Origin of the sequence: Corynebacterium kozikiae (genome assembly GCF_024580965.1) — a bacterium.
GTDB classification, from domain to species: domain Bacteria; phylum Actinomycetota; class Actinomycetes; order Mycobacteriales; family Mycobacteriaceae; genus Corynebacterium; species Corynebacterium kozikiae.
In genome coordinates this window covers 1-57,671 of sequence record NZ_JANIKJ010000010.1, presented here as the reverse complement: position 1 = coordinate 57,671, position 57,671 = coordinate 1, and the positions used below count along the sequence as shown (strand labels likewise).

51 protein-coding genes, 1 tRNA gene, 2 pseudogenes and 1 riboswitch are annotated in these 57,671 nt (G+C 59.6%); of the genes and pseudogenes, 15 read left to right on the top strand and 39 right to left on the bottom strand.

Annotated features, from left to right (window positions below; genetic code table 11):
* Positions 1-68: 68 nt before the first annotated feature.
* The 5 genes and pseudogenes from NQ018_RS07535 to gatC all read right to left on the bottom strand — a co-directional run bounded on the left by NQ018_RS07535 (position 69) and on the right by gatC (position 4,379).
* Complete coding sequence (locus NQ018_RS07535) at positions 69-503, bottom strand: hypothetical protein (RefSeq protein ID WP_257060097.1); 435 nt, start codon at positions 501-503, stop codon at positions 69-71.
* Positions 504-539: 36 nt separating this feature from the next.
* Positions 540-716 (bottom strand): annotated as a pseudogene (locus NQ018_RS11625) (restriction endonuclease); the annotation flags it as partial.
* Between the two features lie 850 nt (positions 717-1,566).
* Positions 1,567-1,752, bottom strand: a pseudogene (locus NQ018_RS07530) (IS3-like element ISCod1 family transposase); the annotation flags it as partial.
* A gap of 517 nt (positions 1,753-2,269) precedes the next feature.
* Positions 2,270-2,454: riboswitch (cobalamin riboswitch) on the bottom strand.
* A gap of 143 nt (positions 2,455-2,597) precedes the next feature.
* Positions 2,598-4,082, bottom strand: coding sequence for an Asp-tRNA(Asn)/Glu-tRNA(Gln) amidotransferase subunit GatA (gene gatA / locus NQ018_RS07525; RefSeq protein WP_257060095.1), 1,485 nt, complete (start codon positions 4,080-4,082; stop codon positions 2,598-2,600).
* A gap of 3 nt (positions 4,083-4,085) precedes the next feature.
* On the bottom strand, positions 4,086-4,379 hold the full coding sequence (gene gatC, locus NQ018_RS07520; protein ID WP_257037583.1) for an Asp-tRNA(Asn)/Glu-tRNA(Gln) amidotransferase subunit GatC: 294 nt from the start codon (positions 4,377-4,379) through the stop codon (positions 4,086-4,088).
* Between the two features lie 417 nt (positions 4,380-4,796).
* Between gatC and NQ018_RS07515 the strand changes: the two genes are divergently transcribed.
* The gene (locus NQ018_RS07515; protein WP_257037584.1) at positions 4,797-5,459 is read left to right on the top strand and encodes an ACT domain-containing protein; all 663 of its coding nucleotides are present in this window, start codon (positions 4,797-4,799) and stop codon (positions 5,457-5,459) included.
* A gap of 94 nt (positions 5,460-5,553) precedes the next feature.
* Here NQ018_RS07515 and ligA read toward each other — a convergent pair whose 3' ends face one another.
* The gene (ligA, locus tag NQ018_RS07510; protein ID WP_373566919.1) at positions 5,554-7,572 is read right to left on the bottom strand and encodes an NAD-dependent DNA ligase LigA; all 2,019 of its coding nucleotides are present in this window, start codon (positions 7,570-7,572) and stop codon (positions 5,554-5,556) included.
* A gap of 175 nt (positions 7,573-7,747) precedes the next feature.
* On the opposite strand from ligA, the gene NQ018_RS07505 reads away from it, so the two are divergent.
* On the top strand, positions 7,748-8,452 hold the full coding sequence (locus NQ018_RS07505; protein WP_257060092.1) for a 3'-5' exonuclease: 705 nt from the start codon (positions 7,748-7,750) through the stop codon (positions 8,450-8,452).
* A 3-nt stretch (positions 8,453-8,455) separates the two neighbouring features.
* Here the strand turns inward: NQ018_RS07505 and NQ018_RS07500 are convergent, their stop codons facing one another.
* Complete coding sequence (locus NQ018_RS07500; RefSeq protein WP_257060091.1) at positions 8,456-9,484, bottom strand: uroporphyrinogen decarboxylase/cobalamine-independent methonine synthase family protein; 1,029 nt, start codon at positions 9,482-9,484, stop codon at positions 8,456-8,458.
* 83 nt (positions 9,485-9,567) lie between these two features.
* Between NQ018_RS07500 and NQ018_RS07495 the strand changes: the two genes are divergently transcribed.
* The 3 genes from NQ018_RS07495 to NQ018_RS07485 are packed head-to-tail and all read left to right on the top strand — an operon-like array spanning position 9,568 to position 11,595.
* Positions 9,568-10,245: an ArsR/SmtB family transcription factor gene (locus NQ018_RS07495; RefSeq protein ID WP_257060090.1), complete on the top strand. Its 678-nt coding sequence runs from the start codon at positions 9,568-9,570 to the stop codon at positions 10,243-10,245.
* Positions 10,242-11,282, top strand: a complete 1,041-nt coding sequence (locus tag NQ018_RS07490) for a serine hydrolase domain-containing protein (RefSeq protein ID WP_257060088.1) — start codon at positions 10,242-10,244, stop codon at positions 11,280-11,282. Before NQ018_RS07495 ends, NQ018_RS07490 begins: the two co-directional genes overlap by 4 nt.
* A 16-nt stretch (positions 11,283-11,298) precedes the next feature.
* Complete coding sequence (locus NQ018_RS07485; protein WP_257060086.1) at positions 11,299-11,595, top strand: hypothetical protein; 297 nt, start codon at positions 11,299-11,301, stop codon at positions 11,593-11,595.
* A 23-nt stretch (positions 11,596-11,618) separates the two neighbouring features.
* On the opposite strand, the gene mnmA is transcribed toward NQ018_RS07485, so the two are convergent.
* Positions 11,619-12,722, bottom strand: a complete 1,104-nt coding sequence (mnmA, locus tag NQ018_RS07480) for a tRNA 2-thiouridine(34) synthase MnmA (protein ID WP_257060084.1) — start codon at positions 12,720-12,722, stop codon at positions 11,619-11,621.
* Between the two features lie 100 nt (positions 12,723-12,822).
* On the opposite strand from mnmA, the gene NQ018_RS07475 reads away from it, so the two are divergent.
* Entirely contained in the window at positions 12,823-13,749 is a 927-nt protein-coding gene (locus NQ018_RS07475; protein WP_257060083.1) for a spermidine synthase, read from the top strand.
* Between the two features lie 21 nt (positions 13,750-13,770).
* Here NQ018_RS07475 and NQ018_RS07470 read toward each other — a convergent pair whose 3' ends face one another.
* From NQ018_RS07470 to NQ018_RS07445, 6 genes are all read right to left on the bottom strand, one after another.
* Positions 13,771-14,925, bottom strand: a complete 1,155-nt coding sequence (locus tag NQ018_RS07470; RefSeq protein WP_257060081.1) for a cysteine desulfurase family protein — start codon at positions 14,923-14,925, stop codon at positions 13,771-13,773.
* 118 nt (positions 14,926-15,043) lie between these two features.
* Positions 15,044-15,997: an electron transfer flavoprotein subunit alpha/FixB family protein gene (locus NQ018_RS07465; protein ID WP_257060080.1), complete on the bottom strand. Its 954-nt coding sequence runs from the start codon at positions 15,995-15,997 to the stop codon at positions 15,044-15,046.
* Positions 15,998-16,044: 47 nt separating this feature from the next.
* Entirely contained in the window at positions 16,045-16,839 is a 795-nt protein-coding gene (locus NQ018_RS07460; RefSeq protein ID WP_257060079.1) for an electron transfer flavoprotein subunit beta/FixA family protein, read from the bottom strand.
* Between the two features lie 160 nt (positions 16,840-16,999).
* Positions 17,000-18,154, bottom strand: coding sequence for a THUMP-like domain-containing protein (locus NQ018_RS07455; RefSeq protein WP_257060078.1), 1,155 nt, complete (start codon positions 18,152-18,154; stop codon positions 17,000-17,002).
* A 22-nt stretch (positions 18,155-18,176) separates the two neighbouring features.
* Positions 18,177-18,986 (bottom strand): NUDIX hydrolase, encoded by an 810-nt coding sequence (locus tag NQ018_RS07450; RefSeq protein WP_257037597.1) that lies wholly within the window; start codon positions 18,984-18,986, stop codon positions 18,177-18,179.
* A gap of 135 nt (positions 18,987-19,121) precedes the next feature.
* Positions 19,122-20,030 carry an ABC transporter ATP-binding protein gene (locus tag NQ018_RS07445; protein WP_373566916.1) on the bottom strand — a complete coding sequence of 303 codons (909 nt, stop codon included), beginning with the start codon at positions 20,028-20,030 and terminating at the stop codon, positions 19,122-19,124.
* A 297-nt stretch (positions 20,031-20,327) separates the two neighbouring features.
* Between NQ018_RS07445 and NQ018_RS07440 the strand changes: the two genes are divergently transcribed.
* Positions 20,328-22,346 carry an alpha-1,4-glucan--maltose-1-phosphate maltosyltransferase gene (locus NQ018_RS07440; protein WP_257060077.1) on the top strand — a complete coding sequence of 673 codons (2,019 nt, stop codon included), beginning with the start codon at positions 20,328-20,330 and terminating at the stop codon, positions 22,344-22,346.
* 77 nt (positions 22,347-22,423) lie between these two features.
* Positions 22,424-24,616 (top strand): 1,4-alpha-glucan branching protein GlgB, encoded by a 2,193-nt coding sequence (gene glgB / locus NQ018_RS07435; protein WP_257060075.1) that lies wholly within the window; start codon positions 22,424-22,426, stop codon positions 24,614-24,616.
* Between the two features lie 146 nt (positions 24,617-24,762).
* Here glgB and NQ018_RS07430 read toward each other — a convergent pair whose 3' ends face one another.
* Both NQ018_RS07430 and NQ018_RS07425 read right to left on the bottom strand, forming a co-directional pair.
* Positions 24,763-25,725, bottom strand: coding sequence for a tetratricopeptide repeat protein (locus NQ018_RS07430; RefSeq protein ID WP_257060073.1), 963 nt, complete (start codon positions 25,723-25,725; stop codon positions 24,763-24,765).
* Positions 25,722-26,033, bottom strand: a complete 312-nt coding sequence (locus tag NQ018_RS07425; protein ID WP_257037602.1) for a thiamine-binding protein — start codon at positions 26,031-26,033, stop codon at positions 25,722-25,724. Before NQ018_RS07425 ends, NQ018_RS07430 begins: the two co-directional genes overlap by 4 nt.
* Before the next feature lie 174 nt (positions 26,034-26,207).
* On the opposite strand from NQ018_RS07425, the gene mce reads away from it, so the two are divergent.
* Complete coding sequence (gene mce, locus NQ018_RS07420) at positions 26,208-26,663, top strand: methylmalonyl-CoA epimerase (RefSeq protein ID WP_257037603.1); 456 nt, start codon at positions 26,208-26,210, stop codon at positions 26,661-26,663.
* A 47-nt stretch (positions 26,664-26,710) separates the two neighbouring features.
* Here mce and NQ018_RS07415 read toward each other — a convergent pair whose 3' ends face one another.
* The 17 genes from NQ018_RS07415 to rho form a co-directional block, all read right to left on the bottom strand.
* Entirely contained in the window at positions 26,711-26,995 is a 285-nt protein-coding gene (locus tag NQ018_RS07415; protein ID WP_257037604.1) for an Rv1322 family protein, read from the bottom strand.
* 19 nt (positions 26,996-27,014) lie between these two features.
* A complete protein-coding gene (nucS, locus tag NQ018_RS07410; protein WP_257037605.1) occupies positions 27,015-27,686 on the bottom strand; it encodes an endonuclease NucS in 672 nt (223 codons plus the stop codon).
* Between the two features lie 75 nt (positions 27,687-27,761).
* Positions 27,762-28,214 carry a DUF2550 domain-containing protein gene (locus NQ018_RS07405; protein WP_257060071.1) on the bottom strand — a complete coding sequence of 151 codons (453 nt, stop codon included), beginning with the start codon at positions 28,212-28,214 and terminating at the stop codon, positions 27,762-27,764.
* Between the two features lie 231 nt (positions 28,215-28,445).
* Complete coding sequence (locus NQ018_RS07400; protein WP_257060068.1) at positions 28,446-28,820, bottom strand: F0F1 ATP synthase subunit epsilon; 375 nt, start codon at positions 28,818-28,820, stop codon at positions 28,446-28,448.
* Between the two features lie 13 nt (positions 28,821-28,833).
* The gene (gene atpD, locus NQ018_RS07395; RefSeq protein ID WP_257037608.1) at positions 28,834-30,282 is read right to left on the bottom strand and encodes a F0F1 ATP synthase subunit beta; all 1,449 of its coding nucleotides are present in this window, start codon (positions 30,280-30,282) and stop codon (positions 28,834-28,836) included.
* Positions 30,283-30,285: 3 nt separating this feature from the next.
* The gene (locus tag NQ018_RS07390; protein ID WP_257060066.1) at positions 30,286-31,263 is read right to left on the bottom strand and encodes a F0F1 ATP synthase subunit gamma; all 978 of its coding nucleotides are present in this window, start codon (positions 31,261-31,263) and stop codon (positions 30,286-30,288) included.
* 66 nt (positions 31,264-31,329) lie between these two features.
* Positions 31,330-32,958 (bottom strand): F0F1 ATP synthase subunit alpha, encoded by a 1,629-nt coding sequence (atpA, locus tag NQ018_RS07385; protein ID WP_257060064.1) that lies wholly within the window; start codon positions 32,956-32,958, stop codon positions 31,330-31,332.
* A 57-nt stretch (positions 32,959-33,015) separates the two neighbouring features.
* Positions 33,016-33,837 (bottom strand): F0F1 ATP synthase subunit delta, encoded by an 822-nt coding sequence (locus NQ018_RS07380; RefSeq protein ID WP_257052214.1) that lies wholly within the window; start codon positions 33,835-33,837, stop codon positions 33,016-33,018.
* Positions 33,838-33,842: 5 nt separating this feature from the next.
* A complete protein-coding gene (locus NQ018_RS07375) occupies positions 33,843-34,415 on the bottom strand; it encodes a F0F1 ATP synthase subunit B (RefSeq protein ID WP_257037612.1) in 573 nt (190 codons plus the stop codon).
* A 33-nt stretch (positions 34,416-34,448) separates the two neighbouring features.
* Positions 34,449-34,688 (bottom strand): ATP synthase F0 subunit C, encoded by a 240-nt coding sequence (locus NQ018_RS07370; protein ID WP_257037613.1) that lies wholly within the window; start codon positions 34,686-34,688, stop codon positions 34,449-34,451.
* Positions 34,689-34,806: 118 nt separating this feature from the next.
* Complete coding sequence (gene atpB, locus NQ018_RS07365; protein ID WP_257037614.1) at positions 34,807-35,592, bottom strand: F0F1 ATP synthase subunit A; 786 nt, start codon at positions 35,590-35,592, stop codon at positions 34,807-34,809.
* 527 nt (positions 35,593-36,119) lie between these two features.
* Positions 36,120-36,548: a Cg1360 family ATP-synthase-associated protein gene (locus NQ018_RS07360; RefSeq protein ID WP_257060119.1), complete on the bottom strand. Its 429-nt coding sequence runs from the start codon at positions 36,546-36,548 to the stop codon at positions 36,120-36,122.
* A 113-nt stretch (positions 36,549-36,661) separates the two neighbouring features.
* Entirely contained in the window at positions 36,662-37,807 is a 1,146-nt protein-coding gene (locus NQ018_RS07355) for an MraY family glycosyltransferase (protein ID WP_257060062.1), read from the bottom strand.
* Positions 37,808-38,458: an L-threonylcarbamoyladenylate synthase gene (locus NQ018_RS07350; RefSeq protein ID WP_257037616.1), complete on the bottom strand. Its 651-nt coding sequence runs from the start codon at positions 38,456-38,458 to the stop codon at positions 37,808-37,810.
* Complete coding sequence (gene prmC, locus NQ018_RS07345) at positions 38,455-39,333, bottom strand: peptide chain release factor N(5)-glutamine methyltransferase (RefSeq protein ID WP_257060060.1); 879 nt, start codon at positions 39,331-39,333, stop codon at positions 38,455-38,457. Before prmC ends, NQ018_RS07350 begins: the two co-directional genes overlap by 4 nt.
* Positions 39,334-39,348: 15 nt before the next feature.
* A complete protein-coding gene (gene prfA, locus NQ018_RS07340; protein ID WP_257037618.1) occupies positions 39,349-40,428 on the bottom strand; it encodes a peptide chain release factor 1 in 1,080 nt (359 codons plus the stop codon).
* Positions 40,428-42,380, bottom strand: a complete 1,953-nt coding sequence (gene rho / locus NQ018_RS07335) for a transcription termination factor Rho (protein WP_257060059.1) — start codon at positions 42,378-42,380, stop codon at positions 40,428-40,430. Before rho ends, prfA begins: the two co-directional genes overlap by 1 nt.
* A 733-nt stretch (positions 42,381-43,113) precedes the next feature.
* On the opposite strand from rho, the gene NQ018_RS07330 reads away from it, so the two are divergent.
* On the top strand, positions 43,114-44,901 hold the full coding sequence (locus NQ018_RS07330) for a long-chain fatty-acid--CoA ligase (protein ID WP_257060058.1): 1,788 nt from the start codon (positions 43,114-43,116) through the stop codon (positions 44,899-44,901).
* A gap of 78 nt (positions 44,902-44,979) precedes the next feature.
* On the opposite strand, the gene thrB is transcribed toward NQ018_RS07330, so the two are convergent.
* The 5 genes from thrB to NQ018_RS07305 form a co-directional block, all read right to left on the bottom strand.
* Positions 44,980-45,906, bottom strand: a complete 927-nt coding sequence (gene thrB / locus NQ018_RS07325) for a homoserine kinase (protein WP_257060057.1) — start codon at positions 45,904-45,906, stop codon at positions 44,980-44,982.
* A gap of 4 nt (positions 45,907-45,910) precedes the next feature.
* Positions 45,911-47,257: a homoserine dehydrogenase gene (locus tag NQ018_RS07320; RefSeq protein WP_257060055.1), complete on the bottom strand. Its 1,347-nt coding sequence runs from the start codon at positions 47,255-47,257 to the stop codon at positions 45,911-45,913.
* A gap of 235 nt (positions 47,258-47,492) precedes the next feature.
* Complete coding sequence (gene lysA / locus NQ018_RS07315; protein WP_257060054.1) at positions 47,493-48,824, bottom strand: diaminopimelate decarboxylase; 1,332 nt, start codon at positions 48,822-48,824, stop codon at positions 47,493-47,495.
* A 118-nt stretch (positions 48,825-48,942) separates the two neighbouring features.
* Positions 48,943-50,613: an arginine--tRNA ligase gene (gene argS / locus NQ018_RS07310; RefSeq protein WP_257060053.1), complete on the bottom strand. Its 1,671-nt coding sequence runs from the start codon at positions 50,611-50,613 to the stop codon at positions 48,943-48,945.
* Positions 50,614-50,771: 158 nt separating this feature from the next.
* A complete protein-coding gene (locus NQ018_RS07305) occupies positions 50,772-52,424 on the bottom strand; it encodes an L-lactate permease (protein ID WP_257037625.1) in 1,653 nt (550 codons plus the stop codon).
* Positions 52,425-53,384: 960 nt separating this feature from the next.
* On the opposite strand from NQ018_RS07305, the gene NQ018_RS07300 reads away from it, so the two are divergent.
* From NQ018_RS07300 to NQ018_RS07280, 5 genes are all read left to right on the top strand, one after another.
* Positions 53,385-54,170 (top strand): (Fe-S)-binding protein, encoded by a 786-nt coding sequence (locus NQ018_RS07300; RefSeq protein WP_257052202.1) that lies wholly within the window; start codon positions 53,385-53,387, stop codon positions 54,168-54,170.
* On the top strand, positions 54,167-55,693 hold the full coding sequence (locus NQ018_RS07295; protein ID WP_257052201.1) for a LutB/LldF family L-lactate oxidation iron-sulfur protein: 1,527 nt from the start codon (positions 54,167-54,169) through the stop codon (positions 55,691-55,693). The genes NQ018_RS07300 and NQ018_RS07295 overlap by 4 nt, the downstream gene beginning before the upstream one ends.
* A 14-nt stretch (positions 55,694-55,707) precedes the next feature.
* Positions 55,708-56,334 (top strand): LutC/YkgG family protein, encoded by a 627-nt coding sequence (locus NQ018_RS07290; protein WP_257060052.1) that lies wholly within the window; start codon positions 55,708-55,710, stop codon positions 56,332-56,334.
* A gap of 82 nt (positions 56,335-56,416) precedes the next feature.
* Positions 56,417-56,489: transfer RNA gene (locus NQ018_RS07285), tRNA-Arg, on the top strand.
* A 235-nt stretch (positions 56,490-56,724) separates the two neighbouring features.
* Positions 56,725-57,429, top strand: a complete 705-nt coding sequence (locus NQ018_RS07280; RefSeq protein ID WP_257060051.1) for a hypothetical protein — start codon at positions 56,725-56,727, stop codon at positions 57,427-57,429.
* 109 nt (positions 57,430-57,538) lie between these two features.
* On the opposite strand, the gene NQ018_RS07275 is transcribed toward NQ018_RS07280, so the two are convergent.
* The coding region (locus NQ018_RS07275) for an IS3 family transposase (protein ID WP_373566918.1) at positions 57,539-57,671 on the bottom strand (133 nt) is incomplete at its 5' end.

The window sequence follows — 57,671 nt, the reverse complement described above, 5'->3', positions numbered from 1 at the left end:
AATCACGCTACAGCAAACCCGCTACTCACAAAGACCAAAATAGTTTCCATCGAATGGAGCACGAGTGCTTACCGGCGTTCCCTATGCATCTTTTTGTCAAATTCGGCCAGAGCCTCTGTTGCATCTAGGGTTTGAGTAGAACTAGGCCACTGCACAACAATCTCTTCGGCATGCCCAACTAGGGGTGAAAATGCCTGGCCATCCTCTACCTTAAGCCCGATACCCACACGCTCTGAATAGATACCATCCTCAATTGGCCCTGCTGACCATTGAGCTCCACTCGAGGCAATACACCAGGATCCGATGGCAACAAGAACTGCGACAACCCTGTCTTCGTAGCTGCGCTCGCTCTCCAGAATCTCCTCAACCAATTGGCGCGGAAACGGCCGATCCCCATCCAAAACAACCGAGGGATCATCAAAACTCGCAAGCACAGCCGAGACCGCTTCATCCTGAAACTTCGACAGCCTCCGGGCAAGGAACTGTTCGTACTGCTCAAGCATAAGGTCACCTTACCGAGGAGTTGTCATCGGCATCAACTAATAAATCCACCAGTAACCATTGAGCCCAAGTTCTGGATGCCAATGACACGACTTACTCCGCGCCCAGTCAATCAGGATAATGCTCTTAAACACCTCGGCCTCGGTTTTTGCCTCATCTGTAAACCGCGAGGTCAAAATGAATACTCCCCGATCCGCACCGCACGCAGAGAGCGATCCGAAGAACTGTTAAATGGCGGGGCGGCGCACCGGATTACCGGCAAATGCCAAGGAACAAAACCCGGGGCGCTTCACCCTTCGAATAAAGTGCAGTTGCAAAGTTGGGCGGAGAGCAGCGAAGACTATGTTTCTCATTCCCTGATGGCCGCTGCGTGTGGGCGTTGTTAGGCCGTCTCCAATGCCCGGTTGACGATCACCGCGACCGGGTTCGGTTGCCCGTAGGGAAACAGGCTCCTTAACTCTCCAGTTTGAAAACGAGAGGCTGCCGACTAAAAGAAATTTTCTATATGCGAAAAGCTATCTGCATCAATCGCAAATGTGTCAAGCTGATTTAACGTCTACTTGAAGTGAACTTCTGTTCGAGAAAGGTCGCCATCAAAAATAGGGCCAGAACTATGACTAAAAATATTGAGCCGATTTCTTGATTTCCGAACAATGCAAAGTAGTTAGCTGCTCCGGCTGTGGAGACGCAAACTACAAGCAACAAAGATGAAGCAACCTTCAATTTCCTGTTGCGGAAAACTACAATTAGAGCTTCCACAGATCTAACTGCGAGAAACAACGACACTATCGAAATAGCGAACGCAGCAGATGTCCAATCATCAGGATCCTGAAGAAAGAAAGCTATCGCTATTGATAGTCCTATAACTACTAGAAAGACCAAGCGGATCCTCGAGTACGACTTCTTCTTTTTTCGTTTTCTGAAGCGATCGACTTTCTGGGAATCCTTCCATCTGAGACATCGCACTTTTAATTTGAATAGTAAGGCAGTCATGTCAGGTACCGCACCCCAATAACTGGGAATCGTAGCCTTACTGAAGAAACTTTCCGAAAGTTATTTACTGCTGCCTCGCTCTGAATGCACCAGCAAACCCTTTCCTCGCGATTGTTGTGTGATGGCATCACGCAAAGACTGCGACATAAACGCTGTATTCGGTGAGGTAGACACGCTATACGACACGATCACCCGATCGTATAGGTCCATGATCGGCGACAGATGGTCCTTGATACCGGCAACCCGAAATTCTGATACCTACGGTTGAGGACAAAAGGGCCGTAGACGAACTTTGCTGGCTCTATGAGAAGCCGGACCGGATTGAACTGTGGGAAGTTACTTAAACAACCTCACCACTAGTGAAGGTGATGTTGTTTACGCCGTCGGGGCGGACAGTAACGTAGTCGAGCAGCGTCCTCCGGGCGTCAGATTTGTTGCTAACCTCGGGTTGTTCAGTGCGGCAAAAGTGGAATGCGGTTCTGGCTGCACGATGATCTCAATTCGCCCAATAGGCGGATCTGCCGAGGTGCCTCAGAACGAAAAATCCCGCCCGCGGCGAGACAACACGATGGTACGTACTGCCTCACCGCTGGCGGGGAGTGAACTGCGCATCGCTTTTGGTGCCTGACATTCACCGCAGCAAAAGGCGTTCTTGCACCGAGCGCACACCATAACGGTGTGTGACCTTCACTGATGCAGGAACGTTGCCTTCAGCCTGCCCGTGGTTGGTGAGGCCGCGGTCCGTATCAGGCAGCCGCGTGTACGCGGACGGCTGCGCGATGGTCACTTTCTGGCAGGTCTTCGGACTTGTGGATCACCCCTCACCATCCGCCTTCCCAGGTGCCCTTGGGCGCCCAGTGACGTTGTGGACGGCTAGTCCCCACTTACCGCTGCGCGTCAGCCCCGGATTTGCACCGGGTTCCCTCAAGGAGTGGCAACATCGAAGACATAAGCTCCGAGCATTCAGCACCTTGGCGAATCGCGCCAGAAAGCTGTTCGTAGTGCGCTAGTGATTGTAGCGCGAAACGCACAATCCCGCTGCCACCTATACAGGCAAGTGCAGCGGGATCTTAGGATCTCAAGAGCAAAGCGTTGCTGGCAGCTTACTTCTGCCCAGCTTCGAAGGCTGCGCCTACCTTGTAGAGGCGGTCATCCTTGAACGCTGGTGCCATGATCTGCAAGCCGGTTGGCAGGTTGGTGTCACTTGCCAAACCGGAAGGCAGGGACATGCCGCAGAGGCCGGCGAGGTTGAGTGGCAGGGTGCAGAGGTCGAAGTTGTACATCGCCATTGGATCTTCAAGCTTTTCCCCAAGCTTGAAGGCGGTGGTTGGGGTGGTTGGGGAAATCAGCACGTCTGCCTGGGCGTATGCCTGGGCGAAGTCTTGGGCAATGAGGCTGCGCACTCGCTGTGCTTGGCGGTAATAGGCGTCGTAGTAGCCCACGGACAGCGCGTAGGTGCCCAGGATGATGCGGCGTTTTACCTCTGGGCCGAAGCCCGCTGCTCGGGTGAGTGCCATCACTTCGTCGGCGGAGCGGGTGCCGTCATCGCCCACGCGCAGGCCGTAGCGCATGCCATCAAAGCGGGCGAGGTTGGAGGAAACCTCACAAGGCAGGATCAGGTAGTAGGCGGCGAGCGCGTCATCGAAGTGCGGGCAGTCCACCTCCACGATCTCTGCACCCTGGTCCACGAGCTGGTCCACGGCCTTACGGAACTGCTCAATTACACCCGGCTGGTAGCCTTCGCGGTTGAACTGCTTCACCACGCCAACCTTCATGCCTTTGAGGTCACCCCGTGCACCTTCGCGTGCTGCTTCCACAACGGGCGCTACTGGGCGATTGACGCTGGTGGCGTCGTACTTATCGTGGCCCGCGATGACCTCATGCAACAATGCCGTATCCAGGACCGTGCGTGCAGTAGGGCCGCCCTGGTCCAGGGAGGATGCGCATGCCACCAGGCCGTATCGAGACACGGTGCCGTAGGTGGGCTTCACGCCAACGGTGTTGGTCAGTGCCGCCGGCTGGCGGATGGAGCCGCCGGTGTCCGTACCAATTGCCAATGGGGCCTCGCCTGATGCCAATGCTGCGGAGGATCCGCCACCGGAGCCGCCCGGCGTGCGTTCCACGTCCCAAGGGTTCTTGGTGGGGCCGTACGCGGAATTTTCCGTGGAGGAACCCATGGCGAACTCGTCCATGTTGGTCTTACCCAAAATCGGAATCCCGGCCTCGCGGATTTTGCGGGTCACGGTGGCGTCGTAAGGCGCAACGTACCCCTCGAGGATCTTGGATGCGCAGGTGGTTGGTGCGTCCGTGGTCACAAACACATCCTTGAGTGCCAGTGGAACACCTGCCAGCGGTGAGGCCGGGGCCTCCCCTGCATCCAGGGAGCGGTCTACGGCGTCGGCAGCCGCGAGAGCCTCTTCGGCGCCCACGTGCAGGAATGCGTGCAGCTCCCCGTCTACCTCAGCGATACGGTCCAGGTGTGCCTGGGTGACTTCGCGAGAGGATACTTCGCGGGAGTGAATCTTCTCGGCGAGCTCGGCAGCACTCAGGGAGGTGAGGCCAGTTTCAGGAACAATGTAGTTGGTCATGGTTTACTCCCCCAGGATCTGCGGAACGACGAAACGCTGTTCTTCCACTGCCGGTGCCTGATCCAGCGCCTGTTCAGGGGTAAGAATTTGCTCTACAACATCTTCACGCATGGTGGTGGTGATGTCATGCGGGTGGCACATGGGTTCCACGCCTTCCGCGGCCACCTGCTGCACCTTGCTCACTGCACCCACAATCGCTTCGATTTGGGTGGCAAATTGGTCCAGCTCCTCATCACTGAGGGCCAACCGTGACAATGTAGCCAAGTGGGCGACTTCATCGCGTGAAATCTCAGGCACTTCGCGCATCCTTACTCTCGTAGGTCTTCTTGTTTCCGCCTGCCTGGGCAACACGCGGGCAACGGGCCCCGCAGGCAGCACTGAGTACACAATACTACCGCACGGATTCTCAGCTTTCCGACGCCCCCAAGGTCCCCTTCTCCCCCACCCCGGCACGGGACCCACCGTGGGTTCGGATATTGGGGGTTCCCCGCTTCGCAAAATTTGCACGTAGTATTAGGAGCGATTGCGCTTGTGTCACCTACATACAAGTGCTGTGTTGATTCTGCTCTTTAGCTCTGCGTGTGCTGTGCATGCGCAACCAACCCTAGGCCGCACGCAGCTTTCCGATGCAGTGGGCAAGGCATCCGCCACCACCACAGGCAACGGTGCCCTCGCTTGGAGTTTCAGCAGGTTGCGCCCCTAGAAAGGCTTGTTATGTCCTATTTGATCCGTGTGCTCATGCCAGACCGGCCGGGTAGCCTTGGTCGGATTGCCAATGCAATTGGTGAGGCCGGCGCGAACATCCATTCCGTGGATGTGGTGCAGGTGTTTCCGAATGGCACCGTGATGGATGACATGGTGGTTTCCCTGCCTCCAGACGTGATGGCAGATGCGATTATCACCGCCGCACAGGCTTTGGATGGTGTGGAGGTGGATTCTATTCGCCCATTTTCCGGCACCGTTGATCGGCGTGGCCAGATCCAATTGTTGGCAACGGTTGCCGGCGCCTCCACCCATTCTGAGGCACTTGTAGATTTGGTGAATCGCATGCCCCAGGCGCTCACCTCCAACTGGGCAGTTTTGCTTGATGTGCGCGATGGGGTCAGCCGCGTGACCGCTTCTCCTGCCGCGCCGGAGGAAGATGGTTCCACCCCGACCCACATTGAAGTCACTACGGCGCGCACCCTCAACCCTGAGCGTGAGCAGTGGATTCCGGAGTCCTGGTCTTTGTTGGACTCTTCCCTCGCGGCAGCCCCACTTGGTGACACCGGCCTAGTACTGGTGATAGGCCGTGTTGGTGGCCCAGATTTCCTGGCATCAGAGGTCCAGCACATTGGGAATCTGGCAGTGATCCTGGGAAGGCTGTTGCGCCACTAGAGCACCCTGCCACCACTGCAACCCCTGCCATAGAGCCCCTGCTGCGCTTCTGCGGCAGGGGCTTTGTGCTGCGTTGGGAAAGCACCCCCTCCGGCTACAGGGCGTCGGGACCCGCTTCCAGCAGAGTGACGAATTCCTGTTCGTTCAAGATCCTTAAGCCGAGTTCGCGGGCCTTGGTTTCTTTGGATCCAGCGTTTTCACCCACCACCACGAAATCGGTTTTCTTGGACACGGAACCTGCAGCTTTACCGCCGCGGCTCAAAATCGCCTCCTTTGCGCTGTCCCTACTGAATCCCTCAAGGCTGCCAGTGACCACCACGGTAAGTCCTGCGAGTACTTGTTCGGGAAGATCGGACGCATCCTCTTGCATGGTCACCCCAGATTGCGCCCAACTCTCCACAATGTTTTGGTGCCAGTCCACGGTGAACCAATCTTTGAGGCTCTGCGCGATCACCATGCCAACGCCATCGGTCTTGGCGATTTCTTCTACCTCGGCCTCCATAAGGGCGGGGATGGAGCGGTACCTGGTAGCAAGGCTTCGCGCTGCGGTTGGGCCCACGTGACGGATGGAAAGGCCCACGAGGACTCGCCATAGGTCGGCTCGTTTCGCCTGTTCCAAGTTGGCCAGGAGCTTCTTTCCGGTGGCGTTGAGTGTGCCAGCTTTGGTGGTGTAGACACTGGTCTTGAGCAAGTCTTCTTCAGTGAGGTCAAAGAGCGTGGACTCGTCTTTGAGCACACCGGAGGTGATGAGGTCCTCCGCGGCGCGCTCGCCAAGGGCCTCGATGTCAAAGGAACCTCGTCCGGCCAAATATGTGAGCCTTGCGCTGAGCTGCGCAGGGCAAGATTGGGAGTTCGGGCAGCGCCAGTCTGCATCATCTTCTTTTTGCGGCGCCAAAGTGGTGCCACACGATGGACACTGCGCTGGGAAGACAAACTCCCGTTCCTCCCCGGTACGCAGGTCCACCACCGGCCCCAAGACTTCTGGGATTACTTCTCCAGCCTTGCGCAGCACCACGGTGTCACCAATCAGCACGCCCTTGCGCTTGACTTCCGTTTGGTTATGCAGCGTTGCCATAGACACAGTGGAGCCAGACACGAAGACGGGCTCCATCACTGCAAAGGGCGTAACCCTTCCAGTGCGCCCCACGCCAACCTGAATATCCAAGAGTTTGGTGGTCACTTCTTCCGGCGGGTATTTGTACGCAATCGCCCACCGCGGAGCCCTTGCGGTGGAACCAAGGCGACGCTGCTCAGCGATGTCATCCACCTTGATCACCAGGCCATCCATTTCATGGGTGGCGTCATGGCGATGTTCCGCCCAGTACTGGACTTTTTCTTGTACTTCCGTTGCGCTGTGCACAAGCGCGGTGTACTCAGACACTGGCAGACCCCATGCCGCCAGCGCCTCGTATGCGTGGAACTGGGAATCAGGAGTAAAGCCTTCCGTGTGCCCCAAACCGTGGCAGATCATCTTGAGCCGGCGTCGCTTCACCGCTTCTGTATCTTTTTGCCGCAAAGACCCCGCCGCCGCATTCCTTGGATTCGCAAACGGCTTCCCCCCTTCTTCTTGGCGCAGCTCATTGACCACGGAGAAATCTTCTACCGCGATGAATACTTCTCCGCGAACCTCCAACACCTCAGGAACGGGAAAATTTGGGGAGTGTTGAAGTTCATGGGGGATGTCTGCAATCACCCTGGCATTTTCGGTCACGTCCTCGCCCACTCGGCCATCACCGCGTGTAGCAGCACGCTCCAGTTTGCCGCCACGGTACACCAGGTCAATGCTCAGGCCATCGATCTTCAACTCGGTCAGGTAGGCGCTCGCAGGGGTGCGCGCCAGCCATTCGGTGAGTTCTTCCCCGCTAAAAACATTGTCCAGGCTGAGCATTCGCTCAAGGTGCTCAACGTTGGCAAAGGAGGACTGCGCCGGCGCCGCACCCACCTCAACAGTAGGGCTCTCCGGAACCGCAAGTGCCGGATACTCCTCCTCGAGGCGCTGGAGTGCGCGGAAAAGGGTATCAAACTCTTGGTCACTAATTTCCGGCTCCGCATTGTAATAACGCTGGCGGTGATAGCGGATTTGTTCGGCTAAATCCTCCCATTGGTGGCGGATTTCAGCATCCGGTACCTGTTGAGTGGTTTGCTGGTTTCCTTGCTCATGTTTAGTCACGGTGGTCAGTCTACCTGCACCCACGGACACGCCCTTTAGCTGCAGGAATAGCCCATTTTCCACATCGCAAAATGCAACTCCACCGCGCGTGTCCGGGGCGTTCGATAGGCTTGGGAACATGACTGCACCAGCGTTTGATCCCAACACCGAACCATTCAATCCCTCCAAGGTGTTGAGCTTTGATTTGGAAACCACCTCAGCAAATCCTTTTGAAGCGCGCATTGTCACCTCAGCATTGGTGCACATTGACTCAGAAGGTGCCCATCCGAGAGAGCTTTTGGCGGACCCTGGAGTAGAAATCCCCGAAGAAGCCGCAAAGGTCCATGGCATCACCACGGAGCACGCCCGCGAGCACGGCCAACCACACGAGGAAGTGCTTGCCACCACGGTGGAAACAATCCAACAAGCTTGGCGCGATGGCTACACACTGATTGTGTTCAACGCGGCCTATGACCTCACCGTGCTGCGCCAGCTCACTGGCAATTTTGTGGTGGATGGCCCGGTGTATGACCCCTTCGTGATGGACAAAGCCCTTGATCCGTACCGCAAAGGCAAGCGCACGTTGAGCGATCTTTGCGCTGAGTACAACGTGCGCATCGACAACGCCCACGAGGCCACCTCAGATGCCCTGGCAGCCGCGCGCATTGCCTGGATGCAGGCCAAAAAGCGGTTTAGCGCAGAGATTTCCACCAAGACGCTCAACGAATTGATGGAATTCCAAACTGTGCGTTACTTTGAGCTCCAGACGAGCTTCAAGAACTATCTGTTGGGGCAGGGGAAGAACGCGGAAACGGTGAACACCTCCTGGCCCATGCAGGGCTAAACGCTAGAGATCGCCCGCATCACGCACAAGGATTGCCGCGCATTCCCGCGCGTGCCCCAGCCTGTGCGCGTGTTCCAGCAGACTCCCGGTTGCAGTGCCTGGAACAGTAGCCGTGGCAGCAGTGAGGAGACTGCGGTCCAGCCCGAGTTCGTCGTAACGCCGCGCGATCTGGATCGCCGCCTGCCTCGCTGAAATGTTGCGTTCGCCAAGGATGAACGCAGGAGTGATTCTTGATGCGAGGAGGGCACCGCAGGAGTCGAGGGCTTGAGTTCCCCGCACCTTCTGAAGGTCAAGAAGAACTACATCCACTCCAATGGCACCCATCACCTCCAGGGCGGTTTCACTGGGTTCGCTGGCCAACCCGATGTGGCGCAGTTGTTTCATCGATTGCTCTTCAGGCTGCATTTTTGACCTGATGATTCCCACGAACCGTTGCAAGATTTCGGTGATGTCTTTGCGATGAATAGCTCGAATCTCATCAAAATCATGTGTCCCCGGAATGCTGCCCTGGGCTAACGCGTCAAGGTGCGGCTCGTAGAGATGCACCGCCGCTGGTTGTTGGAAACGGCTACGCAAAGTTGAAATCTCCCGCGCAATTGCCTCCGCCAACATTTCCACGAGGTCGCGAACCGCGCCGCGATCTGTGATCATCCTATGGCCATTGGAAAGTTCCAGCTCAACCGCCAATGAAAGCGGGCCGAGTGCATGGGTCAGCAACGGGACATTATTACCCCACGCCGCTTCCAGCTCGTCTTTGTCCTGCTCAAAGGTATCCCATGCACGCCGAGTCAAGATTTGAGGGCGTTGCGACACCCGCCACGAACGCGGCCCCTTCTCAATGGGCAGTTCTGGCAGCATCGCACAGGTAAAAGCCGCATGATCCGCGCGAAGCCCTCGGGAAGGCAGAAGCGGGACGGTACGCAATTCCCCCGTCTCCCCGGCAATGACCTCTGCAGCCTGCGCAAAAGAGGTACCCGGAAACGTCGGCTGGGCGAAACTTGGCACTGGCACTGGCACTGGCACGGACTGCATGGGGCAATGCTAGCAAGGCCAAAACAGCACTCAAATTCTTCAAACCCTTGCCAACCCTCAATCATAATTTTAATATTTTAAATATGCAGAATCTAGATCATCAATCCGAGTCGGAGCAGATCAGCCTCCTCCAGGATCGGATGCTGGCCTACGAGCAGCGGCTCCTCGCTCTGGAAACGGCATACTCGCAAATTATCAGCGGTTCCGACGCCACCACGTTCCACCACGACGCACACCAGATCAGCGCCATGGAACAACGCCTCACGCATGAGCTCCAGCCACCATCCAGCCACAGCGAGGCATCTTTCGAGCCGAACCCCCAGGCGGCACCCCATGCTGGCGGAGCTCCAGTAGGTGAGGTGGGCTACTCCGGAGAAGTGGTACTGCCGGATGGCCGCAACGTGCAGTACGTCTGGCAACGCAGTGCGGACTCAATTGTCCAGCATCATTGGGAGGAAGCAATGGAATCCCTCACTGCCCTTGCCCATCCAGTGAGAACGCAGATTCTCAAAGAGATGCTGTGCGTGCCCAGCCAAGCTGATGTGACGGTGCAATACCTCCTTGACCAAGGGCTCGCCCAGAGCCAAGGCGCCCTCTATCACCACGTCAAGGCCCTCACACAGGCAGGGTGGGTGGAACGCCTCCCCCAGGCGCGGTTGCGTATTCCCGCGAACAAGATTGTGGCTCTGCTTGCACTCGCATTGGCTGCGGAGCCTTCGCCCAAAACAACTACCCAAGCAAGGACCAGTGATTTCGAATGAGCAGCCCAACCACCAACGCAAAGCACATTAAGGCGCACACCTGGCCCCGAATACTCCTTATCGTCGTGGTCCTCGCAGCACTGCTGTTCTTTGGTGTGAGGCCGATAATGCAGTCCAGGGACTTCCATGGTTCTGAGGCGCTTGCTACAACACTCAGCGAGCGTGCCCCCACCGGCACTCACCGCCTAGCGGTGATAGAAAACGGAACCTTTGCCGGACTCGGGGCAACCGCGGATGATGAGTTTGAGATCGGCTCAGTAACCAAAATGATGACGGTTGAACTGCTCCGCCAGGCGATTGAACGCGGAGAGGTGTCACTCGATACCCCGGTGGCCACGCTGATTGAGTTCCCCAACCCTGAGATCACCTTAGAGGATCTGGCTAACCATACCGCGGGAGTCAAACGCATCGCTGGAACCAGCGTATTGGCTCCAATACTAGGAAGAAACCCCTACGCGAATACAAGTACCCAGGATGTCCTCAACGAGGCCGCCGCCGCAGAATCACGCCACGGGGCAGACAAAGATTATTCCAATTTCGGGTATGCAATCCTCGGCGCGGCACTTGCCGAGGCAGCCGGTCATGACTATCCCACGCTCATGGAGCAACGAATCTTCACTCCCCTGCGCATGGAAAATACCTTTGTTGCCACGGTAGGTTCCCTCAACTCAGAAAATCCACGGGGCTATAACGAAGCAGGCCGCAAGGCAGCCGCCTGGGAAATGGACGGCTACGCGCCCGCAGGTGCCGTGCGATCCACCGCGAATGATCTGGAAATCTTTGTCCGGCACGTTCTCGATCATGGGGTCCCTGAGTACGGATGGGTGCATACCGATGACGGCTTAGCCTGGCACAACGGCAAAACTGGCGGCTTTAGCTCCCAAGTTGTGCTGCGTCCTACAACCGGCCAATACATGCTGGCACTGGCTGACACCACCGCGAGCCCAGATGCACTGCTGCTGGAAATGATGCGCGAAACCCCGGACGAAACCCCGGACGAAACCCCGACAGCAACCCCATCCTCAACCTCAAACTAGGTGGAAAGGAACCAACATGATGCAACTTCTCTCAGTCATCGTATTGTTCTTCTTCGCTTTCTCGGCGCTATGGGACAAGTCAATCTGGACCACGCTGGTAACGGCAGCCGTCATGCTCCTTATCGCGCGGGTTGCGGTTCCCTTCCAATCAATGGGAATCGTGTGGGTGTGGTATCTCTGCATCGCAATTTTCGGCGCCGCGTTTTTCTTCCAGCCACATTTCCAAACCTGGCGAGAGCAGCGCAAACACCGCAAGCACCCGCAAGCTGAAATCGGCACACCATCCAGCGCTCACGCAGCTCCGCAGGAGTAACAGAATTGCAGAGCTCGCCTTAGCTAAATACTGCTGGAAGTAGCGCAGATCGTCCCGGACCCCAAGACGATGTCGCCCTGTTCATCAGGCTGATACAAAACTGCAGCCTGGCCACGAGCCACACCGGACAGCGGCGTGTGCAACGTGATCTCCATGCGATCTGCCACTTGGTCCACGGTTACCGTGCACGGCACGGCCTCGCCGTGGGCGCGAACCTGAACCTCAGCCTCAAACGTGCCGCTCATAGCGGGATGGAGGTACTTCAAGCGGTCAGCACCAATGGAGTGCACCTCAAGATCGCGCCGAGAGCCCACGGTGACGGTGCCAGTGGCTGCGTCGATGTCGGTCACATACCGCGGCTTACCATCCGCCGCCGGTTGCTTAATGTCCAAGCCTTTGCGCTGGCCAATGGTGTAATTCCAGGCACCATCATGCTGCTTGAGTTCCGTGCCGGAAGTATCCACTATCATGCCCGGACGTAGCCCAATGCGCTTTCCCAAGAACGCCTGGGTATTGCCGTCGGGAATGAAACAGATGTCGTAGGAATCAGGCTTCTTGGCCACGGAGAAGCCATGCTCGGCGGCTTCCTCACGAATCTTGGGCTTCACGGTATCCCCTACGGGGAACATACAGTGAGCAATCTCGCGGGCACCGAGCACGCCCAATACATACGACTGGTCCTTTTGTGGGTCCACGCCGCGGCGCAGGTAGCCGTCACCACCATCTTCGGGCTGTACGAGGCGGGCATAGTGGCCGGTCACCACGGCGTCAAAGCCCAAGGCGATGCCGCGTTCCAGCAAGGCTGCGAACTTGATCTTTTCATTGCAGCGCAAGCAAGGGTTCGGAGTTTCACCCACCTCATAGGAGGAGACAAAGTCGTCAATCACCTCAGCCTTGAAGCGGTCGGAGAAGTCCCACACGTAAAAAGGGATTCCAAGTTTGTCACATACGCGGCGGGCGTCGGCAGAGTCTTCCAAGGAACAGCACCCGCGCGAGGACTCCCGGACCGTCTGCGGATCCTGAGAAAGGGCAAGGTGGACACCGGTGACCTCGTGACCAGCGGCCACCGCACGGGCCGCCGCCACCGCCGAATCCACACCACCGCTCATCGCAGCGAGCACTCTCATGAAACTTCCCTCCAAATCAAAGCACTACCCTAACCCACCGCACTCCAAAAAACGCAACGCATTGCGCGTTCCAGGCGAACACGCCCTACAGTATCCACCTATGGGTAGGAAACGCACACCAACTACGCAACAGGGATCAGCCAAAAAACATTCCCAACTCTCCCAATCCCTTGGCAGCCTAACGCCAGGCAGCAATGCGCCAAACGAGTTGATTCCCGGTGAATACCCAACGGACACCGGTTGGGTCCGCATAGAACCCGACCCCTACGCAAGAGGCGGTTGGCTAGTGAGTGTGAACGGCGTGCCGTCATCACACATCGCGGAAGACCCGCTGCAGTTGGAGTTTGAGTACATGCGCTGGTTTGCCACCGCAATCGCATGGTTTGTAGGAGCGAACCCGGCGGGTGAGCGCCTCAGCATCACCCACCTTGGCGGAGGGGCTTGCACCATGGCGCGTTACCTGTGCGCACAGTACCCGGATAGCAGGAATATGGTGGTGGAGCTCGACGAAAAGCTCACCATCTTAGCCAGGAAGTTCTTTAAGCTGCCCCGCGCTCCACACCTCAAGATCCGCGTGGGTGAAGCGCGCCAGGTCACGGATAGCTTTACCGACGCCTCCCGCGATGTTCTCATCCGAGACGTCTTTGCCGGGGACACCACCCCAGCTTCCCTGAGCACAGCAGAATTCTTCACCAACGTGCACCGCAGCCTGCGCCCAGGTGGCCTCTACATAGCCAACTGCGGCGATCACCGCGACCTCACGCTCGCGCGCAGCGAGCTGAAAACTATGGCCACGGTGTTTCGCAACGTCGCCTGCATCGCAGACCCCCAGATGCTCAAAGGCCGGCGCTACGGCAACATCGTATTACTCGGCACAGATAGTGAACTTCCGGGCCGGGAAGCCATGCACGCCATCACGCGCTCGCTGCTCCAAGGCGCCGTACCTGCGCAATTCAAAGATCACGATTGGTGTGAGCGCTTCATGGCCGCAGGTGTGCTGCGCTTTGACGCCGAACACGCCACTTAGACACCACCGAGGCACACTCCATCACGCCATGCCGGCGCTGCGGGCCAAACGCACCACCTCGGGCAATTCCTGGAGCAAGGCCTGCACATCCTCTTGCGTGGTGGTGCGGCCAAGGGTGACGCGCAGCGCCGCCCGTGCAACGGACTCCTCTACCCCCATGGCAAGCAGCACATGGCTTGCGCGGTTCACTCCATTTGCACATGCCGAACCCGTGGAGGCGGCAAACCCACGCGAATCCAGCAGCATAATGAGGCTATCGCCTTCCGCGCCGGGGAACGAAACATGGAGATGCCCGGTAAGCGCCTTATCAGCTTCGGGAGTGTGGAACACCACGTCCTCAATGTTCGCCGCGATCCCCTGGCGAAGCTCGGCCACCAGGCCGCGCAGCCGCTCATTCTCCCCCGTGCTTTCTTGGACCGCTTCGCGCAGTGCAGCGGCGGTGGCTGCGGCGCTGGCGACGTCGACAGTGCCGGAACGCAGGCCGCGCTCCTGCCCACCGCCCAAGATGATTGCTTTCGGAGCCGGAGACCGTTTGGCAAGCAGCAGGCCCATGCCGCGCGGGCCACCAAATTTGTGTGCGCTGGCGGCAAGGGTGGTGGCGCCGAGGGCGTGGAAGTTCACGTCAGCGTGGCCAACCACCTGGACGGCGTCGATGTGCACCGGGGTTCCAGCCGCCAGAGCGCGTTGGATAATCTCCTCCACGGGCTGGATCGCACCAGTTTCATTATTTGCCCACATGCAGGTGGCAACGGCGGCCTTTGTATCCAGAGCGGCGCTGGGGATCACGATGCCGTTGGAACCCACCTCCAGCAGCTCGACGTCTGCGCCCGTTGCCTCTAAGTACTCCACGGTTTCCTTGACTGCGGGGTGCTCGATTGGGGTAGAAATCACGCGCCGAGCAGCACCCCCAGCAACGCTCGCAGCAAAGAGCCCACGTACCGCAAGGTTGTCCGCCTCAGTTCCACTGGCGGTAAAAATCACCTCGATCGGCTCGCATCCCAGCAGCTCAGCGATAGTCTCCCGGGAGGTATCCAGCACTGATCGCGCGGCGCGGCCAAACGCATACTGGCCGCCCGCATTTCCCGCGTGGGCATGCTCCAACCAGGCATCAATCGCCACCTGACGCATGGGGGTGGTTGCGGCGTGGTCAAAATAGCACTGCGAGGAAACTTCCATGGGCAGCAATTCTACGCCGCCACCGAACGCAATTGAGCCCCATACACCGCACTGCTGGGGTTTCGGATATTCGGGTATTCGGGATACCCGGGTGCATGGGGCTCAAACTACGGAAGGATTACTTCCGCTTGTTGATCTCTTCAATCAAAAGCGGGGTGATCTCGTGGATGTCACCCACCACGCCGAGGTCGGCGATTTGGAAGAACGGAGCGTCTTCATCGTTGTTGACTACCACGATTTTCTTGGCTGTTTGCATACCAGAGGTGTGTTGGATTGCGCCGGAAATGCCCAAGCCGATGTAGAGGTCTGGGGATACGGTCACACCAGTTTGTCCAATCTGGTACTGCGGGGCGTAGTAGCCCAGGTCTACGGCGTCGCGGGTCGCGCCCACGGCACCGCCCAGTGCGTCAGCTAGAGGCTCCACAAGGGTGCTGAAATTCTCCGGGGATTCCACGCCACGTCCACCGGCGATGACCACCTTGGCCTGGGTGAGATCTGGGCGCGAGCCCTGCACAGCAGGAGCGAACTTGGTCACTTTCACATCCTTAGCGCTCGCCGCTGGAAGCGCGAAGTTCACATACGCACCGGCAGCTGGTGCTGGTTGCGCCGCCACGGCACCAGGGCGCAGGGTGTAGATGGGGCTCGTGCCGCCCACTGCGGCCGTGACCTCATACGCGTCACCAAAAATGGAGTGCTTCGCGCTACGGTCAGCAAGAATTTCCACCACGTCAGTAAGCACACCCGAGGCCAGGCGAGCTGCCAGCCGTCCGGCAATCTCGTTGCCGTGTGCACCGGCGGCCACCACAATCGGCGCTGGGGTCTGTGCGGCGAGCGCGTGCAGCGCATCGACCTCGGGCAGAACCACGCGCTCGGCGTAGTCGGCGGCCTCAGCGCCGTAGATCACGGCAGCGCCGAGCGAAGCCAGTTCCTCGCGTAGCGGCTCCGCCACACCTGGGGCGCCCACGACGACGGCGGTGACGGCGCCAAGCACCCGTGCGGCGGTGAGAAGTTCGGCGGTGGCAGGAAGCAGTGCGCCTTCGCGGTGCTCTACCAAAACATAAGCGTTGGTCATTGAATTGTTCCTTTGAAGTGTTCCAATGCGAAGTTGGGTGTATTGCCCTAAATCAAGTTTTCCTGCACTAGGAAGTCGGCGATCGCTGCCGCTGCAGCAGCGGAATCCTTGCGGATCACCTCTCCACCTTGGCGTGCTTGACGCTGGGTCGCGCTATGCACTGCGGTTGCTGCGTGGCCCAAGCCAACCTGCGCGGCGTCCACACCAATGGCCGCCAGGTCCAGACCTTCAATTTCTGCCTTCTTCGCCGCCATGATGCCCTTGAAGTTGGGGAAGCGTGGCTTGTCTGCTTTGTCCGTAACGCTCACGATCGCTGGCATTGGCGCGCGGAGGTCAAAATCACCCTCATTGGTTTCCCGGACGCCCACCAATTCGTTGCCTTCCACGCGCAGCTCGCGCATGTTGGTCAGCGCCGGCACCTGGCGGTATTCCGCCAGCAGGCCCGCAAGGGTTCCGGTGGCACCGTCAGAGGAAGCGTTGCCCATCACCACAATGGCTACGTCTGCAACGTGGTTGATCGCGTTGGTCAATGCCCAGGCAGTGCCTAGCGCATCGGAGCCGGCCAGGGCTTCGTCGGAAAGCAAGATTGCACGATCCGCACCCATCGCGAGAGCCTTGCGCAGCGCCTCCTCGGAGCCTGCTGGACCTGCAGAAAGTGCCACCACTTCAAAGCCTGCGTCGGGATTTGCCTCGCGCAGCTTGAGCGCTTGTTCCACGGCAAACTCGTTGATCTCATCAATCACAGAATCCACACCCACACGGTCCAGGGTGTAATCCTCTTCCAAAGACCTCGTTGACCAGGTATCCGGCACGTTTTTCACCAGAGCCACAATTGCAGGCACGGCTTCACCTTTCTTTACATTGAGTGCGCGTTCAGCAAAGCATCCATAAGCTGCAGGCCTATTGCCCACAGGAGCTGGCAGTACTGTTGCAACATGTTGAGCCAAACCCGAAGGCTTGGCACCCAACGAGCAAGTCTAACGCACCCGCCGGACACGCCCCCTAGGCCGCAAACTCGCGCGGTCCGCAAATCAGCGCCACGCGGTCATCCCCAAGCCGTGTGATCACCACCGCGAGCTGGCGCCTTCCCTTGAGTTTCAGTTTCTTTCGGAGCAGGTCAGGATCAACATCTACTCCTCGAACGAGAATCTCCAAGGCTCCACAATCCAAAGCCTGCAACGCCGCCTTGAGCTGTTTCAAACCGACGCGTTGCATGAATGGAAATCCGCTATGTCCCTGCGGGATGCGCTCTCCTGAAAGGTAGGCAATGTGTTCATCCAGCATCCACAGCCCGTGCGCCACCGCGTATTGCTGCACCACCCCGGCGCGCACCACTGCCCCGTCGGGGTCAATGATGTACTTTCCCGGTGGGCGGACTTCGGCCTCTGCTGGCATGTCGGAGTGCCAAATTTCTTGGTGGTTGTCTCGCAGCACCACGGCTTCCCGGCGAGTGCCGAATTCTGGGGAGTACAAGCAGGCTTCTTTCACGGATCCGTTGAGGCTGACCACACTGACCAGGCCTTCCCAGCCGGTGTAGTTGATCCCTGGGGCACATTTGACGGCCATCGGTGCCCCACGCCACGCATTTTGCACGGCGGATAGCGGCGGCGCGAGGTCTTCGGGGCTAAAGATTCTGCGGCCGTTGCTGCGGCGGGCGGGGTCTGCAATAACGACGCTGCCAAGGCCCGCTTCACGGTAGGCGGGCTGCAGGGCGTCGGCCACGATGAAGTGCCCTTCCTGGACGTTATGGGTGGCCATGCGGACTCGGACTGGGTCGATGTCGCTGCCAAAATAACTGAGGCCTTGTTCCGTGAGTGCTGCACCCTCGGTGCCGATCGAGCAGGTCACATCAATGGCTTGGGCATATCCGTGCTCGGCGATTTTTCGTGCGCGATACTGCGCTACTGGCATTGCCGTTGCCTGCTGCATGGATTCGTTGCACATGAGCCAGGTATGTGGGAGCTTGCCATTATGCTCTGCGGCTGCTTGTGCGGTAGCGAGTTCCATCACTGCGCGTCCTGCTGCGCCAAAGGCTTCGCGGAATGCTTGTGCATCCGCCATTTGGGTGTGCTTGCTGAGGGTTCGCGCACGGATTGCCGCATCGATTTCGGGGCGGCGCTGCAAGATGGTGTGAAGTTCTTCTGGGCTAAAGCTCATGAATACGCCTGCCTCGCTTGAGTTAAAAGCGCTTTGGGGGGACGTGGTTGTGGAATTGGGCAAAATCTGGGTCTTCAGTGATCCGCCCGTAGTGCGGTGTCATATCTGCGGTACGCAGGGCGTTCATAACTTCTTCCACGGAATCGAACTTGGAAAGCTTTGTGAGCTGTGCCCATGTGGGGATCACCAGGCGGAGGAGGCCCGCGCGCCAGCCGTCCAGAATAAGGCTCGGTGGGAACCATCCGGAGCTTGCTGCTTCCCGAGTATTGCCGTCTGGTTCCTGCCCATAGGGAGCTACTGCCACGAAGGAGAACACATCGAAGTGGTAGGGGTCCTCTGGCAGGCTCACCCAGCGGGCGAATGGGCGCAACAGGTCCGAGCGGATTTTGAGCTCATTGTTACTCAGCATTTGGGTGAGGGAATGCCGGTGGCTTTCCAGGGCGAGGCGTTGGGGGTGGTACGCGGTGGCGTCGGTAACCGGAGTGCCGTCTTTGTGTACCGCGAGGAGCGTGCCTGTCTCCTCGAAGAGCTCCCGCACCGCAGCGAACAGCAACGCCCGAGCGCGGGCCTCATCGGCGTGGAGCGCCTTCGCCCACCTACTCAGGGAGGCGCCGGCAATGAGGGAGCGCATGCTCTGGAAGTCACCGGTTTCAAAGTCGCGGGGGTCCACGCCCCCACCGGGAAACACCGTGGTGTTGGGGAATGTGGGCATTGTAGAGACGCGCTCTTGGACATAGACCTCGATGCCATCTGGGGCATCACGAATCATCAGCACCGTGACAGCAAGTTTGGCTCCGTCAATGCCACTTGCGCCAGTTTCCACCGGTGCCATGAATCTCCCTCCTCAGCCAGTCAAGCCACTCGGGCGGCTGTCACCCTACGGCAGCGTTAAGGCATGCACACCACTTTAGGTGTTTTATGTTTCCCATGCCCGTTTTCGCGGTCGCTGCAACCGCACGGGTTGTCACTACTCGGCGCGACGGCGGGTGTGCCGTGCTCTGCGGACCCTACGGGCAAAGTACCGCCCATCGATCTTGGAAAGCTCGATCGGCTGATGGAACGCTTGGGTGAGGTTCTCTGAGGTGAGGACGTCGTCGATCAGCCCTTGCGCTACCACCTTTCCTTCATCGAGCAGCAGCGCGTGGGTGAAGCCTTCGGGAATTTCCTCAACATAGTGCGTGATCATGATGATCGCTGGGGCGTCCGCATCCATCGCCAGGTGACCAACATAGTTCACCAGGTCTTCACGGCCGCCAAGGTCCATTCCCGCCGCCGGCTCATCGAGGATGAGCAGCTCGGGGTCGGTCATAAGCGCACGGGCTACCAGGACGCGCTTGCGCTCTCCTTCTGAAAGTTGCCCCCACGTCCTATCCGCAACATGGATCGCACCCACTTGTTCGAGCAGGTCGGTTGCCCGTTCGTGATCCGAGGCATCGTATTCCTCGCGCCAGCGACCCAAAATGGCGTAGCCCGCAGAAATCACCAGATCCGCAACCTTTTCATCCGCCGGGATTCGGTTCCCCAATGCGGAAGAGCTCATTCCAATGAAGGCGCGAAGGTCCCGCATATCCGTTTTCCCCACCTGCTCACCCATGAGCCACGCCCTTCCCTTGGAGGGAAATTCTTGCGCTGCAGCCATGCGCACCAGCGTGGTCTTACCAGCACCATTGGGGCCTATGATCACCCAACGTTCGTCGAGTTCCACCTGCCAATCAACGGGGCCTACTAAGGTGTTCCCGCCGCGAATGAACTCCACTTGAGCAAAGTCCACCAGCGCATCCGGGTTCCTCGGTCCACCATTGTGATCACTGATGTGGGCGCCGGTGTAGCCACTTGCGGTTGCTGCGGTGTGGTTTTGGTCTGCTGCGGGAGTCATGCTTTCCATCATGGCGCAACTGGCGCAAGCTGTGTGGAATTGACACAAATTCGCTGCAAAAATCCGGCGAAGTGTGAAGGTCTCGGATTCCGCCAAAGGTAGCAATGTGGCCAGTGCTCCCGATTTGCCCGTTTTGCCCGTTCGACGTGTCTGGTTACACAGCATTTGTTCCGCAAAACAGGTGTGTTCCTGGGTTCGCTTCGATACAGTTTCCATGTGGGTCACACTTGCCATTACGGCACGTGAAAATCACGTTCGCGGCAACTCTATTTCTCCAACGAAAGGCCTTTTGACCTCATGATCGGAAGACTCGCAGTAGAAGACGTCCGTCCCCTCGTCCATGGTGGCGCGAGGCCATCTAAGGGAGTTGTTGGGGAGTACATCCCCGTCTCTGCACTTGTGTGGCGCGAAGGCTATGACGCCATCGCTGCATCACTGCTCGTGACGTCCCCAAACGGCCGCTCGGCGCGTGTCACCATGGAGCGTGACCAGTTTGACCAGGACCGCGTCCACGGCGCTTTTGTCCCCGATTCTCCTGGCATCTGGACTTTCCAGGTAGAGGCGTGGAGTGACCCGATCGCTACCTGGCGCAACGCCGTTATTAAAAAGACCGACGCGGGCCAGGACGAGCAGGAACTCGCCAATGACCTCACCCACGGCGCCACCCTCTTCCGAGCCGCTGCCGCCCAAATCGAGGACAAAGCTCAGCGCAAGTCTCTCGACGCCGCCGCGGACGCACTTTCCTCTCCTCAGTCGTTGCGGCACCGCCTCGCCCTTGCGCTTTCCACTGAAGTCAGTGAGATCCTGGCTGCCACCCCGCTGCGTGAGCTGGTCACCCCAGGCCATGTGCATGAGGTTGAAGTTACCCGCACCGAGGCGCTGTTTAATTCTTGGTACGAGCTCTTCCCCCGCTCCACGGGTGGTGTTGATGAGCAGGGCAAGCCAGTGCACGGCACCTTTGCCACCACGGCGGCCGCTTTGGACCGCGTGGCCGCGATGGGCTTTGACACCGTGTACTTCCCACCAATCCACCCCATCGGTGAGATCAACCGTAAGGGCCGCAATAACACCCTCACCCCGGGACCTGGGGACGTCGGATCGCCTTGGGCAATCGGGTCCAAGGCAGGCGGGCATGATGCCACCGAACCCAAACTCGGTACGGTGAAAGATTTCCAGGCTCTGCTGGCTCGCGCGAAGGAACTCGGTTTGGAAATCGCCTTGGACCTGGCGCTCCAGGCCGCCCCTGATCATCCTTGGGCAAAGGCTCACCCTGAGTTCTTCACGGTGCTCGCGGATGGCACGATTGCCTACGCAGAGAATCCGCCAAAGAAGTACCAGGACATCTATCCTCTGAACTTTGATAACGCGCCAAAGAAAATCTACAAGGAAATCCTGCGTGTTGTCCGTTTCTGGGTGGATATGGGCGTGACCACCTTCCGCGTAGACAACCCCCACACCAAGCCAACGAACTTCTGGGCATGGCTGATAGCGAAGGTGCACGAAGACAACCCCGAGGTCATCTTCCTGGCTGAGGCCTTCACCCGCCCGGCGCGTCTGTACGGCCTGGCAAAGGCGGGATTCGACCAGTCATACACCTACTTCACCTGGAAAACCTCCAAGGAAGAGCTTGAAGACTTCGGCATGGAGATCGCGGAGATGGCGGACGTCTCTCGCCCGAACCTGTTTGTGAACACCCCGGATATCCTGCATGAGTCTTTGCAGTATGGCGGACGTGCTATGTTTGCCATCCGCGCCACGCTGGCCGCTACCCTTTCACCACTGTGGGGCGTGTACTCCGGTTTCGAGCTGTATGAGCACATCGCTGTTGCCACTGGAAGCGAGGAGTATCTCGATTCGGAAAAGTACGAGCTGCGTCCCCGTGACTTCGAGCAAGCTCTGGAACACGGTGATTCCCTGGAGCCGTACATCACCGCGCTGAACAGGATGCGCCGCGAGCACCCTGCCTTGCAGCAACTGCGCACCATCATTTTCCACCCCACCACTAATGACCAGCTTTTGGCGTACTCCAAGGTGGACCCAATTTCTGGTGATCACATCTTGGTGGTCATCAACCTGGACCCCAATAACACTCAAGAGGGTACGGTGGAGCTGAACTTCCAAGAGTTCGGGTACGAGCCTCATGCAACGGTGACGGCGCACGATCTTGTGACCAACTCCAGCTTCAACTGGACCGAGCGCACCTTCGTCCGGCTGACTCCGCTTGGCGACGTCGCCCACGTTCTTCACCTTCCGCAGGTTGACCGGCGTGCTGCGGCAGTGCTCGCCCAGCGCACGGAAGTGGATTACAACAACTAGCACACGAGCTAGCCGCCCAGCTAGCACAGAGAAAACCCCATAATCAGGCTCTCGCCGCATTTTTATAAGGAAGCCCCATGCCCAGCACTATCGCTGACTTTGACCGCCAACGCCTCATCACCTGCCAGCACCACGACCCGCATAGTATCTACGGCTGGCACGCCATCGAGGACGGCAGCAGTGCCGTTGTGCGCACCAGGATTCTTGGTGCGAGTGCCGTTGACGTGCTCTTAGGCGCCGATTCCAGCACCGTGGTTCCCGCAGAACCCACGGGCGACGACATCTTTGAAGCAACGCTTCCCAGCGCAGAACCCACCGACTACCGCCTGCGCGTCACCTGGGCGGATGGTAGCACCACGGACAAGGCTGACCCCTACCACTTCTTGCCAACATTGGGCGAGATGGATCTGCACCTCATTAGGGAGGGGCGCCACGAGCGCCTTTGGGAAGTTCTCGGTGCACATCAGCGCAGCTACACCACGGAATTGGGTGAAGTCAGCGGCACCTCGTTTGCGGTGTGGGCACCAAACGCCGCCGGCGTGGCTGTAATTGGTGATTTTGACGGCTGGAATCCCAACCAATACCCAATGCGTTCCCTGGGTTCTTCGGGCATTTGGGAGGTGTTCCTGCCAGAAATTGGGGTGGGCGAGGTCTACAAGTTTGCCATCCACACGAAGGAAGGCCACCGCATTGACAAGGCGGACCCGATGGCCCGCCAGGCGGAAGTTGCTCCTGCAACCGGTTCCGTGGTGGCAGAATCTTCCTACCAGTGGCAAGACGCAGATTGGCTGGAGGCGCGCGCCAAGCGCGACCACGCCAACTCCCCCATGAGCGTCTACGAGGTCCACTTGGGTTCGTGGCGCACCGAGCTGGGCTACAAGGAATTGGCCACCGAGCTGGTGGACTACGTGGCAGAGATGGGCTACACCCACGTAGAGTTCCTGCCGGTGGCCGAGCACCCCTTCGGTGGCTCCTGGGGCTACCAAGTTTCCGGCTACTATGCACCCACTTCCCGCTGGGGCAGCCCGGACGAGCTGCGTGCGTTGATCGATGCCTTCCACGCTCGCGGCATCGGCGTGATTGTGGACTGGGTACCAGCACACTTCCCCAAGGACGCCTTTGCCCTGGGCCGCTTTGACGGGCAGGCGCTGTACGAGCACCCAGACTGGCGCCGCGGTGAGCAAAAGGACTGGGGCACCTATGTGTTCGACTTCGGCCGCAACGAGGTTCGCAACTTCCTTGTGGCAAACGCCTTGTACTGGCTGGAAGAGTTCCACGTGGATGGTCTGCGCGTAGACGCCGTGGCCTCCATGCTGTACCTGGATTATTCTCGCAACGAGGGAGAGTGGCTGCCCAACCAGTACGGTGGGCGCGAGAACCTCGAGGCGGTGCAGTTCCTCCAGGAGATGAACGCCACCGTGCACAAGCTGCATCCCGGCGTGCTCACCATCGCGGAGGAATCCACCTCTTGGCCAGGTGTCACCGCCCCCACCGAGCACGGCGGCCTGGGCTTTAGCCTGAAGTGGAACATGGGTTGGATGAATGACACCCTGGAGTACTTCTCCCTGGACCCAATCCACCGCCGTTACCACCACAATGAGATCACGTTCTCCATGGTGTACGCCTACTCCGAGCGCTACGTGCTGCCCTTTAGCCACGACGAAGTGGTCCACGGCAAGGGCTCCCTGTGGGACCGTATGCCGGGCGACGCCTGGAACAAGGCAGCCGGCCTTCGCACCCTCTACGCCTACATGTACGCCCACCCAGGCAAGAAGCTGCTCTTCCAGGGCCAGGAATTTGGCCAGGTACTCGAGTGGTCTGAAGGCCGCTCCCTTGACTGGGACGACCTGGTTGGTTGGGAAGGCGAATACCACGAGGGCATCTCCCACCTGGTACGCGACCTCAACTCCGTGTACGCGCAGGAGCCAGCGCTCTACACCCAGGACAACGGCTCTGAGGGCTTTAGCTGGACTAAGTCCGATGACGCGGACAACAACATCTTGTCCTTCGTCCGCTACGGCTCAAATGGCGAGAAGCTGCTCATTGTGTGCAACTTCGGTGGCACCACCCAGGATCACTACAAGCTCGGCGTCCCTGCTGGCGGCGGCTGGGAGTGCATCCTCAACACGGACGCCGGGGTGTACGAGGGCGCCAACAACCTCATCGAGGACCACAACGTGGCCTGGGACTCCCCTTGGGACGGCTACCCACATGAGCTCACCGTGCGCATCCCCGCGATGAGCACCCAGTACTACCGCTGGGTGGGCTAGCCCCGCATTCCTTTGACCCGCCAGCGCACTGCCACCTTCAAGTGGCTGCGGCGCTGGCGGCGTCGTTTTTCTTCAGGGAAAGCGTGCCGACGCGGCCAGGGCGGGTTCGCAGCCGGACAGCAGCGCCACGGCAGGCGGCACTGGGGCTAGTACAGTGCTGAGGCCAGCTTGGTGCGAGCGGCGATCACTCTGGGGTCCGTTGGTTCGAAGATGCCGAAAATCTCCAGCAGGCGCTCGCGGGCGGCTTGCTTGTCCTCGGGGGTCGCGCCGTTGGCAACGATGTAAATCAGCGCATCAAACGCTGCCTCCGGCTGGCCCAGTGCAATGTGGGCGTCCGCAGCCTGCTGGACAGCCGCGAGATCCAAGGGGTTTTCCTGCGCCTTAGCCACCGCGTTTGCTGGGTCGGTGCCAAGTTCTTGGAGCCTCCCGAGGAGCTTGGCGTTATCCATTGCTGCCTTGGCTTCCTTGTTGTTCGGCTCGCTGCGCAGGATCGACTCGTAGACTTCCACCGCGGTAGCAAAGTCGCCTCGGTTCAGGGCTTCGGTTGCGGGAGCAAACCTGGGGTCCTCGGCAGGCTCTTCTTCGGCGGCGCCCGCCGCTGCCATTTCCTGCTCGCTTATGCCCGGAAGTTGGTCTCCCACCGCCTGCACCACGGCATTGACCCAAGCCTCGAGCGCTTCACGAGGCTGACCGCCCTCAAAGTTCGCCAGCGGCTGGCCGGAAGCGAGCGCCACCGTGGTGGGAAGGCCCTGGATACCAAACATCTGGGCAACCTGGGGGTCGGTATCAGCGTTGATGTAGCGGAACACCCACTTGCCGGCACCGTGTTGGACCATTTGTTGGAAGTCCTGGCGCAACTGCTCCGACTCCGGGCTGCGCGGAGAGCCAATCAGGATCACGATACTCACCTGCGCAGAGCGCTTGATAAGTTCCGCCTCAACGTTGTCCATGTTCAGGCTCATTGCGAGCACGTTCTGCTGGCCCGCTTGCGCTGCTCCGGGCTGTTGATGGCCCTGCGGTTGGTGAGCAATTCCTTCCGTCTGCTCAGGTGCCTGGCGCAATTGGGAGAGGTCCAGCGCCCCACCAACAAACCTATTGGGGATCGTCATGCCAAATCACCACCCAGAATCCGGTTCACAGAATCCACCTTTGAGGTGATTTGCCCCGAGTGACCAGGGCGGATATCAGCCTTGAGTACCAGCCCCACCCGTGGCGAGACCGCGAGCACCGCCTCCGTGGCACGCTTGACTACATCCATCACCTCGTCCCACTCCCCCTCGACGAGCGTGAACATAGCGTTCGTCTCATTTGGCAGACCTGAATCCCGGACCACCTTCACGGCCGCAGCCACAGCCTCTGCCATCTCTGCCTGTGCATTTGGCACCTCAGTGGGAGCCACAGAAAACGCGACAATCATGCACCCGATCGTAGACGAAACTTCGCGCCCTAGCTCCCTCCGTTGATCCGAGCTCCTCGGCTTGATCCGAGTCCAGATTCCCAAACCCGTGATCATTTTCGGTGATTATCTTCATAGCCTCAAATGTGTGGACTCCCGCGCCGATTGTGCCCGACCGGACTATGCTTGGGCAGTATGAGCAACGACATCTCAAGCATCGAAATCCCACATGAACTCGTGATCTGCCTTGACCACGTTGGCATCGCAGTTCCAGACCTCGACGCTGCAGTGGAGTTCTACCGCAGCGCCTTCGGTTGGGTGAACCACCACCAGGAGACCAACGAGGAGCAGGGCGTTGTTGAGGCAATGATCGGCCCCAAGAACCTCGGTGAAACTGACGGCATGATCCAGCTCCTCGCTCCGCTGAGCGAGGAGTCCACCATCGCCAAGTTCCTGGACAAGAAGGGTCCTGGCCTGCAGCAGATGTGCCTGCGCACCACGGACATCGAGGCTCTGCAGAAGCACCTCACCGACAACGGCGTGCGCCTACTCTACCCAGAGGCAAAGCGCGGCACCGGTGGAGCAAAGATCAACTTTGTTCATCCCAAGGACGCAGGCGGTGTGCTGCTGGAGCTCACCCAGCCGGTCTAACCCAACTCACACAGGCCACTCGCACACTGCGGGTGGCTTCTTTGTGCCTACCGACGTTCCCAACAGGCCGCGTGCCAATGCCTACGATCCTGCGCACCACGCCCTGAATCCTTTGGCCAGGCCACTACATGGGCGATCCCCGGCGGAATATTCTGGTTGCAACCGGGGCAAATGTAGAATTTCACGGCCGCATGCGCACCCATCCGGCGCATCAGATACGTCTCCCCGTTCGTCCAGCGAGGGCCCTCTACTGCCTGGGTACCAAAGTACGCGGCGCCGTCGGCAGGCAACGCCCTGAGCACTGGCGCCTGGCGCCTATTTTTCCTGCCCATCTTGCTTGCACCCGCGGCGTTAGAAGAGGCGAAGCTCGGTGGACTCGATGCCGCGAAGGTCATCATAATCCAAGGTCACACACTCGATGCCGCGATCCTTGGCCAAGGTGCGGGCCTGAGGCTTGATCTCCTGGGCCGCGAACACGCCATGGACGGGGGCGAGGAGTTCGTCGCGGTTGAGCAACTCCAGGTAGCGGGTGAGCTGCTCCACGCCGTCGATGCCTCCGCGGCGCTTGATTTCCACCGCCACGGTGCGCCCCTGCGCGTCTTTCGCCAGGATGTCCACCGGACCAATGGCGGTAGGGTACTCGCGCCGCACCAAGCTGTAGCCCGCGCCGAGCGTCTCAATGTGCTCCGCCAGCAGCTCTTGCAGGTGCGCCTCCACGCCATCCTTCTGTAGTCCTGGGTCCTTACCCAGCTCATGATGCACATCCGAATGCACCTGCTCAATGGTGATGCGCAGTTGCTCGCCCTTCTTATTCTCCACTACCCACTTGATCTGGCCATCCTCTTCCGTTTCAGTGAGCGTGCAGGGCGGCGTCATCCAGTTCAGCGGCTTGTACGCCCGGTCATCCGCGTGAATCGACACCGACCCATCGGCCTTCACCATCAGCAGGCGGTCTGCCAGCGGAAGGTGGGCCTCCAGGCGGCCAATGTAATCAACGGAACAACGGGCGATCATCAAACGCATGGGGTCTAGGGTAGCCCCAACACACTGCGGCAGCAATTACGCTGAAGCGACGCCGCCAGCGCCACACCCGAAAGCCTAGGACTCGCGGAACCGGGCCCGCAGCTCCTTGGGGCTCATCCGCTCCATGCGGGCGTCTGGTGCGGCCTCCACCCACGCGCGAAACGCCATCTCTGCGCGCTGCGAGATGCAAAGCTGGTACTCGTCCCCCTCATGAGTAAACTCCAAGATCCGCGAGCCCAAGGACAACACTAAGCGCTCCTCTTCCTCTACGTCTCGCTGACCAGTGATTGCTACTCCAACGCGGTGGAGTACAAGGTCAGGGGCGGGAGAAAGGGAGCGCACTTTAAAAAACTGAAGATTATTGCCCTTATAACGGAAAATACCGTTACGCCAGCCATGCATGCCTTGGCTCGGCTGCTTTCGCAGCACCGCCGGGGTTCCCTTGGAGTGCAAGGTGAAAAATCGCCATGCAGCTAGTGCTACGCACACCGCAGCAATCACAATGAGAAACACAACAAGGATTTCCACTGAGACTTCCTCCGAGGACGGTTTTCAAAGATTCTATTCCGCGGCCTTTTGGAGCTGATGAAAGACTGCCGGTTGCCCAACTCTTTGAAAACTTAGCGACTAATGGTGTCATTTTACGCACGTTTTCCCGGCAAATACCAAGTGCCCCGCAACGGAAAATCCATTGCGGGGCACTTGGGCCACTCACTCCTCAAAACCCGCTGGTTGAGCGGATTTTTTGAGGGGTGGTGTTTAGGAGTCGGAGCTTCGGCGCACTGCCTTGAGCTCTGCCTCGGCGCGTGCCTTCACTAGGTCGTCTTCTTCCTTCAACGCAGCCTCGGCAGCAGAGGTGTTCACCTCGGATGCCCACACGGCGTAGTCCGCAAGAACGGTGACCTTTTCCTTGGAGACGGAAAGGAAGCCACCCTGCACGGCGGCGACGAGCTTCTCGCCGCCGTCTGCTGGGCGAATGGTCACAACGCCGTTTTCGACCAACTGGCCGAGCATTGGCTCGTGACCTGGCAGCACGCCGATTTCACCTTCGGTGGTTTGCGCGGTCACAATGCTTGCCTTACCGGACCACAGCATGCGCTCCACGGAAACCAGTTGCACGGTGATATCAGCCATTGCTTCTGCTCCCCTACTTCTTCTCGGTCAGCTTCTTGTACGCAGCCTCGACGTCGTCCAGGCCACCCAGGCCGTTGAATGCCTGCTCTGGGTAGTGGTCGAAGTCGCCGTTGCAGATGCGCTCAAAAGCGTCGATCGTGTGTGCAAGTGGCACGTAGGAGCCTGGGATACCGGTGAACTTCTCTGCAACAAAGAAGTTCTGGCCCAGGAAGCGCTCCAGGCGGCGAGCACGCTGCACGGTGATCTTGTCCTCTTCAGACAGCTCGTCCATACCGAGGATGGCGATGATGTCCTGGAGTTCCTTGTTCTTCTGCAGAATACCGATCACGCGCTGCGCAACCTCGTAGTGACGCTCGCCGACGATACCTGGCTCGAGAATACGAGAGGTGGAGGTCAGCGGGTTCACTGCTGGGTAAATACCCTTGGAAGCAATACCGCGGTCAAGCTCGGTGGTTGCGTCCAGGTGGGCGAAGGTGGTTGCAGGTGCTGGGTCGGTGTAGTCGTCAGCGGGGACGTACACGGCCTGCAGGGAGGTAATGGACTTACCCTTGGTAGAGGTAATACGCTCCTGCAGCACACCCATCTCATCAGCCAGGGTTGGCTGGTAACCCACTGCGGATGGCATACGGCCGAGCAGCGTGGAAACCTCAGAACCAGCCTGGGTGAAACGGAAGATGTTGTCGATGAAGAGCAGCACGTCCTGGTGCTGCACATCGCGGAAGTACTCCGCCATGGTCAGACCGGAAAGTGCCACGCGCATACGGACTCCCGGTGGCTCGTCCATCTGGCCGAACACAAGCGCGGTGTCCTGCAGCACGCCCATCTCTTCCATTTCGAGGTGGAGGTCGGTGCCCTCACGGGTACGCTCACCAACACCTGCGAACACGGAGGTACCGGAGAATTCGCGGGCAATACGGGTGATCATCTCCTGGATGAGCACGGTCTTACCCACACCTGCACCACCGAACAGACCGATCTTGCCGCCCTTCACGTATGGGGTCAGCAGGTCGATCACCTTGATGCCGGTCTCCAGGATCTCGGTCTTGCCTTCGAGCTGGTCGAATGCTGGTGGCTCGCGGTGGATACCCCACTGCTCACCGTCGCGGCCGAGGCCTGGCTCGTCCAGGCAGTCGCCGAGGGCGTTGAAGACGTGGCCCTTCACGACGTCACCAACTGGCACAGAGATCGGCTTACCGGAGTCAGCCACTTCTGCGCCACGGACGAGGCCGTCGGTTGGCGCCATGGAGATGGTGCGCACCAGGTTGTCGCCGAGGTGCTGCGCAACCTCGAGGGTGATGGTCTTTGCGACTGCTTCGAGGGTGACCTCGACAGTCAGCGCGTTATACAGTGCCGGAAGCTCGCCGCGCGGGAATTCCACGTCGACGACCGGACCGATGACGCGCACTACGCGGCCAGCTACACCGCTGGTCTGCGAGTTCTGCTCTGCGAGAGCTGTAGTCATAATCTAGTCACTTTCTCCGCTTTCGGCGAGCGCGCCAGCGCCACCGACGATCTCTGTGATTTCCTGTGTGATCTGAGCCTGACGTGCCTGGTTTGCAACGCGTGAAAGGTCCTTCACGAGCGCGGTGGCGTTGTCAGTTGCAGACTTCATTGCGTTCCTACGAGACGCGGACTCGGAAGCAGCAGCTTCCAAGAAGATTGAGAACAGGCTGCGGGAAACGTACTGCGGAAGCAGCGCGTCGAGCAGCGTGTCTGCATCCGGCTCGAACTCCACGTCAGGAGTTGGCTCACCGGAGTTGTCGAGAATACCGTCACCCTGCTTGATCTCAGCGGTCTCGATGACCGGCTCGATTGGCAGGAGCTGGAATGCCCGTGGGGTCTGCGTGAGCATGGACTCGAACTCGGTGTACACAACGTGTACCTGGTCAAAGCCCTGCAGCTCGTTTTCTGCGTCAGTGTTGAGGCCTTCGCGGAACTTCGCAGTGCCGTTGGAGCCTACGCTGAAGCCGTCAATCAGGTGGCGACGGACATCGTGGGTCTCTTTCCACGATGGATCCTGGCTAAAGCCACTCCATGCACCCGCAACTTCTTCGCCGCGGAAGCGGTAGTAGCCAATGCCTTTGTTACCCGTGACGTAACGAACAACCTCATAGCCATTGTTCTCCAGAAGCTTCTGGAGCTCAGCAGCCTTCTTGAACACGTTGTAGTTGTAACCACCGCACATGCCGCGGTCACTTGTTACCACAAGCAAAGCGGCGCGCTTGCCGTCTTCGCGATTGTGCAACATTGGGTGGTCCAAGGAGCTCGCAGCCGCCAGACGTTCCATCACGTTGTGAATCTCGGTGGCGTACGGTTCCGAAGCTTCCACTCGGGCCTGAGCTTTGGTGATACGCGAAGTTGCGATCAGCTCCTGGGCCTTGGTGATCTTCTTGGTGGAGTTCACTGACCGGATGCGGTCACGAAGCTCACGAAGATTAGCCATGGATCAAACGCCTCCCTTCTTTTCCTTGATGGGTCATGGTTTCTGTTGGCCTTGCGGCCTACTGCCTTACTTCTTGACAGTGAGGGTGTTCTTCTTCACCTGATCAGCAGCAAGTGCTTCCACCTCAGGCTCGTTGATCACTGGCGTACCGTCAGTGGTCTGGAAGCCCTTCTTGAACGCCTCGGTCTGAGAAAGCAGGGTTTGGGTGGACTCTTCAGAGAGCTGTGCACCACCGTTGATCTGCTCAAAGACCTCAGGAGCTGCGGAGTGCAGGTGATCGAGCAGCTCGGACTCGAAGCGGCGGATGTCTTCAACGGGAACGTTGTCGAAGGCACCTTCGCCGGCGAGCCAGATGCTGACGATCTGCTCTTCCACTGGCTGAGGGGAGTTCTCTGCCTGCTTCAGCAGCTCGACCAGACGAGCGCCGCGCTCGAGCTGAGCCTTAGAGGCGGCGTCCAGATCGGATGCGAAGGCAGCGAACGCCTCAAGGTCACGGTATGCAGCGAGGTCCAGACGCAGGGAGCCGGAAACCTTCTTCATACCCTTGGTCTGTGCGGCACCACCAACACGGGAGACGGACACACCAACGTTAATTGCTGGACGGACACCCTTGTTGAACAGGTCGGACTCGAGGAACACCTGACCGTCGGTAATCGAGATCACGTTGGTAGGAATGAAGGCAGAAACGTCGTTTGCCTTGGTCTCGATGATTGGCAGAGCGGTGAGCGAGCCTGCACCCATGTCGTCGGAGAGCTTTGCAGCACGCTCCAGCAGACGGGAGTGGAGGTAGAAGACGTCACCTGGGTATGCCTCGCGGCCTGGTGGGCGGCGCAGCAGCAGGGAGATTGCACGGTAGGCCTCTGCCTGCTTGGTCAGATCATCGTAGATCACCAGAACGTGGTTGCCCTGGTACATCCAGTGCTGGCCGAGTGCTGCACCGGTGAAAGGTGCGAGCCACTTGAAGCCTGCAGAATCGGATGCAGGTGCTGCAACGATGGTGGTGTACTCCAGAGCGCCGTGCTCTTCGAGGGTCTTGCGCACTGCTGCGATGGTGGAACCCTTTTGGCCCACTGCAACGTAGATGCATCGAACCTGCTTGGTCTTGTCACCAGACTCCCAGTTGGCCTTCTGGTTCAAGATGGTGTCAATGCAGACTGCGGTCTTACCAGTCTTGCGGTCACCAATGATCAACTGACGCTGACCACGACCAATTGGGGTCATTGCGTCAATAGCCTTGATGCCGGTCTGCATTGGCTCTTCCACTGGCTGACGCTGCAGCACGGATGGTGCCTGCAGTTCCAGCACGCGGTCTTCCTCAGCTTCGATGGCGCCAAGGCCGTCGATTGGCTGACCCAATGGGTTGATAACGCGCCCAAGGAACTTGTCGCCGACTGGGATCGAGAGAACGTTTCCGGTCCTCTTGACTTCGTCGCCTTCCTTCAAGGTCTCAAAGTTGCCCAGCACCACAACGCCGACGCGGTTGGTGTCAAGGTTCTGTGCGACGCCGATCACGCCGCCTGGGAACTCGAGGAGCTCATTCGCCATAACGGATGGCAAGCCAGAAACCTGGGCGATACCATCTGCTGCGGAAATAACCACGCCGACCTCCTCACGGGAGGCCTCCGCGGAGTAGCTCGAGGTGTAGTTCGTAATCGCGCTACGGATCTCATCGGAGGAGATCGTAAGCTCCGCCATGTTCTTCCTGCTCTCGGTAGTTTGGTCCAGCAATTTCAATCAGTTTCTCGTCGTGTCTTAGGCGAAGTTTGCGCGGAGTCGCTCGAGTTTGCCCGAGGTGGATCCGTCGATAACTTCGTCGCCGACTCGGATGACAAGTCCACCGAGGAGGCTGGCATCAACCTCAGAGTGGATGTTCATCTCGCGACCATAAATACGCTCTAGCTTCTGTGCTAGTGCTTGGTTCTGCTCGTTGGTAAGCGGTGCGGCAGAGACAACGTGTGCAACATCGCGGTTCGCAAGTGCGGCAACCTCTTTGGAGAGGTTGTTGATGTCGTCAATCGCGTTGCGCTCGGGGCGCCCAATCACCTGAAGTGCAAGGGCTTCGGTCACTGCGGTGACCTTGCCGTACAGCACCTTGGCCAGGAGTTCGCGCTTATTGTTGCGGTCGGCACTGCGGTCGTCGAGGAGCAGCGTGAGTGCTGGCTCCTTTTCGAGGATTCGAGACAAGCGGAAAAGCTCGTCTTCTACCTGTGCAAGTTGCCCTTGCCCCTCCGCGAAGCGAAGCAGCGAACGACGACCCAAGGTCACCAGTCCGGTGCGGAATTCACGGGGGTTCGACCAAGTCTGGGATGCTGCAGTGTTGAGCACCTCCAGGGTGGCCTGGGAAACCTTTCCGCCAAACACAGCAGAAATCAAGCCTGCACGCTTGTCAGCGGTGGAGGATGGGTCCGCTACTGCAATGCGCAGTGCGCGCTCGCCGTCCAGGGTATCCACCACTTTGAAAAGCTCAGCGCCGGTTTGCGCTGCCACTGCACCAGCGTTTTCCTTTGCCTCCCACAGTGCTGTGTCGAGGTGGGAAATCACTTGGTCCAGTGCGTTGCGGCTCGCTGCGTGCATTGTGCCTACTTTCCTGCCGGTGCCACGGTGTCGAGATCCGCCAGGAACTTATCAATCGTGCCGGAACGCTTGACGTTCTCGGAGAGCTGCTCACCAAGGAGGCGCTCTGCAAGGTTGATGGAGTTCTGACCCATCTCGCGGCGAAGCTCAGCCACTACCTGCTCACGCTGGGCGGCCAGTTGCTTCTCACCGGACTCGATGATGCGGTTGCTCTCCTCGGTAGCCTTTGCCTTCATCTCAGCTTCGATCTGCTTACCCTTTGCACGGGCTTCTTCGCGGATCTCTGCTGCTTCAGCGCGGGCTTCTGCGAGCTGAGCATTGTACTTCTCAAGCGCGGCCTTAGCTTCGGCCTGTGCGACCTCTGCGCGTTCAATGCCGCCCTTGATCCGGTCCTCACGCTCGGAAAGGACTTCCTGGAACTTTGGAAGAACGAACTTCCAAAAGAGAATTCCAATAACTACGAGCACGACGAGCGACCAGACGATGTCGTAAGAGGCAGGCAGGAGCACATTTGGCTGGCTCTCCAGAGGGAGAGTCTCAGCGCCACCTGCTGCCAGGTAGTTGATGACGTTCGTCATGAATCTCAGGCTTTCGTCAGTTGTTGGAATGTATTAGAGGATGAAGCCTGCTGCGAGGCCGATGAGGGCGAGAGCCTCAACGAATGCGATGCCGAGGAACATGGTGGTGCGGAGCTGGCCGGCCATCTCAGGCTGACGTGCCATGCCCTCGAGAGCCTTACCAACGAGGATGCCGATGCCGAGGCCTGGGCCGATGGTTGCGAGGCCGTAGCCGACGGTTGCGATGGAGCCGGAAATGCCAGCAGCTTCCTGAGCCAGGATGACTTCGTTCATGAGAGTGTCGTTCCCTTTCTTGGTGCTCTTGGGAAGTTTTCCCAGGAGCTAAAAGTATGAATGTTGTAGAGACTTGTGATCCGCGGGATGCGCGGGGTCAGTTGTTCATCGGTGTTCGTCAGTGCTCATCTGCGTGCAGCGACAATTCGATATACACGGCAACCAGCAGGGCGAAGATGTATGCCTGCAGGAAAATCACCAGCATCTCGAAGAGGGTGAACGCAACGCCGGCCACGATGGTCAGCGCGGACAGTGCGGTCCAACCATTCATCTGCCAGAAGAAGAAGTTGGTAGCAGAGAAGAGCAGAACCAGGATGATGTGACCAACGAGCATGTTGGCCATGAGACGAACCGTCAGTGTTGCTGGACGCAGGATGAAGGTGGAGAGAATCTCCAGAGGCACAACCAGAATGTGCAGCAACGGCGGCAGGTTCGGAATCACCACGGAAGACTTCACATACTTGAAGAAGCCGTAGCGCTTCGAACCTGCGTAAATGAAGGCAATGTAACCGAACAGCGCCAGCACGAGAGGCATACCAATGCGTGCGTTTGGCGAGATGTTCAGGAAAGGAATCACCGAAGGCACATTCATCACGAGGACGATGAAGAAGATCGTGGCCAGCACGGGGAGGAAACGACGTCCCTCCTTCTTGCCCAAAATCTCTTCTGCAATGTGAATTCGGACGAAGTCCAGCAAGTACTCAGCAACGTTTTGCACACCTGAAGGCACAAGCTTCGGGTTGCGCATGGCGATGACAAAGAACAAGCCCAAAATTACAGCCATCAACAGACGGACGAACATCAGACGGTCGATTGTGAACCAGCCGTTCGCCACGTCGGCGAACCACAAGGCATCCGGGAAGAATTCGTGTTCCAGAGAGGGTGCGTGAAACTCACCCTTCATGGACAGTGTTGTAACGCTCAGCGTTCTCTCCCGTGTTCGGGCCGCAAACCTTGGGTTCCCAAGACTGCGGTGCGATGGACGTCTAAAAAACTCTCTGCGGCCGCCACGGATTCCGTCGCACATCAGCATGGCGCTCGCAGGGGAATTGCCTTGGGCAAGAACTCCTCAACCAAAGGTTGCACCCACTCCGGCACACGCTTTGGATTTGGGCAGCCTTTCCCAAGTGACCCGCGAAATACACTATCAGGCAAAACAAGGGGAATTCATGTGGGCTCGGCGCCGCCTTTGCCCCCCTTATCCACACCACCGCAAACAACATGCTTTAGCACTGAAAATACAACTTTGTAAGCTCAGTCACACCGCGGGAGAAAGGGGGTAATTCTTCCCGATGCATCTCCCCCTTTCGGGTGTAGCTCGACTACTCGGTCCCAACAGGTCCTCAACAGGGTGCCAAAGCCCTGAGGTGCACATGCAAAAACCGCGCCCAGCAAACGCTGGCGCGGCTACAGCAAGTGACGGCAAATCCCCTAGCTCACGTAGGTCACCTTTGCGGTGATAACCCCATAGACCTCGCAGGCGAGCACAACCACCAGAGCGAGCACCACGGTCACAAAAAGGGCGATCGGATCGTAGAAGGTCATATCTCGGATGAAGTAGAACACGATGATCACCGCAACGATCTTCACCAGCCAGCTCCCCAGAACCACAGCACCGGTGGTGGAAGCGCTAGTGTTCGCGGTGAGTAGCACGCTGAGCACGGTCAGCAACACGAAACTACCGCCAATCGCCGCACCAATGAGTACGCCCCAAATTCCTGGCAGGTCACGCAGCGCTCCCCAGAGAGACAAACTCATCAAAGTGATCACCACAAGGGCAACGCTGCCAAACTTTAATGCCCGCAAAAGGGGGCGGCGCTGATCATCGTATTGCGAAATCTCGCCCGTTTTCTCCCCCACTGCGCTGGCATTTGGCGCGGGAGTCACCGGGACATTTTCTACATTTCCGGCGTTTTGGGAATTTTCTTGCTCATTGGTGCTCACGGTTGATCAATCCTACACATCGCTGGAAATTAATTGCTTTCAAGGCTTTCCTGTGCCGCTCGCTGCACGGGCCGCCAGGTGATGCCTACCGCGGCCGCAATAGCTACGACCACACCGGTGGTTGCCACCGCAGGTGGGACAACGGAGTAGCTCACTGCACCGAAGGCCACCACCATCACCCAGGTATAGAGCACCAGCACCACCCGGCGGTGCGTGTGTCCAAGGGAAAGGAGGCGGTGGTGCAGGTGCATCTTGTCCGCGGAAAAAGGTGACTGGCCACGGCGGACCCTGCGGACAACGGCCATCACAAGGTCGAGCAGCGGCACAAATACCGCCGCGATGACCACGATCATGGGGCTCATGAGGGCAATAATGTCCACCGTGCCGTAGAGGCTCATGTCAATCTTGCCACTGGCGGAGGTGGAGGCCGCAGCCAGCATGAGACCGATGAGCATAGAACCGGAATCGCCCATGAAGATCCTGGCGGGCTCGAAGTTGTGGGGCAGGAAGCCTGCGCACATCCCCACCACTGCGGCGGCGATGATCGCCGGTGGGTAGGCAGACACCATGCCGCCCTGGTCATGGAGGATGGTCAGCGAGAACACCAAAATCGCGCCCGCAGCGATCATGCCCAGACCCGCAGCTAGGCCATCAAGGCCATCCACAAAGTTGATTGCATTGATCAAGGTCACGGTGAACAGCACGGTGATTACGGTAGAGGCCACCTGGTCCAACACGATGGTGGTTCCCCCACCAAAGGGCACGTAGAGCACAGTCCAGTTGATGCCGAGCAGGCTCATCACCACTCCGGCCAGCACTTGGCCAGTGAGTTTGGTGATTGCGTCGAGTTCATAGAGGTCATCGATCACGCCCACCAGCACAATCACGAACGCCCCCCACACCACGGCATTCATCTCTGGCGTCACGGGCTGGAAGCCGCGAGTCAAGGCAGGAAACTGGTCCGCTACGAAAATTGCGGAAAGCGCCCCGGAGAACATTGCCACTCCACCGATTCGCGGGGTGGGTTGCTTGTGGACGTCACGTTCGCGGATCTCCGCCATGTGCCCAGAGCGCACCATGATGCTGCGCACAATGCCGGTGGTGATGAAGGTAAGCGCTGCCGCTACCAGGATCACCAACCCGAGTTCGCGCAGCGGGACGCCGGCCACCCCCATCTATCGCAGGGCCTCTACGTCCAGCTCAAGTACCTCTGCAATCCGCTCAGCGCTGATCGCACCTTCACGGAGAATGCGTGGGGTCTGCCCGGACAAGTCCACGATGGTGGAGGCAAGCCCAAGGGCGCACTCCCCGCCGTCGAGGTAGATCGCTACGGATTCGCCGAGCTGTTCCTTGGCGGCATGCACTGTTGCCGGTGGGGTCTGCCCAGAGATGTTGGCGCTGGACACAGCCATTGGGCCAGTCCGGCGCAGCAGCTCGATCGCCACGGGATGCAGCGGCATGCGCAGCATCACAGTGCCGCGAGTATCGCCGAGGTTCCAGGGCAGGCTTGGGGCCTGCGGCACAACGAGCGAAAGCCCACCTGGCCAAAATGCTTCAATGAGCGTGCGCAGCTGCGTGTCAAAGGTGTGCACGAGCCCCCGGGCGGTATCCCAACTGCCCACGAGCACCGGCACCGGCATGTCTGGGCCACGGCGTTTGGTTTCCAAGAGTTTGGCTACCGCGCGGTTATCAAACGCATTGCACCCCAGGCCGTACAGGGTATCCGTGGGCATCACTACAAGGCGCCCGGACTCCACTGCGTCCACAGCGGCGGAAATGCCGGCCTCGCGCGATTGTGCATCCGCGCAGTCATAAATCCTGCTCAACGCTTCACTCCATCATCGATTGAAGGCTTGGTTTGTGCTTTATCTGCACTTACCTTACTCGCCATCACAAATCGCTCGCGCCCGGCGAGGTCGCGAACATTTGAAATATCGTCAAATTGCCCAGATTCCGCAAACAGCTCTCGGGTTGCTTGGGCTCTGGAGTCGTCGTGTTCCACCCCAACTACGCCACCCGGTACCAGCAGCGCGGCGGCGATTGGCACCCATTGTTGTAGAAAATCCATACCGCTTTGCCCGGAGAACACGGCCATGTGGGGGTCGTGGTACACCTCGGGCTGCAGGTCCTGCGACTCCGGCACATACGGCGGATTGCACACCAGCACGTTCACGCGCCCGAGCAGGTCCCCATAGGTCTCCAGGTCCAGGGCGTCCCCTCGAATCAGGGTCGCCCTCCCCGCGAGGTTTCGCTCAGCGTAGCTCGCGGCCGCCTCGGAAAGCTCCACGGCATAGACGCTCGCTTTCCGACGTTCACCGGCGACGTACGCAGCAATGGCTCCAGTGCCGGTGCAGACATCAAGCACCAGCGCACCGTCGAAGGCCTGCTGGGCAGCCCAGTGCGCCAGCAGCTCGGTTTCGGGGCGAGGGATGAACACACCCTCCCCTACCTGCATCTCGTGCGGGCCAAACCATGCGCGGCCCAGCAGATGTTGGAGGGGGACGCGCTGGGCTCGTCGTTCCACGAGCTCTTTGTAGCGCCGTGTGAACTCCGCATCCATCTGCTCGCGGCGGCGCAGGCCCACCTGGTTGTCCGGGATGCCCAGGAGGTGCGCGGCAAGCGCGATGGCGTCGACGCGCGGCGAGGCCACCCCGGATGCTTCCAGGATGGCCTCTGCTTGGCGCAGTTGCTCGTGCAACACTGGCAAAATCCCCGGTTAGGAGGCTTCTGCCTCAAGGCGCTCGGCGCGCTCGGCTGCCTGTAGGGCGCTGAAGAGATCGCCCAAGTCACCGCCCAGCACCGAGTCAAGGTTGTTCGCCTTGTAGCCAATGCGGTGGTCGGTGATCCGGTTTTCCGGCCAGTTGTAGGTGCGGATGCGCTCCGAGCGATCCATCGTGCGGATCTGCGCGGCGCGCCCCTCTGCGGCCTCAGCGTTGGCCTGCTCCTCGGCGAGGGCCTGCAGACGAGCTGCAAGCACTTGCATGGCGCGAGCCTTGTTCTGGATCTGCGAACGCTCCTTCTGGCAGGTCACCACAATTCCCGTGGGCAGGTGCGTAATACGCACTGCGGAGTCCGTGGTGTTCACACCCTGGCCACCCTTGCCGGAGGAACGGTACACGTCCACGCGGAGGTCCTTGTCATCGATCTCTACCTCGCCTACCTCGTCAGGCTCTGGGTAGACCAGCACGCCGGCGGCGGAGGTTTGGATTCGTCCCTGCGATTCCGTCACGGGGACGCGCTGCACGCGGTGCACACCGCCCTCGAACTTGAACTGGCTCCATGCGCCGTCCCGGGAGGGCTGCTTGGAGCGGATAGACATGGTCATGTCCTTTACACCGCCCAAGTCAGACTCTGCGAGGTCCAGGATTTCCGTGGTAAAACCGTTCTTTTCGGCATAGCGCTGGTACATGCGGGCGAGCTCGCCTGCAAACAGGGCTGCTTCCTCGCCACCTGCACCGGACTTGATTTCCATCACGATGTCGTCGCCATCATGTGGGTCGCGTGGCGCGAGCAGGTCAGCGAGCTGCTCCTCGTACTGCACCACCTCTGCCTCCAGGCGGGTCACTTCCCCTTGGAACTCGTGGTCCTCATGGGCCATTTCGCGGGCGTCAGCCAAATCCTCACGCGCTTGCACCAGCTTGGTGTTCACGTTGATGATCGGCTGCAGCTCCGAATAGCGCTTTGAGAGCTTGCGGAACAACGCCTGGTCATTCATCGTCTCCGGATCGGACATCTGCATTTCGATGCCCTGGTACTCCGCAACGATGTCATCAACCAATGAAACCTGGTTCGCCATTATTCCTCCTCGGCGTCAGCAGCCATTGGGGCGGAAGAGGCAACCTGCATCAGGAACTCACCGTTGTTCTTGGTCTTCTTGAGCTGCTTGATCAGCAAATCAATTGCCTGCTGATTATCCAGCGCGGAGAGGATGCGGCGCAGCTTGTGCATAATGCGCGCCTCCTCAGGGGCAAGCAGCAGCTCGTCTTTACGCGTACCGGAAGGATTCACATCCACGGCTGGGAACACGCGGCGCTCGGAGATCTTGCGGTCCAGCTTCAGCTCGGCGTTGCCGGTGCCCTTGAACTCCTCGAAGATCACGGTGTCACCTGCGGAACCAGTCTCCACCATCGCGGTTGCAATGATCGTGAGCGAGCCGCCATTTTCAATGTTGCGAGCAGCTCCAAGGAAGCGCTTTGGCGGGTACAGGGCGTTGGAGTCCACGCCACCGGAGAGAATACGGCCGGATGCCGGGCTGGAGTTGTTGTACGCGCGACCCAGACGAGTGATGGAGTCCAGCAGGACCACCACGTCTTGTCCCTGCTCCACCAGGCGCTTGGCGCGCTCGATGGCGAGCTCGGCCACGGCGGTGTGCTCGCTCGGTGGGCGGTCAAAGGTAGAGGCGATAACCTCACCCTTCACGCTGCGCTGCATGTCCGTCACTTCTTCGGGGCGCTCATCCACCAGCACCACCATGAGGTAGCACTCAGGGTTGTTGGTGGCAATCGCGTTCGCGATGTTCTGCAGGATGGTGGTCTTACCGGCCTTCGGCGGGGAGACGATCAGCGCACGCTGGCCCTTACCAATCGGCATGATGAGGTCAATCACGCGGGTGGTGAGGATCTTCGGATCAGTTTCCAGGCGCAGGCGCTGGTTCGGGTACAGCGGGGTGAGCTTGGAGAAGTCTGGGCGACCCTTCGCCTCCTCCACGGTCATGCCGTTCACTGAGTCCACGCGCACCAGCGGGTTGTACTTCTGGCGATTGCGGCCGCGGCCAGCGGTTTGCTCGTGGCCCAGGCGCACCTGACCTACGATCGCGTCACCCGCGCGCAGGCCCAGGCGGCGGATCATTTGGTTGTTCACGTACACATCCGCGGGCCCTGGGTGGTAGCCGGAGGTGCGCACGAATGCCACGTTGTTATCCACGATGTCCAAAATGCCGGCCACCTGCTGCAGCACGTCATCCTCGCGGACCTCGTTGTTCTCTCCATCGCGGTCGCGGCCGCGGCGGTTGCGTCGGTTCCTGCGACCGTTGCGATCGTTCCGATCGTTCCGGTCACTGCGGTCACTGCGGTCGTTTCGGTCGCTGCGGCGGTTGTTCTGAGCGGTGTTGCCCTCGTCTTGCTGCTCCCCCTGGGCACGCTCGCCGTTGCCCGCATCCTTGGAGGCGTCAGAGTCAGCGTGATCCTTGGCGTTGTCCTGCGGAGCTGCGGTATCTCGCTGTCCGCGCTGCTCACGGCGGGCGCGGTTCCGGCGTGCCCGGCGCGCTGCGGAGCGAGATTCGTAGCGCACCTCCTCGCTGCCGTTGTCGCCGGAGTTGTCGCCCGAATTATCGCTGCCTGGCTCAGCGCCGCTTTCAGCACGAGCTGCCTGAGCGGTGGCCTCGCGGGTGGCGTCGGTAGCTTGTGGCTGCTCCTGGGGCGCTGCGCTGCGGGTTGCACGACGGCGGCGGCCTCGTGGTTCCTGCTCAGCTTGTGCTTGCTCGCCGTTGTCCACCGCAGCGGTGTGTTCTGGAGCGCGCTGCTCTTCGGAAGCCGGCGCTGCTGCGCTTGCCTTGGTTGCGCGGCGTGGTTTGGAAGTCTGTGCGGATGCTTGGCCGCTTCCCCCTTGTGCGCCGGTAATTGCGGCGATCAGTTCGCCTTTGCGCAGGCCGGAGGTGCCTTTGAGGCCAAGTTCAGCGGCGATCTTGCGCAGTTCCGGCAGGCGCAGGGCAGCGAGGTTGCGCTGTGCGCCGTTGTCTGAATCAGACACAGGTGTCCTTTCATCGTTTACTGTGCACGCGGTTTGGTGTGGGCCGATTGCCCTGTGGACCCGTCGTGATGCATGTGGCGGCCTGTCGCGCCGCCGAACATGCTGCGGCATAGCGTTGGTTCAACCTTGCTTGTGCAAGGTGTTGGTTCCCAGCGCTCCCCAACGAGGGCTCGCGATGCACACCTTGCGGTGGGCAGGCGAAGAGTTGGTACACGAGTAAGATTTCTGTGGATGTGCTGTGCCAATGCTTCTGTGGGAACCCCCAAATGAAGACCCCAACCGAAGAACTGACACAAACCGTGATGCCACTTTGAACGTCACCCTCAGGTTTTTGCTGAGGGCCCCAGCGAGCCGGGCAATGCTGCTCAAAGCTATTTCTGGCATATTTTTTCAAAGACATTGCCGGCACCGAAGCACCACAAGGCGTTGCGCAGTGATTGCGCGTTGCTGTGTTGCGTTGAGGTCCCGTTTCCCTCCTTGTTGGGCAGGGAAAGCACTTCTTAAAGAGTGTGCTTGACGCAGTTTCTTGTTCAGGCTTGCTGCGTTGTTTGCAACTTGGCGCCCACGGGTGGGCCTTTAGTCTGTGCTCAAGTCTAGGGCCAAGTGTAGCGCAAGTTGTCCGGGGAGCTGCAACACGCGCCCCATTTTGCAAAACATCAATTCGGACAAGCACCTTGTCTCCTTGCCCGGAAGCCCATGCCCCGCTCACCGGATTGGCACTAAGGTGGTGTGCATGCGTTCAACCATGCAGGATCTCCCATTAAACCTTTCCCGCATCCTCCAATACGGCTCCACGGTGCACGCGGAAACAAAGGTGAAAACGTTTGACGGCGAAGTTCCTCACGAGACCACCTTCCAGGAAATTGGCGCCCGTGCCGCGGCACTTGCACACGCGTTGCGCGATGAACTTGGCATCACCGGGGACCAACGTGTGGCCTCACTCATGTTTAACTGCGCCGAACACCTGGAAACCCTTTTCGCGGTGGCCTGCATGGGGGCAGTGTTCAACCCGCTGAACAAGCAGCTCATGGATGACCAGATCCTGCACATCATCAACCACGCCGAGGATGAGGTCATCATCGCCGACCCACGCCTGGCCAAACAGCTCGGCGGCATCCTGGCGCAGGGCTGCCCCACGGTCCGGGCGGTGGTGTTCATTGGCACGCAGCCGCTTGCCGACGCCGCGCAGTACATCCCAGGGCACATTGAATGTCACCGCTACGAGGAGCTGCTGGACGCCCGCTCCACCGTATTTCGCTGGCCGGTGCAGGAGGAGCACACTGCGGCGGTGATTTGTTATTCCACGGGCACCACCGGCGCACCGAAGGGCGTGGTGTATTCACACCGGGCGCTGTATTTGCAATGCATGAACCTGCGCACCACGGACTCCTTGGCCGTGGCGCACGGACAGTCTTTTCTGTGCTGTGTGCCGATTTACCACATCCTAAGCTGGTGCGTGCCGCTCGCGGCATTCATGTCCGGCACCCCATTGGTGTTCCCCGGGGCGAATGTCTCCGCACCGCGCCTGGCTGAGATTATTGCTACGGCGCTGCCGCGCGTCGCTAATGGTGTGCCCACGCTCTGGATTCAGTTGATGGTGCATTATATGCGGACTCCCCCTGAGCGCATGAGTCTGCAAGAAATCTATGTGGGCGGCTCTGCCGTGCCGCCGGTGCTCATTAGCCTGTGGGAGCAGCGCTACGGTGTAGACGTGGTGCATGTGTGGGGTATGACGGAAACGCTTTCCATTGGTACCGTGGCCCGGCCGCCATCGGGTGTGTCCGGTGAGGCGCGCCAACGCTACCGCGAATCCCAGGGCCGCTTCCCTGCCTCACTGGAATACCGCGTGGTTAACGACGGCGAAATTGTGAGTTCCACAGACAGGAACCAGGGTGAGATCCAGGTGCGCGGCAACTGGGTGACCGGTCAGTACTACCACTCTCACTCCGAGGAACCGGGCGGCAGCGCCGCTGAGTTCCGCGCCAAACAGGTGGATGACGCCCCGGATCAGTTCACCCCCGACGGCTGGCTGCGCACCGGCGATGTAGGCTCCGTGACCAGCGACGGCTTCCTCACCATCCATGACCGCGCGCGCGACGTTATCCGTTCCGGCGGCGAATGGATCTACTCCGCACTGCTGGAAAACGCCATCATGGCGGCAAGTGAAGTGGTGGAGGCCGCGGTGATTGGCTACCCAGACAAGAAATGGGTAGAACGCCCCCTGGCTGTGACCGTGCTCTCCCCAGGCGTTGAGCGATCCACCGCCACCGCTGAGGCGCTGAGGGACAAGCTCCGCAGCGCTTTCCCCGCCTGGATGCTGCCCGAGTACTGGACCTTTGTAGATTCCATTGACAAGACCTCAGTGGGCAAGTTCGACAAAATTGATCTACGCACCCACCTTGCCGATGGTGATTTCACCATCATCGCGCTGCAGGGCCCGGGGTCGCAGGAAGGCGCTCCCAGAGCGGAGGCTGTAGAGGCTGAGGCCGCTGCGGAGGATGTGGAGGCAACAGAAGACTAAGCCCACCACAAGAACGGAACCCCACCAGCAACGATAGCTGGTGGGGTTCCGTGTAGCTCGCTTCCCTTGAGGCCGGGCTTACTTGAGCACCTTCACCTCAACGGGGCCGGCAACCTCAAGCGGGAGCACCCGAATGCCTTGCTCGCGTGCTTCGTCGAGCAGGCTCTGGGCCACGTCTTCCGTGCCAAGCACCATGATGGTTGGGCCTGCGCCGGAAAGATAGGCGGCGTACCCGCGGTTGCGCAGGCGGTTCACCCACTCGGCGGTCACGGGCATTACGTCTGCGCGGTACGGCTGGTGCAGGCGATCTCGGGTGCCCTCCCACAACAGCGAAGGGTCCTGCTGCAACGCTACGGTCATCACCGCGCAGCGGGACACATTAAAGCGGGCATCCAGGTGTGTGATGTCCGTGGGCAGCACACGACGCACCGCCTCTGTGGAAACGTGGAAAGAAGGCACAAGCGCTAACGCCTTGATGTCCGAGTGAACGGGGATGTTCACCGCCTTGAACTGCGGTTCGGTGCGGCCATCCACTGGCACCTCAGTCCAGGAAACCACCGCGCCGCCAAGCACGGAGGCGCCAGCGTTGTCCGGGTGGCCTTCAAAAGCGGAAGAAAGCTGCACCACCTGGGCGTCACTCAGCGGGAACCCGGCGAGCCCATTCGCCGCAGCCACGCCCGCTACCGCCGCCGCGGCGGAAGACCCGAGGCCGCGGGACTGAGGAATGTTGTTGTGGCAGACCACGCGCAGCCCTGGCGCGTGGACGTCGGCAGCCGCCAAACCTGAGCGGATTGCCTTCACAACCAAGTGCGAACCATCCAGAGGCAGCTCGCCCTGGCCCTCACCGAAGACCTCCACTTCAAGGCCAGAGGCGATGACTTCCACCTCAACCGTGTCATAAATGCCCACGGCAAGGCCAAGCGTGTCAAAACCAGGGCCAAGGTTCGCGCTGGAACCTGGGACGGTCACGGAAACTTTTTTGCCTACAGAAAGCTCAACGGACATCGGTCTACTCGCTTACCAAACGAATAACGGAATTGACGTGCTTCACATAGTCAGCCTTGGCGATAACCTCCACAGTCTGCGCCAACTCGCGCTCTGTGGCGGTGTGGGTGACCACGATCAGGCGCGCGCCGCCGTTCTTCTCCTCTTGGCGCAGGGTGCGCAGGGAAACGCCATGCTCAGCAAAGGTTTTTGCCAGCTCGGCGAGCACGCCCACACGGTCTTCGATCTCCAGGTCAATGTGGTAGCGGGTTGGCACGTCGCCGAAGCTCGCGATTGGCAAGTTCGCGTACGTGGACTCCCCTGGTGCACGGCCGCCGGTGACCTTGTTGCGTGCTGCACCCACAATGTCACCGAGCACCGCTGATGCGGTTGGGTTACCGCCTGCACCGTTGCCGTAGAACATTAGGCGGCCAGCGGCCTCTGCCTCCACGAACACTGCGTTGAAAGACTTGGACACACTCGCCAAAGGGTGCTCGCGGGGCACCAAGGTTGGGTGGACGCGGGCGGAGACGAACTCATTGCCCTCGGCATCCTTGAGGCGCTCACAAATAGCCAGGAGCTTGATGGTGTACCCTGCGGACTTCGCAGCCTCGATGTCATCAGCGGTGATTTTGGTGATGCCCTCGCAGAACACATCGTCGGCGGTCACGCGGGTGTGGAACGCCAAGGATGCCAAGATGGCGGCTTTCGACGCCGCATCGTGGCCCTCAACGTCAGCGGTTGGGTCGGCCTCCGCGTAGCCCAGGCGCGTTGCCTCTGCGAGCATGTCATCGTAGGAAGCGCCGGTGGAATCCATGGCGTCCAGGATGAAGTTGGTGGTGCCGTTCACGATGCCTGCTACAGACTGCACCTGGTCACCAGCCAGAGAGCGGCGCAGCGGGCCAACCACAGGAATAGCGGCCGCAACAGCAGCCTCGAAGTAGAGGTCCACACCGGACTCTTCAGCCGCCTTTGCCAGCTCCTCGGAGTGTGCCGCAACCAGAGCCTTGTTTGCGGTCACCACGGACTTGCCACCTCGCAATGCGTCCAGCACGAGCTCACGGGGGTAATCAATGCCACCGATGACCTCCACCACCAGGTCAACGTCGGAACGCGCGATCAGTGCGCGGGCGTCATCGGTGAGCAGGCCCAGCTCATCAGCCAGGGACCCCTTGTGCTTTTCCACATTGGAAACCGCCACGCCGCGCACTGCTACCTCGGCGCCGATGCGGTGGAAGAATGCGTCAGCGTTTTCATGCATGAGGCGCAACACCTGCGAACCCACGGTGCCGTAGCCAAGAATCGCAATACCAACCTGGGAGGTGGAAACGGCGCCTGTGGCGGCACTATTGGGAGCAGAAGTAGCAGTCATGGTGATCCTTCATTCGAGTTAACTGCCTCCCCGCGCTGCGCATGGGAAAACCATTCGCAGTGAGGAGACGCATTGTTGAACGGGGGTTTTCAACTGGATTTCAACAACGGTGAAACAACAAATATGGTGCATTCACCCGCGACTAACACAAAATTTGCGCTGCGGGTTATGAACTAAAGAGTGTACTGCATGCAGCGAAAACCGCGAATTATGCGGGGGATGCGGCCTCAATTTCTCAATTGCCAGCCTCAAGCGCAATCAAGTCCTCAACGGTCTGCCTGCGCAGCATGAGTTCCGCCTGCCCGCCGCTCACGCTCACCACCGCAGGTTTGGTCATCATGTTGTAATTGCTGCTCATGGCGTAGCAATAGGCGCCCGTCGCAGCCAGAGCCACCAGGTCCCCTTCCGCGATGTCCTGCGGAAGATCGGCATCGTTGATCAGGATGTCGCCGCTTTCGCAGTGCGAACCGACGATCCGCGTTGGCACAGATTCTCCCTCTACAGTCCGGCCCACAGCGCGGACGTCGTACTGCGCCTCGTACAGCGCTGGGCGGATGTTGTCACTCATCCCCCCATCCACGGCCAGGTAGCGGCGTGTTTCGGTGTCGCTGATGTGCACGTCTTTCACGGTGCCCACGGTATATACCGTCACGGTAGAAGGCCCAGCGATGGCCCGCCCAGGCTCCACCAATACCCGCGGCGGCGCCACACCGAGCTCCTCCGCTTCCGCGCGCACTGCCTTCAGCAAGTCCTGAGCTACCGCATCCACGTCCAAAGGTTGCTCGTCCTCGGTGTAAGCAATGCCGTAGCCGCCACCGAGGTCCAGCAGCTCCAGGTCCACGCCCAGTGAGTTATGGATTTCTCGTTGTAGCCCCAGCACGCGTTGCGCCGCCAACTTGAAGCCTTCAGCATCAAAGACTTGCGAACCCACGTGGCAGTGCAGGCCAACCAGTTTCAATCCTGGCAATTCGATGGCCGCCTTGGCCGCCGCGAAGGCAGAGCCAGACGTCAAGGAGAAGCCAAACTTTTGATCCTCGTGGCTGGTGGCAATGAATTCATGGGTGTGGGCCTCGATGCCAGGCTTCACGCGGACCAGCACCTCCTGCTCCTTACTCAGTTCCTGCGCCACCTGCGCCAAACGGTGCAGTTCAGTGTGGGAATCCAGCACCACATGGCCCACGCCCTCGGCAACGATGGTGCGCAGGAAGGCCTCTTCCTTGTTGTTTCCGTGCGCGGTGATGCGCTGGGCCGGGAACCCCGCTCGCAGGGCCACCTGTAGCTCGCCGAGCGAGGCAACGTCCAAGTTCAGCCCCTCTTCTTCCACCCACTTGGCAATCCGCATACTCAAGAACGCTTTGGAGGCGTAGTGCACGTTCTCCGCGCCGCCAAAGGCTCGCGCCATCGCCCTGCAGCGGCTTCGGAAATCATCTTCGTCCACCACAAACAGCGGCGTTCCGTACTCGGCGGCCAGATCAGCGAGCCCCACGCCGCCAATCTGCACCTGCCCTTCCACTCGCTGCGCGCCAATGGGCCACACGTGCGCGGGGATGGTGTTGAAGTCAGTCATAGTGGTGCGGGCTCTCCCTTGATCAGTGGGCGCGGAATAGAGTTGCGGTTGGAATTTGGCTGAACCACGCCCCCAAGGCCCAAGGCCTTAGAAGGCGCGGCTACTTGGGGGCGTTTCATTACATGCGCTCAGGAGCGCTCACACCGACCAAGCCCAGGGCATTTGCCAGCACCTGGCGGGTTGCGGCTGCAAGCGCCAAACGGGCGGTGTGGATTGGCTCAGCCTGCTCGCCCTGCTTTGGCAGGATCTGGCAGGAATCGTAAAAGCGGTGGAAGGTACCAGCCAGCTCCTCGGCGTAGCGGGCAACGCGGTGAGGTTCGCGCAGATCAGCAGCGCCCTTCACCACGGCCGGGAACTCGCCGAGGGTGCGGATCAGATCGCCCTCACGCTCGTGCACGAGCAGGCTGAGATCAAGCTCCGCCCCGGCGCCGGAGTTTTCCACGCCCAAGCCAAGCTCAGCCGCCTTACGCGCAATGGAGCACAGCCGCGCGTGGCCGTATTGCACGTAGTACACCGGGTTATCCGAGCTCTGGGATTCCCACAGCGCCAAATCGATGTCCAAGGAAGAGTCCACGGAGGAACGCACCAACGCATAGCGAGCGCCGTCCACGCCGATAGCCTCCACCAGGTCATCCAGGGTGATCACGGTGCCGGCACGCTTGGACATCCTCACTGCCTTGCCGTCGCGGACCAGGTTCACCATTTGGCCAATGAGCACCTCCACGCGGGAGGGGTCATAGCCCATCGCTGCTGCTGCCGCCCGCAGGCGTGAAATGTAGCCGTGGTGGTCTGCGCCCAGCATGTAAATGGCCAGGGTGTGGCCCCGGTCGAACTTGTTCGCCACATACGCAATGTCACCGGCAATGTACGCGGCATCGCCGTCAGACTTAATCACCACGCGGTCTTTGTCATCCCCGTAATTGGAGGAACGCAACCACCAGGCACCCTCAGATTCGTACAGGTTTCCATTTTCTTTCAGCTTGTTCACGGCGGATTCCACTGCCCCGGACTCGAATAGGGAGTTTTCGTGGAAATACACGTCAAAGTCCACGCCGAACTCATGCAGGGTGGTCTTGATGTGATCGAAAATGATCTGCACTCCGGTGGCGCGGAACGCCTCAGCCTTCTCATCCTCAGGCAGGTCCAGCACACCTGGGTTTGCGGCAAGTACCTGCTGCGCGATGTCCTGGATGTAGGCACCGCCATAGCCGTCTTCGGGAGTAGGCTCACCCTGCGCAGCGGCGATCAAGGAGTTGGTGTAGCGGTCAATCTGCCGGCCGTGGTCATTGAAGTAGTACTCACGGGTCACCTTCGCGCCTTGTGCTTCCAGCACGCGGCCAAGTGAGTCGCCCACCGCGGCCCAGCGGGTACCACCCAGGTGGATGGGGCCGGTTGGGTTGGCAGAGACGAACTCGAGGTTGATCACTTCCCCACTTAAATCAGTGGAGTGACCATAGTTGCTCCCTGCTTCCAGCACCTTGGCCACGATTTCACCCTGCGCCGCGGCAGCCAGGCGAATGTTCAAAAAACCAGGACCCGCAATTTCAGCGGATTCAATCTCCTCGCGCTGCGCCAGCTCATCAGCCAAAAGCTGAGCCAACTCGCGCGGATTCATCCCCACCTTTTTTGCAACCTGGAGGGCAATGTTCGTGGCGTAATCGCCGTGCTCAGGGTTGCGCGGACGCTCCACCACAACCGTCTCCGGCAGCGCGGCGGCATCCAAGCCGCGGGCAGCAAACACCTGCGCGGCAGACGTGGAAATGAGTTGAGAAAGATCTGCTGGGGTCATAAGGAGCTAGTTTAGCCCACAGGCTCAAACCCAGTTGACTCAAGCCAACCTCAAGCCAACACAGTCATGCCAGCAGGACCCCGGCAACTGCATGCCGCACCGCCGCGCGAGCGCCGTGCCCCCTAGGGGCGCTGGCGGCGTCGGCACCGCTGCTGGTTTTAGCCCACCACCATCCAGCCAAGGACTGGCGTGGACTGCAGGTACACCAGGATGCAGAGGTACAACAGCAGGCCTAGGGAGTACTTCCAGACCTCGGACATGATCACGCGCTCGCCGTTTTGCATTCCGGTGGCGTTGGCGGCAATGGCCAGGGTTTGTGGGCTCATCATCTTGCCAAGGGTGGCACCGGCGGTGTTCGCGCCAACCAGCAGCGTTGGGCTCACACCCACCTGACCTGCGGTAGTGGCCTGCATCTGGGCAAACAGGGCGTTTGCGGAGGTCGCGGACCCTGTGACCCATGTGCCCAACCAGCCAAGGACTGGGGAAAGCAACGGGAAGATCGCCCCGGTTGCTGCCAGGAACGCGCCGATGGAAGCGGTCTGTCCGGAAAGATTCATCACATAGGCCAGGCCCATCACCGCGGCGATGGTGAGCGCGGAGAAACGCATCTTGTACGCGCCCTTGCCCAGGTGGCCGATGCCCTCGGCAAAGCTGATCGCGTACTTGCTGTTCTTGCCGGTGAACACGTAGACGCACAGGGTGATCAGGCCGCAGATCATGAGGATCGTGCCTGGGGTGGACAACCAGTTGAAGTTGAAGATGGTGTTGGTCACGGGTTCGCCTTCAGCGTTCACCACGGCACCGTGGGTGACCGGCCATTCCACGCGGATGTCGGTGGCTTTGAGCGCGGCGGGGATGTCCACACCAAGGCGCCACAGGCTCGTGATGGAGAAGACCACCACAATGAGCAGGTACGGGAACAGCGCGAGGCCGGTCTGCTTGCCGCTGAGAACAATGGTTGCAGGGTCGATCTCCGAGGCCATCTCCTGCGGGGTGACCGGCTTCCATACGCGCAGGAACGCCACACCCACCGCGAGGGAAATGAGGCAGGCAACCACGTCCGTGAGCACGAAGGAGAAGTAGTTGGAGGCGATGAACTGCCCACCACCAAAGCTCACACCCAGCAGCAGCGCCATTGGCCACGTCTGGCGCATACCACGGACGCCGTCCATGATGAAGGCCAAGATGAACGGCACGATCAGCGCCACCAGAGACACCTGGCGCCCGGCCATCGCAGCAACTTGTTCACCTGGGATTTCCGCCAGCAAACCGCCGGTTGCAACTGGGATGCCCATCGCACCGAATGCCACGGGCGAACAGTTTGCAACAAAGGTCACGAGTACAGCCTTGATGGGCTTCAGGCCGATTGCCACCAACATGGCGGCCACAATCGCGATCGGGGCGCCAAATCCCGCGAGGGCCTCCAGAAGGCCGCCGAATGCGAAGCCGATCAACATGGCTTGCACACGCATGTCACCGCGGCCAATCTTGGAAAACACCGCGCGCAAGTCATCAAAACGGCCGGTAGCCACGGTGAGATCGTAAATCCACACCGCCATCCAGATGATGTACACAATCGGGAAGAGACCAAAGGCGGCGCCCTGCACAAATGCCATCAGGCTCAGCTCCGCGGGCATCCCAAACAGGAAGATCGCGGAGAGCAGTGCAACAACGGTACTTGCTAGTGCCGACCAATGCGCCGGCCACTTGAGCACCATCAGGAACACAAAGAACGCCAGCAGCGGCACGATTGCTGTGGCGGCACTTAAGCCCAGACTTCCCCCTACTGCGTTGGTTACCGCGGTAAACATGCGTCTCCTTTCACAGGCGCTCGCAGCGTCCCCTCTCGAAACCAGCCGGTGTACTGCGTGTGTGCGGGGCTTGACGGTGCGTTTCGACGCAGCCAAGACCCCAAGTCACAGCACTCCAGGGCGTGTTTCGGTGGAACGATCAAGCGCGCTTTTCTGAGCGGAAATGCACTCCGATTTCTGACCTTCCGGGGTGACCTTTGGGCTGACCTTTGGGGCTGACCTCTGGGGCTGACCTCTTTCCGATCTGAAGATTTCAAAATCTTTGGGAGGTCAATTGGGGTGGATGTTCCGCTCCTCCAATGCACTTGGTAGCCTACGCGCTGTCTATTAACTCACAACATTGCACAATTGTGCCCAATCCCACATTTTGGGCTTTTCGCTGGGATAGGGCCACGTTGATACCTCGGGCGGGCTCACTATTTGGGCCCCAAATTCCATTCTTCATGGAAAGCAAATCTGCTGGCAGGGCGCCCAATCGGGAATCGCCGCAACCCGTTGCACGCAGTTTTCACAGACGAAAAAGGTTATTTTGGTCACGCCTTTGGATTTTGCTTTCCCGTTCCCAAATACAGGTGTGAGATTTTATACAACGCCGGAAGGCAATTCACAGGAACGTCGGCAATACTCCAGAGAGTGCAATTTTCTGGATGCATTCACCTCATTTCCCGCTACGGGCTGCATCTGCGCTGCATAGCGCCGCAACGCTTCGATGAGGGCGCTTACCCGAACCGTTGAATACCCTTTCTCCGCCGTCCCCCATGGGCATTTCCACAACATTAATGTTTTGTAATTGCCGCAGGTAGAGGCCAGTTTTTGCGACGCAGCGTACTGGTTCGAACCGGTAGTATGGCAACAGACAGGCAAAGCACCTGCCGCGCACCCTACGAGGGAAATTTGCGTGACGGATTTATTTGCCGTTTACCCATTTTCCCAACGGACTAAGAAGGAGCCCCACCCATAATGAAAGTTGCGCTCTTTTCCACCTGCATCGGTGATGCAATGTTCCCCGATGCCTCCAAGGCAACTGCCCTCGTGCTTTCCCGCCTTGGCTATGAAGTGGTCTTCCCAGAAGCCCAAACTTGCTGTGGCCAAATGCACGTGAACACCGGCTACCAAAAAGAAGCCGTGCCACTGATTGAAAATTATGTTGAGGCGTTTTCAGATTCCTCGATTGACTATGTTGTTGCCCCATCAGGCTCTTGCATCGGTGCTGTTCGCGAGCAACACGAGCACATCGCGGAGCGCTACGGCTCCCCCGCTTTGCGCGACGGCGCCCGCACAGCGGCGAAGAAGTCACTGGACCTGCCCGAGTTCCTGATCGACGTTGCAGGCGTAGAAAACGTGGGCGCCTTCTTCCCACACAAGGTCACCTATCACCCTTCCTGCCACGGTCTGCGCTTCATCAAGCTCGGCGACCGCCCGTACCGCCTGCTTGAGAATGTGGAAGGCCTGCAGCTCATTGACCTTCCAAACAAGGAAGAGTGCTGTGGCTTCGGCGGCACCTTCTCCCTGAAGAACGCCGCAACCTCCGCTGCAATGGTGTCTGATAAATGCCGCAACATTGAATCCACCGGTGCTGAATTTGTCACCGGCGGCGATTCTTCCTGCCTGATGAACATCGCTGGCTCGCTTTCGCGCCAGCACGTAGGCATCCGCGCTATCCACCTCGCCGAGATCCTGGCCTCCACCAAGGAGCACCCATGGACCCCAACCTCGGCTGCTTACTCGAAGGAGTTCATGCTGTGAGCGTCCACCTTGGTACCCCAACCATGCCGCCTCGCGCCTCGGATACCTCCGAGCTGCGCCTCGGCGAGAACTTTGTCAAAGCCGCAAATGATGGCCTGAACAACGCCACCCAGCGCCGCAACCTCACCAAGGCAACCACCACGATCCGTGACAAGCGTCTGCGCGTCACTGCAGAAATCGAGGATTGGGAAGCACTGCGTGAGTCCGGCTCCCAGATCAAGCAGGATGTGGGCGCCCGCCTAGACGAGCTGCTGGTGCAGTTTGAGCAGGCCGTCACCGCCCGCGGTGGCCATGTCCACTGGGCCCGCGATGCGGAAGAGGCCTGCTCCATCATTGCCGGCCTGGTCAAGGAGACCGGCGAAGAGCATGTGGTGAAGATCAAGTCCATGGCAACCATGGAGATTGGCCTGAACGAGCACCTGCGCAAGGAAGGTATTTCTGCCCAGGAGACGGACTTGGCTGAGCTCATTGTGCAGCTTGGCCACGACCGCCCTTCCCACATCCTGGTGCCGGCAATTCACCGCAACCGCGCGGAGATCCGCGACATCTTCATCCGCGAGATGCCCAACACCGACGAGTCCCTAACCACGGAGCCAGCCGACCTCGCCGAAGCCTCCCGCATGTTCCTGCGCGAGCAGTTCATGAAGGCCAAGGTGGCTATCTCCGGCGCGAACTTCGGCATCGCCGAAACCGGCACCGTGGCCATTATGGAATCCGAGGGAAACGGCCGCATGTGCCTCACCCTCCCCGATACCCTGATCTCCGTGATGGGCATCGAGAAGATCCTGCCCACCTACCAGGATCTCGAGGTGTTCCTGCAGCTTCTGCCACGCTCCTCCACTGGCGAGCGTCAGGCACCGTACGTTTCCACGTGGACCGGTGTGACTGAAGGCGATGGCCCCCAGAACTTCCACATCGTGCTGGTAGACAACGGCCGCACTGCGGTACTGGCAAACGAACTTGGCCGCGAGGCACTCAAGTGCATCCGCTGCTCCGCTTGCCTCAACGTCTGCCCGGTGTACGAGCGTGCAGGCGGCCACGCATACGGCTCCACCTACCCCGGCCCAATCGGTGCAATCCTCACCCCACAGCTCACAGGCATCAAGGACAAGCACGATCCTTCCGCCTACCTTCCATACGCCTCCTCGCTTTGCGGACGCTGCAATGAGGTGTGCCCGGTGAAGATCCCGTTCACCGACATCCTCCTCGAGCTGCGCCACCAGAAGATCGAGACGGACAAGCCCAAGATCGAAGCCGGCCTCATGGGCGCGATGCAGCTCGCTTGGGGCAACGCCACGCTGTGGAACACCCTCACCAAGATGGTCTTCATGGGCCGCATCTTGGGTGGCACCAACCACAAGATCACCCACATGCCAAGCTTCTTGGCCGGCTGGACCAACGTCCGCGACACCGCCGTGCCACCAAAGAAGTCCTTCCGCCAGTGGTTCAACTCCGAAGAGGCCCAGGCATTGCTTGACGACGCGCGCAAGCAAGCAGGCACCAACGGCGAGCAGGCGAAGTAAAGGAAGTGCCAAACATGGACGCAAAAACAGAGATTCTTGAGCGCATCCGCAACGCCAACGCTTTGGCACACGCCCCAGAGCGTGTGGAGACCTCAAGGGACTACATCCAACACACCGACCTGCCCACAGACGAGTTGCGTGAATTGCTGATTGACCGCCTTGTGGACTACAAGGCGCAGGTAGTCCGCAGCTCAGCAGAGGACCTGGGAAAGACAATCCTGGAGGTGCTCAACGAGCGCGGCGCCAAAGACATCCGCTTTGCGCCAGGTCTCGACCCCGCGCTCTTCGAGGGTTTTTCCGGCACCGCCGAGGCAGACTCCACCTCCGTGGACCCACGCACCCTCAATGATGTTGATGCCGTGGTCACGGATTCCCACGTGGCAAGTGCCCAAACGGGCACGATCTGCCTGGAGTCCGGCGACCTCTGCGGCCGCCGCGCCCTCACGCTCGTACCCGACTGCCACATCTGCATCGTACGCATGGAAAACGTGGTGTATGGCGTCCCTGAGATGGTGGCAAAGCTCAGCCACGAGCTACCAAACACCATGATCTCCGGACCATCGGCCACCTCAGACATCGAGCTCAACCGCGTGGAGGGCGTACACGGCCCTCGCACCCTAATCTGCGTGATCGTGGATTAACCGCGAAACTCTACTCCCAGCAGGTTTGGTCAGCCACACCTGCTGGGTGCTAATATGAGCCAGGTTGCAATCCGCAATCCAAGTCTCCGTAGCTCAGTGGATAGAGCATTGGTTTCCGGTACCAAAGGTCGCACGTTCGAATCGTGTCGGGGACACAAAGGCACTCGGGGTTTTCGGACGTTTAGCCGATGTTCGTTCCGATAATTAATCTCCAGACCCCTCCGCGCCGACCGTCGGACTACCAGCGCCGATAAACGGCAAATACGGCCCCGGAATCTCGTTAATGAGGAGCCGGGGCCGTTCATATGTTCGATTTCACGTCCCTCCGGGCTTATCCGGCAGGCAGTTCAAGAAGTACATAACTCCCTTATCGACGACCCGAAGAGCCCGATGGACACCTACGACGCCACGCTGAAAGGCGTTGCCGCAGGTTGGGTTGATGAGGTCGCGGACCGCGTGCGCGTGGACGCTGCGACCCGGATGAGAACCCTTTTGACTGAAACCCGCACCGCGCGCAAGGCGTTGTCCGACGAGGAGCGTTCCCAATACGAGCACATCATCACCTCCGGCGCGGAGCCGCTAAGGACCGACTTCGTGCTGCTGAGCAAAATCATGGTGCAGCACGAGCAGGAACGCGCTGCCGACGGTGAGCTGGTTCGCGACAAGTACGTCTACACCGCTGCGACGTACACGGGCTGTGTCATCGCTGACGGAAATGGAAAGCTCCCGGTCGAGTTGAATACCTGGGAGCAGCACGTCCTCGAAACCGAGCAGGCGCACGATAAGCACCTATTCTGGTACCGCAACCCCTCTCGCGCCGGTTCGTCGAGTGTGGTGGTGCCCTACTTCTACGAGGACGAGTGGCGCACGATGTGCCCGGACTTCATTTTCTCCACCAAGCGCGGCGACGACTTGGAGATGAACATTATCGACCCGCACGGCGCGCACTTGAGCGACGCGCTGGCGAAGTTGCAGGGTCTTGCCTGCTACGCGGAGCGACACGGCGAGGCGTTCGGCCGTATCGAGGCAGTCGCCGAGATTGACGGACATACCGAGTCCTGGACATGCAACAGGAGGTTGTCCGCAACGTCGTGAAGAACGCGAACAGTGCTGTGAGCGTGTGCTCGTCCGACGTGGCGACTGACGGGGCCGACCCCCGGAAAGTAGACACATCGGGTGGTCAATATGATGGGATTATGTTAGCTCACGCGGTCTTGGCTTCAAACTCTTTTGGTGACAGGTATCCACACCAGGAGTGACGCCTTTTGGTGTTGTACCTTACGCAGAATCTAAATACCTGTTGCCTGCATTCCAGCATCGTGGAAAATACTTTCCGA

Bases quoted from the DNA above. Each gene is read 5' to 3' on its own strand.
- NQ018_RS07535 (WP_257060097.1), bottom strand. From the start codon at position 503: ATGCTTGAGCAGTACGAACAGTTCCTTGCCCGGAGGCTGTCGAAGTTT.
- gatA (WP_257060095.1), bottom strand. From the start codon at position 4,082: ATGACCAACTACATTGTTCCTGAAACTGGCCTCACCTCCCTGAGTGCT.
- NQ018_RS07515 (WP_257037584.1), top strand. From the start codon at position 4,797: ATGTCCTATTTGATCCGTGTGCTCATGCCAGACCGGCCGGGTAGCCTT.
- NQ018_RS07505 (WP_257060092.1), top strand. From the start codon at position 7,748: ATGACTGCACCAGCGTTTGATCCCAACACCGAACCATTCAATCCCTCC.
- NQ018_RS07500 (WP_257060091.1), bottom strand. From the start codon at position 9,484: ATGCAGTCCGTGCCAGTGCCAGTGCCAGTGCCAAGTTTCGCCCAGCCG.
- NQ018_RS07495 (WP_257060090.1), top strand. From the start codon at position 9,568: ATGCAGAATCTAGATCATCAATCCGAGTCGGAGCAGATCAGCCTCCTC.
- NQ018_RS07490 (WP_257060088.1), top strand. From the start codon at position 10,242: ATGAGCAGCCCAACCACCAACGCAAAGCACATTAAGGCGCACACCTGG.
- NQ018_RS07485 (WP_257060086.1), top strand. From the start codon at position 11,299: ATGATGCAACTTCTCTCAGTCATCGTATTGTTCTTCTTCGCTTTCTCG.
- mnmA (WP_257060084.1), bottom strand. From the start codon at position 12,722: ATGAGAGTGCTCGCTGCGATGAGCGGTGGTGTGGATTCGGCGGTGGCG.
- NQ018_RS07475 (WP_257060083.1), top strand. From the start codon at position 12,823: ATGGGTAGGAAACGCACACCAACTACGCAACAGGGATCAGCCAAAAAA.
- NQ018_RS07470 (WP_257060081.1), bottom strand. From the start codon at position 14,925: ATGGAAGTTTCCTCGCAGTGCTATTTTGACCACGCCGCAACCACCCCC.
- NQ018_RS07465 (WP_257060080.1), bottom strand. From the start codon at position 15,997: ATGACCAACGCTTATGTTTTGGTAGAGCACCGCGAAGGCGCACTGCTT.
- NQ018_RS07455 (WP_257060078.1), bottom strand. From the start codon at position 18,154: ATGAGCTTTAGCCCAGAAGAACTTCACACCATCTTGCAGCGCCGCCCC.
- NQ018_RS07450 (WP_257037597.1), bottom strand. From the start codon at position 18,986: ATGGCACCGGTGGAAACTGGCGCAAGTGGCATTGACGGAGCCAAACTT.
- NQ018_RS07445 (WP_373566916.1), bottom strand. From the start codon at position 20,030: ATGACTCCCGCAGCAGACCAAAACCACACCGCAGCAACCGCAAGTGGC.
- NQ018_RS07440 (WP_257060077.1), top strand. From the start codon at position 20,328: ATGATCGGAAGACTCGCAGTAGAAGACGTCCGTCCCCTCGTCCATGGT.
- glgB (WP_257060075.1), top strand. From the start codon at position 22,424: ATGCCCAGCACTATCGCTGACTTTGACCGCCAACGCCTCATCACCTGC.
- NQ018_RS07430 (WP_257060073.1), bottom strand. From the start codon at position 25,725: ATGACGATCCCCAATAGGTTTGTTGGTGGGGCGCTGGACCTCTCCCAA.
- NQ018_RS07425 (WP_257037602.1), bottom strand. From the start codon at position 26,033: ATGATTGTCGCGTTTTCTGTGGCTCCCACTGAGGTGCCAAATGCACAG.
- mce (WP_257037603.1), top strand. From the start codon at position 26,208: ATGAGCAACGACATCTCAAGCATCGAAATCCCACATGAACTCGTGATC.
- NQ018_RS07415 (WP_257037604.1), bottom strand. From the start codon at position 26,995: ATGGGCAGGAAAAATAGGCGCCAGGCGCCAGTGCTCAGGGCGTTGCCT.
- nucS (WP_257037605.1), bottom strand. From the start codon at position 27,686: ATGCGTTTGATGATCGCCCGTTGTTCCGTTGATTACATTGGCCGCCTG.
- NQ018_RS07400 (WP_257060068.1), bottom strand. From the start codon at position 28,820: ATGGCTGATATCACCGTGCAACTGGTTTCCGTGGAGCGCATGCTGTGG.
- atpD (WP_257037608.1), bottom strand. From the start codon at position 30,282: ATGACTACAGCTCTCGCAGAGCAGAACTCGCAGACCAGCGGTGTAGCT.
- NQ018_RS07390 (WP_257060066.1), bottom strand. From the start codon at position 31,263: ATGGCTAATCTTCGTGAGCTTCGTGACCGCATCCGGTCAGTGAACTCC.
- atpA (WP_257060064.1), bottom strand. From the start codon at position 32,958: ATGGCGGAGCTTACGATCTCCTCCGATGAGATCCGTAGCGCGATTACG.
- NQ018_RS07380 (WP_257052214.1), bottom strand. From the start codon at position 33,837: ATGCACGCAGCGAGCCGCAACGCACTGGACCAAGTGATTTCCCACCTC.
- NQ018_RS07375 (WP_257037612.1), bottom strand. From the start codon at position 34,415: ATGACGAACGTCATCAACTACCTGGCAGCAGGTGGCGCTGAGACTCTC.
- NQ018_RS07370 (WP_257037613.1), bottom strand. From the start codon at position 34,688: ATGAACGAAGTCATCCTGGCTCAGGAAGCTGCTGGCATTTCCGGCTCC.
- atpB (WP_257037614.1), bottom strand. From the start codon at position 35,592: ATGAAGGGTGAGTTTCACGCACCCTCTCTGGAACACGAATTCTTCCCG.
- NQ018_RS07355 (WP_257060062.1), bottom strand. From the start codon at position 37,807: ATGGGGGTGGCCGGCGTCCCGCTGCGCGAACTCGGGTTGGTGATCCTG.
- prfA (WP_257037618.1), bottom strand. From the start codon at position 40,428: ATGGCGAACCAGGTTTCATTGGTTGATGACATCGTTGCGGAGTACCAG.
- NQ018_RS07330 (WP_257060058.1), top strand. From the start codon at position 43,114: ATGCGTTCAACCATGCAGGATCTCCCATTAAACCTTTCCCGCATCCTC.
- thrB (WP_257060057.1), bottom strand. From the start codon at position 45,906: ATGTCCGTTGAGCTTTCTGTAGGCAAAAAAGTTTCCGTGACCGTCCCA.
- NQ018_RS07320 (WP_257060055.1), bottom strand. From the start codon at position 47,257: ATGACTGCTACTTCTGCTCCCAATAGTGCCGCCACAGGCGCCGTTTCC.
- lysA (WP_257060054.1), bottom strand. From the start codon at position 48,824: ATGACTGACTTCAACACCATCCCCGCGCACGTGTGGCCCATTGGCGCG.
- argS (WP_257060053.1), bottom strand. From the start codon at position 50,613: ATGACCCCAGCAGATCTTTCTCAACTCATTTCCACGTCTGCCGCGCAG.
- NQ018_RS07305 (WP_257037625.1), bottom strand. From the start codon at position 52,424: ATGTTTACCGCGGTAACCAACGCAGTAGGGGGAAGTCTGGGCTTAAGT.
- NQ018_RS07300 (WP_257052202.1), top strand. From the start codon at position 53,385: ATGAAAGTTGCGCTCTTTTCCACCTGCATCGGTGATGCAATGTTCCCC.
- NQ018_RS07290 (WP_257060052.1), top strand. From the start codon at position 55,708: ATGGACGCAAAAACAGAGATTCTTGAGCGCATCCGCAACGCCAACGCT.
- NQ018_RS07280 (WP_257060051.1), top strand. From the start codon at position 56,725: ATGGACACCTACGACGCCACGCTGAAAGGCGTTGCCGCAGGTTGGGTT.